This window comes from Mycolicibacter minnesotensis, from assembly GCF_010731755.1.
GTDB classification, from domain to species: Bacteria; Actinomycetota; Actinomycetes; order Mycobacteriales; family Mycobacteriaceae; genus Mycobacterium; species Mycobacterium minnesotense.
Window position 1 is genome coordinate 793,395 of sequence record NZ_AP022589.1, and the last position, 56,912, is coordinate 850,306.

Genomic DNA, 56,912 nt, shown 5'->3' on the forward strand with positions numbered 1-56,912 from the left:
CGGCCTGCCCGCGGCCATGGCCGCCAATCTGGCGGTCGGATTCCACCTGGCGAAAGGCTGGATCACCCCGACAGCCCGCCTGGGCCGGGGCCGCTACGGAAATGATGGCGGCGTGGTCAGCGGACCACCCTGGCACCTACAGGCTCAGTGCCAGGTGGACGGGGTCGAGCACCGGCTCTCCCCGGTCTGCCCCCACCTTGGCGGCATCGTCACCTGGAATGAGGTCGACCGGGCCTGGGAATGCCCGCTGCACGGTTCGCGCTTCGCTCCCGACGGCAGCGTGTTGGAAGGTCCGGCCACCCGCGGCCTGACCGCCGACAACTGAGTGGCTACTGCAACTGATCGCGAAGCTTGCCTAGAGATCTGGCCAGCAGTCGGGACACGTGCATCTGTGAGATTCCGACCCGGTCGGCGATCTGCGTCTGAGTCATCGACTCGAAAAACCGCAATACCAGCACCGTGCGTTCACGCTCCGGCAGTGCCTCCAGCAGCGGCCGCAACGCCTCGCGGTCCTCGATCCGGTCCATCCGGGCGTCGACATCGCCGAGTGTGTCAGCAATCGAGCGGGCGTCGTCTTCATCCGAGCCTCCGCCGCCGCCGTCGATCGACAGCGTGTTGTAGGAACTCCCCGCTACGAGCCCTTCGACCACCTCGTCTCGGCTCAACTCGAGTTCAGTGGCGAGCTCGGAGGCGGTGGGCGCCCGCCCCAGGCGCTGCGAGAGTTCAGCGGTAGCGACACCCAGGCGCAGGTGCAGCTCTTTGAGCCGTCGGGGCACCTTGACCGACCAGCTGTTGTCGCGGAAGTGGCGGCGGACCTCGCCCATGATCGTCGGGACCGCGAATGAGACGAAGTCGGAGCCGGTTTCGACGTCAAAACGTGTGACGGCGTTGACCAGGCCCACGCGCGCCACCTGGACCAGATCGTCACGCTGCTCTCCGCGCCCCTCGAACCGGCGCGCGATGTGGTCGGCCAGCGGGAGACACCGCTCCACGATCTTGTCCTTGCGGTTTCGGAAGTCGGCCGAATCGATGTCGTACTCGGCGAGCTCACGAAACATATCGCCGACGTCGGCGTACTCCGATCCGGACTGTGAGCCGCTGCGCGCGGCGCGCGGGCTCACCGCCCGGAGTCCGCCCGGCGGGTTGTCAACGTGACACCGAATACCTCACCCGGACTGTCGGTTTCCTGCCCCTCACGGAACGCCTGCACGTCATCGACCAGCGCAGTGAGCACGTGCCAGCTGAAGCTGCCCGGAACCAGCACACCAGCCGCGGTACCGGCTGCCGACGCCTGGATCGTCACGTGGTCGTCGTGCGGATCGATGACGACCGTCAGCATCGCGCCCGGTGCGGCGGCGCGAATCAGCTGTGTGCACAGTTCGTCGATCGCCAGCCGCAGGTCCGCGACGGTGTCGACATCCAGATCCTCATACGTGGCCACAGCACCCACCAGCATGCGGATCACCGCGAGGCTTTCCAGTCTGGGCGTCACCCGCAGTTCGACGGCCCGTTCGCTGCAGGCGCGCTGCGCCCGATCACTGTCAATATCGGTCATGAAGCCTCCCGGCGAAATCGGACCGAGACTACTGCTGCGCGTCACTCGACTGCCCACCACCCTCGGATCCAGGCATCCTGACGCATTCCGCCCTCAGCCGACGACGTCACCATGGCACGCCGGCTGCCTCGAGATCAGTCATGGCACGTCTGTACCCACTCACCGGTGAACTCAATCACCGGATTGGTACCTGAGTCACAGCACGGCCCGGCCGGAAGTCCGGCCGGGCCGGCGTGACCCCTCGGGTTAGTTCGTCGAAGATTTCTGCCGCGCATCAGCGTGCGCCTGCTGCCACTGATAGTCCACCCTGCCGATCCGGCGATGCTCAAGCAGCAGCCATACCGTGCCGACTGCGGCAGCGAGCACCCCAACGACCGCGACTTCCAGCCCCTGGCGGTCATGACCGGTCCCGAACGCGGCGAGGCAGCCGATCCCGGCCACCATGCCTACCACCAACAGGGAATAGCCCGGCCACCCCAGGACATCGATCATGGCGCGGCCTGCGTGCGGCAACGTCGTCCGAACGTGGTCGCTCGGGTCATGAAACGTGTCACCCACGGCACCCCACCTCCTTCCGCACGCGACGGCAATTTTGGAACCTACGACCCATCGTATGCCGATATGTCGGCCCGGCGCCGGTTTGGCGGATATTCGCAGGGCCTCACCGCGAAGTCACCCCATGCCCATGATCGGTACCGCAGTCACCAACACGACGACCAGCATCAACGTCAACAAGAACCATCCGGCGCCCTGCCAGCCCCACCAGGTGCCCCGCCCGCGCCATACCCGATAGGTGCGCGAGAACGCCCACAGTCCGCCACCGGCCAAGATCGCCGGACCCCCGACGGCCAGCACGGCCCGGTACGGCCTCCCGCACGCCACCGTGGCCGACAGCGGGTCGCAGGAGCTCACCCACAACACCGCCACTACGACGAACACCAATGCCGCGACGGCGGTGGTACCGGTGAAGCGGACAGCCGCTCGCACCTCTTCGTCTTCCTGCCCCAGCCGGTCGCCATCGGGAGTGACGCCCGACCGCCTCCGCGGTTCCACATGTTCCACCGTCCGCGCTGATGAAGTCTGCGTCAAGGCGATTCGACGCCGGGATCAACGTTTGGGCGCTCGACGGTCCGGGAAGCCTTGCCGTTGTGACGGCTCTCGACCTCACGGGTCTGTCACATCCACGAAGGGAGGACCGATGTCCGACGAGGGCGAGGCGGAGCGCGACGCCGCCAAGCATCAGGCCGAGGCCGAATCGGCCCGGGCGGCCGCCAAGGCGGCCGAGGCGCGCGAGCAGTCTCACCAGTAGCCCGCGGGCCTGTCGCTACCGTGCACCCGGTTACATCCGGAGCACATCGGGTACTAAAAGTGTTGAGAGGGAAACGTATCCACGGTTTGGAGCCAGGCGATGGAGATCCTGTTACTGACCGACAGCGGCGAGTTCGCCAGATCGCTGTCTGGTCTGCGCGCATTCAGACATTCGATCGCCCGCGGTACGTTGGCCATCAATACGCGCGCCGACTGCCAGGTAGCCGAGGCTGTTCTGGTGGATGGCACCTGCGACGAGTCCACTGCGCGCGAGAGTTGCCGCAGGCTCGGCGCCTGGGCTCCCTCGGCCGTCGTGCTGGCCGTCGTGGCCGCCGAAGAATTTGCCGCGGTCGGCCTCGGCTGGCATGTCGATGACGTCCTTGTCGCAACCGCCGGCCCAGCCGAGGCGAATGCCAGACTGGAGTTGGCCCTGGCACGCCGGCGCGAATTCGATCCCAACACAGTGCAGTTCGGCGCTCTGGTGATTCGCCCTGACAGCTTCACCGCGTCGCTGTCGGATCGAGATCTTGATCTGACCCTCACCGAGTTCAAGCTTCTTCACCACCTGGTGCGCCATGCAGGCCAGGCGTGCAGCCGGACACGGCTGCTTCAGGAGCTCTGGGCCGGTAAAGGCAACCGACGCAAGGTCGACGTCCACGTGCAGCGGTTACGCGCCAAACTCGGCAGCGAGTACGAGTCGATGGTCGATACCGTTCGCGGGGTCGGCTACATGGCTCCGCGGCCGCCGCAGACGCAGTGGGCCATCGCCAACTGACCGGGTCACAACACCACGAACACGATCAACAGCAGATCGGCTGCGAGCAATATCCAGCCACCGATCCACACCAGGAATCCGAGACGGTGTGTGGCGAAGAAGAAGGCCAGAAGAAACGTCAGCGCGGCGATCACCGGCGCAGCGTGGAACAGCAGGCCGAACGACGTCCCGCCCATTCCGGGGCCCAGGCAAGACGACCTTGCGCATGCGCTGGCACCCGAGGCCCGGGCCAGCGCGAACGTCATCGTCAGCACTGCTGCCGGAGCTGTCAGCAGCGACAATGTCCAGTTGATCCACGTCCAATCACGAGCCGGTTTCTCCAGGACGGCCGGCACTGCGGCGCCCGGCCCCGCGTCGGAGAAGATCGGCCCCATTGTGCGCACGCCGTGATTCACCATGACCCTCAATTCCCCCGGGAAGCAGGCCGCCAAACCCGCAGCCGGCGGCCACCGCCCCCACGCCGGCGGCGAAATTGGCACCATGGCTAGATGAGCTCGGAGCACGCCGACCCGATGGCCCGTTTCTCGGCGTTGACCCGGGACTGGTTCACCGGCACTTTCAGCGCGCCGACACCGGCACAGGAACAGGCCTGGTCGGCGATCGCCGACGGCCACAACACCCTCGTCATCGCACCGACCGGCTCGGGAAAGACGCTGGCCGCATTCCTGTGGGCTTTGGACCAGCTCAGCTCCCAGCCCCGTAAAGCACGGGGCAACGGAACCCGGGTCCTGTACGTCTCACCGCTGAAAGCACTGGCCGTCGACGTCGAGCGCAACCTGAGCACCCCGTTGACCGGCATCGCCCGCATGGCCGCACAGCGCGACCTGCCCGCCCCCGACATCACCGTCGGGGTGCGTTCGGGTGACACATCACCGGCGCGCCGCCGCGAGCTGGTCGCCAAACCGCCCGACATCCTGATCACCACTCCCGAGTCGCTGTTTCTGATGCTCACTTCGGCAGCCCGGGAGACCCTGACCGGGGTGGGAACCGTGATCGTCGACGAGGTGCACGCCGTGGCCGGAACCAAACGCGGAACCCACCTGGCCCTGTCGTTGGAACGCCTCGACGCCATCCTGCCCCACCCCGCCCAGCGGATCGGCCTCAGCGCCACCGTGCATCCCGCCGAGGAGGTCGCCCGATACCTGTCCGGGCAGTCCCCCACCACGATCGTGGCTCCCCCGACAGCCAAGACATTCGAGCTGACGGTCCAGGTCCCCGTCCCCGACATGGCCAATCCGGCTGAAGGGTCGGTCTGGCCGGAGGTGGAAGAACGCGTGGTCGACCTGATCGAAGCCCATCGATCGTCGATTGTGTTCGCCAATTCCCGGCGGCTCGCCGAGCGCCTGACCGGGCGGCTCAACGAGATTCATGCGGAACGCTGCGCCGACATCGAGGGCGCCGCGGTACCGCTGGCCCGGGCGCACCACGGCTCGGTGTCACTGCAGACCCGAGCCGACGTCGAGGAGGACCTCAAAAGCGGGCGGTTGCGGGCGGTAGTGGCCACGTCGAGCCTGGAACTGGGCATCGACATGGGCGCGGTCGATCTGGTCATCCAGATCGAAGCACCCCCCTCGGTGGCCAGCGGCCTGCAGCGCGTCGGCCGCGCCGGCCACCAGGTCGGCGAGATCTCCTCGGGCGTGCTGATTCCCAAGCACCGTACCGATCTGATCGGATGTGGCGTCACCGTGCAGCGGATGCTGGCCGGTGCGATCGAGACCCTGGCCGTACCGGCCAACCCCCTCGACATCTTGGCCCAGCACACGGTGGCCGCCGCCGCCCTGGAGCCGCTGAACGCCGAGGCCTGGTTTGACACGGTGCGTCGCAGCGCCCCGTTCGCGACCCTGACCCGCGGCGTCTTCGAGGCGACGCTCGATCTGCTCTCCGGGAAATACCCCTCGACAGAATTCGCGGAGCTGCGGCCACGGCTGGTCTACGACCGCGACAACGGGATTCTGACCGCTCGGCCGGGTGCGCAACGGCTGGCTGTCACCTCCGGTGGAGCGATCCCCGACCGGGGCCTATTCGCGGTCTATCTGGCGGGCGCGGACAAACCCTCTCGGGTAGGCGAACTCGATGAGGAAATGGTCTACGAGTCACGTCCCGGCGACGTGATCTCCCTGGGAGCCAGCAGCTGGCGAATCACCGAGATCACCCACGACCGGGTGCTGGTCGCCCCGGCACCAGGCCAGCCGGGCCGACTGCCGTTCTGGCACGGCGACGGGGTGGGGCGACCAGCCGAGCTGGGTGCAGCGCTCGGCGCATTCACCGGAGAGTTAGCCGGTCTGGCCCCTGAGGCGTTCGACAGACGTTGCGCAAGTCTGGGTTTCGATGATTTTGCCATCGACAACCTGCGGCGACTGCTCGACGACCAGCGTGCCGCCACCACCACGGTGCCCACCGACACCACCCTGATGGTGGAACGGTTCCGCGACGAGCTCGGGGATTGGCGGGTGGTGCTGCACTCCCCCTACGGCCTGCGGGTGCATGGGCCACTGGCCCTGGCCGTGGGGCGCCGGCTGCGTGACCGCTACGGCATCGACGAGAAGCCGACGGCCTCCGACGACGGCATCGTGGTGCGGTTGCCCGACATGATCCCCGACGGCGATGCCGGTCCGCCTGGCGCGGACCTGTTCGTGTTCGACGCCGACGAAATCGAGCCGCTCGTCACCGCAGAGGTCGGTGGCTCGGCACTGTTCGCCAGCCGATTCCGCGAGTGCGCGGCCCGGGCGCTGCTGCTGCCGCGTCGACACCCCGGCCGCCGGACACCGTTGTGGCAGCAACGCCAGCGCGCCGCCCAGTTACTTGATGTCGCACGCAAATATCCGGCCTTCCCGATCGTGCTGGAGACCGTGCGGGAGTGCCTACAGGACGTCTACGACGTCCCCGCGTTGACCAGGCTGATGGCACAGATCGCCCAGCGCCGGGTGCGCGTGACCCAAGTCGAGACAGTCACCCCGTCGCCGTTCGCGGCGTCACTGTTGTTCGGCTACGTCGGGGCATTCATGTACGAGGGCGACAGCCCGCTGGCCGAGCGGCGCGCCGCGGCACTGTCACTGGATCCCAGCCTGTTGGCCCAGTTGCTGGGCCGGGTCGAGCTGCGCGAGCTGCTCGACCCCGAGGTGATCTCCGGCCTGACCTCGCAACTGCAGCACCTCACCCCCGAGAAGGCCGCCCGCGACGCCGAGGCGATCGCCGACCTGCTGCGGCTGCTGGGCCCGCTGACCACCGAGGAGATCAGCGCGCGGGCCGCGGGAGCGGACGTGGGCGGCTGGTTGGAGCACCTGTTGTCCGCCAGGCGGGTGTTGGTGGTGGCGTTCGGCGGGCAACGCTGGTGGGTCGCCGTCGAGGACATCGGTCGGCTGCGCGACGGGCTCGGGGTGGCGGTACCGCCCGGAGTTCCCACGGGTTTCACCGAGCCGGTGGCCGACCCGTTGGGTGACCTGCTGGGCCGCTTCGCCCGTACCCGGGGGCCGTTCACCACCGGACAGACGGCGCAGAGATTCGGGCTGGGTGTGCGGGTGGCGGCCGATGCGCTGGGCCGGCTGGCCGCCGACAGGCGGGTGATGCGCGGTGAGTTCGCCGACTTTCCGGACTCTCCCGGCGAACAGTGGTGCGACACCGAGGTGTTGCGGATCCTGCGGCGCCGTTCCCTGGCCGCACTGCGCGCGGCTATCGAGCCGGTGTCGCCGGCCGCCTACGGGAGGTTCCTGCCGGCCTGGCAGCAGATCGGTACCTCGGGCGCCGCCACCGGTGGAATCGACGGGTTGGCCGGAGTGATCGAGCAGCTGGCTGGCGTGGCACTGCCCGCATCCGCGGTCGAACCGTTGATCTTCGGTCCGCGGGTCCGCGACTACTCACCGGCCATGCTCGACGAACTGCTGGCCTCCGGGGAGGTGCTCTGGTCGGGCGCCGGAGCTCCCGCCGGAAGTGCGCCGGCAAGCGACGGCTGGATCAGATTTCATACCGCTGATTCGGCGGCACTGACGCTGGCCCCCGTCTCCCCCATCGAATTGGGCGAGACCCACCGGGCCATCCTGGACGCGCTCGGCGGCGGCGGAGCCTTCTTCTTCCGTCAGCTGTGCGGCAACGCGAACGAGGTGGAGTTCAAAACCGCACTGTGGGAGCTGATCTGGGCGGGCTGGGTTACCGGTGACACGTTCGCCCCGATGCGGGCGGTCCTGGCCGGAACCCGGCGCGCCGCCCCGGCACACCGTGCCCGACGCCCGCCCCGGCTCAGTCGCTACAGCGTCGCCCACGCCGCGACCCGCGCCGCGGACCCGGCCGTGGCCGGTCGCTGGTCAGTCCTACCGGCGCCAGAAGCCGAATCCACGTTGCGGGCGCACCACACCGCCGAACTACTCCTGCACCGTTACGGGGTGCTCACCCGAGGCGCGGTCGCCGCCGAAGCGCCGCCGGGCGGTTTCGCGACCGCCTACAAAGTGCTGACGGCTTTCGAGGAGGCCGGGCGCTGCCAGCGCGGCTACTTCATCGAATCGCTGGGGGCCGCGCAGTTCGCACAGGCCTCCACCGTGGACCGGTTGCGGGGATACCTCGACGGCATCGACCCGGCCCGGCCCGAATACCACGCCGTGGCCTTGGCAGCGGCCGACCCGGCCAACCCGTACGGGGCGGCATTGAGTTGGCCGGCACACCCCGGGACGGCGCGGCCGGGACGCAAGGCGGGCGCGCTGGTGGTCCTGGTCGATGGCGAGCTGACATGGTTCGTCGAGCGCGGTGGACGGTCGCTGCTGAACTTCGCCGCCGCCACTGAAGCACAGGCCGCCGCCGCAGCAGCACTGGCACAGCTGATCAGCGACCGAAGGGTCGACGGAATTCTCATCGAACGGGTCGACGGTACAACGGTTTTGGAGGTTCGCGATTCGCCTACCCTCGACGCGCTGATGCAGGCTGGGTTCTCCCGTACGCCACGCGGATTGCGGATGCGCTGATGCCCGAGGGCGACACCGTCTTTCGCACCGCGGCGGCGCTCACCACGGCGCTCACAGGCAAGACGCTAACTCGTTGTGACATCCGGGTACCCCGCTACGCCGAGGTCGATCTGACCGGACAGCGGGTGGACGAGGCGATCAGTCGGGGCAAACATCTGTTCATTCGCGTCGGGCCCACCAGCATCCACTCGCATCTGAAGATGGAGGGCAGCTGGCGCATCGGCCGCCGTCCGGTCGATCATCGGGCACGTATCATCTTGGAGGCCAGTCAGATTCGTGCTACCGGCGTCGACCTCGGCACGTTGGAGGTGCTGGATCGTCGACTCGACAGCGTGCCGGTGGCGCACCTGGGACCCGACCTTCTCGGCGAAGACTGGGATCCCGAGGCGGCAGCGGCCCGCCTGACCACCGATCCGCAGCGCCCCTTGGCCTCAGCCCTGTTGGACCAGACGGTGATGGCCGGGATCGGCAACGTCTACTGCAATGAACTGTGCTTCGTCATGGGCCGGCTACCGGGCAGTCCCGTCGTCGACCTCAGCGATCCTTCTCGACTGGTGTCGCGGGCGCGGGAGATGCTGTGGGCCAATCGCTTGCGCGGGAATCGCTGCACCACCGGCGACACCAGGCCCGGCCGTCAGCTGTGGGTGTACGGCCGGGCCGGCCTGCCGTGCCGGCGGTGCGGTACCGCGATCAGCGACGACCGCGCCGGCGACCGGATCCGGTTCTGGTGCTCAACCTGCCAGCGCTGAACCGAATCCCGTCACCGTCGCGCGAGGCTCACGGCCACCCGCCGCAGCCGACCCCGGGAACGCAGCCTCCACCGCCGCCGGGACCGCCCCAACCGGTGGGCCCGCCGGGAATGCTGCCACTGCCGCCGCCGGGGCCACCGCTACCGGTCGGGCCACCGGGAATCGCCCCGCCACCCCCACCGGGGCCACCGCCACCGGTCGGGCCACCGGGTTCACCCGGCTCACCGGGACCGGGCTCACCGGGCACCGGCTCGGGGGCGACCTCGGTCGTGGTGGTGCTTGTCGTTGTCGTGGTGGTGCTTGTGGTGCTCGGCGCCTCTTCTTTGGTGCCGCTGCAGCCGGCGGCCATCAGCGCCATTGCGCTGCCGATCACCGCGATCGTCATCTTGCCGTGTGCCTGCATGAGTATCAGACTCCCCTCTGCTCTGGGTCGTGGTTTCCTGTACCCCGGACGGACGACGCCGAAACCCGCGCCGGCGGCTGCCCGTCGGTGTCGAGATCGCGGGCGCTGGCGAAACTGCGTAGCCGGCCGGAAAACGGATCGTCGAACTCCAGCAGGTGAGCCAGCAGCTGCAGCGGCCGGGAGAAGTCGTCGGGGACGACGTCGAGGACCTGCGGATAGAGCGGGTCGCCGTCGATCGGCAAGCCGAGGGCAGCCAGGTGCACCCGCAACTGATGGGTGCGCCCGGTGCGCGGGATCAGCCGGTACCGGCCCTCGCCGAGGGACTCCACCAGCGTCTCGGCGTTCGGCTCGCCCGCCTCTTCACACGCCTGCAGGCAGCCGCGCCGTTTGACGATCCGGCTGCGTATCAGCCGGGGAAAATCACCGGTGGGCTGCGCCGAGGACCGTGCCAGGTACTGCTTGCGCACCAAACCCCGGGCGAACAGGGTCTGATAGGCCCCGCGCAGCTCTCGGCGCGTGGTGAACAGCAGTACTCCGGCGGTCAGTCGATCCAAGCGGTGCGCCGGACTGAGTTCGGGCAGGTCCAACTCGCGCCGCAGCCGCACCAGTGCGGTCTGAGCCACGTGACTGCCTCGTGGCATGGTCGCCAGGAAATGCGGCTTGTCGACCACCACCAGGTCCGCATCGCGATACAGCACGGGAATGTCGTAAGGCACCGGGACCTCGTCGGGCAGGTCCCGGTACATAAAGACAGGGGTCCCGGCCGGCAGCGACGTGGTGTCATCGACGACCGCCCCGGTCGCAGTCACCACCTCGCCGGCAGCCACCTTCGCCGCAACGGCAGCACCGAAGCGGACCCGCAGCTCGGCCGCAACCGGGCCACCCCGCAGTCGAAGCCGAGCCGGCCCCAGTCCATCGCGGACCGGCAGGGGTGCGGGGCGTCGGCGAGTCATCGCGCCGAGCCATGCAGGTCACGGGCGTAGCTGCGATCGCGAAGGGTCAACAGTATTGCCGCCAGCGAGGCCGCAATCAGGGTGCCGATCAGCACGCCCACCTTGACATGTTCCTGGCGAGTGGGATCGGCGAAGGCGAGGTCGCCGATGAGCAGTGCGATGGTGAATCCGATGCCGCCGAGCAGAGCCAGCGCCACCACGTCGATCCACTTCAGGGAGGCGTCGAGCTCGGCTCGGGTCAGCGCTGCGGTCAGCGCGGCCGCCCCCGTGATGCCGACGACTTTGCCGACGACCAGGCCCGCGATGATACCGAGAGCGATCGGATCACGTAGGGCCGTGGTCAACCCGGTCAGCCCGCCGAGGGTCACCCCGGCTGCGAAGAACGCGAACACCGGGACGGCCACGCCCGCCGACAGCGGGCGGATCAGGTGTTCGAGTTCCTTGGCCTCCAGCCGGCGCCGCTGCCTCGAACCGCCGTTGCGTGGCGCACGCACCGGGACCGTCAAGCCCAGCAAGACCCCGGCGATGGTGGCGTGCACACCGGATTCGTGGACGAAATACCAGGTGGCCGCAGCCAGCGGGAGCAGAACCGCGAAGTGGCCGAGCCGGCGTGCGGCCACCGCGAACAACGCCAACGGGACACCGGCGAGACCGAGTGCGACGAGGTCGAGGTGGCCGGTATAGAACACCGCGATCACCGTCACCGCCAAGAGATCATCGACCACGGCCAGGGTCAGCAGGAAAGTGCGCAGCGCCGAGGGCAGGTGTGAGGAGATCACGGCCAGAACGGCCAGCGCGAACGCGATATCGGTGGCCGTGGGAATGGCCCATCCCCGGAGCGCCCCGTCCCCGGTATGAACGTTGACCGCGACGTACACCGCCGCGGGCGCCACCATTCCGCCGACGGCGGCGACAACGGGAAGCACTGCGCGACGCGGGTCACGCAGGTCACCGGCCAGCACCTCGTACTTGAGCTCCAGTCCGACCACGAAGAAGAAGACCGCCAGCAGTGCGTCGGCGGCCCAGGACGACAGGGGCAGATTCAATCCCCAGGCAGCAGGTCCGACGGCGATGGCTCCCAGCCGGAAATAGGCCTGCGACCACGGCGAATTGGCCCACAAGACAGCGACGGTCGCGGCGACCAGCAGCAGCGCGCCGCCGACGGTCTCCTTGCGGAGCACATCGGCGAGTCGAGGGGCCTCAGTCGAAGACGCGCCTCCGAACAGTGGGGAGCGCCCAGGTTTCACCGGATCGGGCAGCACTCAGGTCAGCGGAATCGGCTCGAGTATTTCCGCCCGCGCTTCGGGGGCGCTGGCACGCAGCGCGTCGGCCGACGGATCGTCGGGCTGTTCCTGCGAGAGGATCTCGGCCTCCACCCGAGCGAGGTAGTTGGCCACCTCGCGATCGACGTAGGCCTCGTCCCAACCGAGGACCGTAGCCATCACCTCGGCGACCTCGCGGGCGCAGTTCACCCCGCGGTGGGCGTACTCGATGGAGATCCGGGTCCGCCGGGCCAACACATCTTCGAGATGCAGGGCACCCTCGGCGAAGGCAGCATAAGCGACTTCGACCCGCAGGTAGGTCGGCGCCTCGGCGATCGGATCCAGCAGATCCGGCGCCTCGTCGGCCAACGCCAACACGTCGTGGATCAGCGAGCCGTAACGGTCCAGCAGGTGCCGCACCCGGTAGGGGTGTAGGCCCTGTTCGGCCCCCACGTGCTCGGCCTGGTTGATCAACGCGAAGTAACCGTCGGCCCCCACCAAGGGGACTTTTTCGGTGATCGAGGGCGCCACTCGCGTCGGGATGTACTCGGCGGCGGCGTCGATCGCGTCGGCGCCCATCACCCGGTAGGTGGTGTATTTGCCGCCGGCGATGGCCACCAGCCCCGGCGCGGGTACGGCCACCGCATGTTCCCGCGACAGCTTGGAGGTGTCGTCGTTCTCCCCCGCCAACAGCGGCCGCAATCCGGCGTACACACCCTCGATATCGGCGTGCGTCAGCGGGGTCGCCAGCGCGGTGTTGACGTGGGTCAGGATGTAGTCGATGTCGGCCTTGGTGGCCGCCGGGTGCGCCAGATCCAGGTTCCAGTCGGTGTCGGTGGTGCCGATGATCCAGTGCGTGCCCCAAGGGATGACGAACAACACCGACTTCTCGGTTCGCAGGATGATCGCGGCTTCCGACACGATCCGGTCCCGGGGCACCACGATGTGGACGCCCTTGGACGCGCGGACATGGAACCGGCCGCGCTGGCGCGAGAGCGCCTGGATCTCATCGGTCCACACCCCGGTGGCATTGACCACCACGTGGCCGTGAACTTCGGTGATCGCGCCGTCTTCGGAATCGCGGACCCGCACCCCGGTCACCCGGTCGCCTTCGCGCAGCAGCGCGACGACTTGGCTTGAGGTACGGATGACCGCCCCGTAGTGCGCCGCGGTGCGCGCGACGGTCAGGGTGTGACGGGCGTCGTCCACAACGGTGTCGTAGTAACGGATGCCACCGATCAGAGCGCTGCGCTTGAGTCCCGGACACAGCCGCAACGCGCCGGCCCGAGTCAGATGCCGTTGCGCGGGAACGGACTTCGCCCCACCCAGTTGGTCATACAAGAAGATTCCGCTGGCCACATACGGCCGCTCCCACCACCGCCGGGTCAGTGGATACAGGAACGGCAGGGGTTTGACCAGGTGCGGGGCCAGCGTGGTCAGCGACAGCTCGCGTTCGTGCAGCGCCTCGCGTACCAGGCCGAACTCCAGCTGCTCGAGGTAGCGCAAGCCTCCGTGGAACATCTTCGAGCTACGGCTCGAGGTCCCGGCGGCGAAGTCGCGCGCCTCGATCAGCGCCACCTTGAGGCCGCGCGTGGCGGCGTCGAGAGCGCAACCGGCGCCCACCACTCCTGCCCCGATCACGACTACGTCGAACTGCTCACTGCCCAGTTGTTCCCAGGCTCGTGCTCGTTGGTCCGGTCCCAGCGTGCTCACGTGTGTCAGGCTACGTGGCTTTCAGGCCCGACCGGGTGTGACGCGCGCTTCACGTAGGGCGGCTCAGTCCAGGTCGTCGTGCGTCATCAGTCGACGGGCCGCCTCGGTGAGCGATCCGGACAAGGAGGGATACACGGCCAGCGTCTGCGCCAGGTCAGCCACGGTGATCCGGTTCTGCACCGCCAGTGCGATCGGCAGGATCAACTCCGAAGCGATCGGGGCCACCACTACCCCGCCGATCACCGTTCCGGTCGCCGGCCTGCAGAAAAGCTTGAGAAACCCGTAACGCATCCGGCTCATCTTGGCCCGGGCATTGGTCTGCAACGGCAGCATGACGGTGCGGGCCGGGACGGTGCCGTCATCGATCTGGGACTGCGGAACGCCCACCGCGGCGATCTCGGGGCGGGTGAACACCGCTGCTGCCACCGTGCGCAGTCGAATCGGAGCCACCGCGTCGCCCAGGGCGTGATACATCGCGATCCGGCCCTGCATGGCTGCCACCGACGCCAGCGGCAGCAGGCCCGTGCAGTCACCGGCCGCGTAGATCCCGGGTACCGAAGTCCGCGACACCCGGTCCACTTGCAGATAGCTGCCCGGCCCCAGCTCGATCCCCACCCGCTCCAGGCCCAGCCCGGCGGTGTTGGGCACCGAACCCACCGTCATCAGGGCGTGGCTTCCCCACACGGTGCGACCGTCGGCCATGGTGATCAGCACCCCGTCCTGGTGGCGGGTGACCGACTTGGCTCGCGCGTTCTTGACCAGGGTGACGCCGCGCTCGGCGAACACGGTCTCCAGCACCCGGGCGGCGTCGGGATCCTCGTGCGGCAGCACCCGATCGCGGCTGGCGACAACGGTCACCTTGACGCCGAGTTCGGTGTAGGCGTTGGCGAACTCCGCGCCGGTGACACCGGAACCCACCACCACCAGGTGCTCCGGCAACGAGTTCAGGTCGTAGAGCTGCCGCCAGGTCAGGATGCGTTCGCCGTCCGGCTCGGCGCTGGGCAGGGTGCGCGGGCTGGCACCGGTAGCGATCAACACCACGTCGGCGTCGAGCACCCGCTGCGCCCCGTCATGCCCCGTGACCCTGATCCGATGATGGGCCAGGCCCGCCTCGGAGTCGATCAGCTCGCCTCGACCGGCGATGACCGCGACGCCGGAGTTGATCAGTTGCGTGCGGATGTCGTGGGACTGCGCCGAGGCCAGTGATTTCACCCGCTCGTGGATCTGGCTCAGCTCGATCTCGGCGTCGGTGAAGTGGATGTCGAAACCCAGGTGGGGGGCACGGCGCAGCTCGGTACGCACCCCGGACGAGGCGATGAAGGTTTTTGACGGCACGCAGTCCCACAACACACAGGCGCCGCCGATGCCGTCCGCGTCGACCACCGTCACCGAAACGGCTTCGGGGCCCTTGGCGGCCGCGACCAAGGCGGCCTCGTAACCCGCGGGGCCGCCGCCGACAATCACGATGCGCGTCGAGGGAGAAGTCACAGCGACTAACCTATCTGCAGCGCGACGACTTAAGATTTCTGCCGTGCCGCTCTACGCCGCCTACGGGTCGAACATGCATCCCGAACAGATGCTTCAGCGGGCCCCGCATTCCCCGATGACCGGCACCGGCTGGTTGCACGGCTGGCGCCTGACGTTCGCCGGCGAGGACATCGGCTGGGAGGGCGCCCTGGCGACCTTGGTCGAGGACCCGGGCTCGAGCGTGTTCGTCGTTCTCTATGACGTGACGCCCGAAGACGAGAAGAACATGGACAGCTGGGAAGGCTCGGAGTTCGGCATCCACAAGAAGATCCGCTGCCGGGTGGACCGGGTGGACGGGATCACCTCCGACCCGGCCGACAGCGAGCCCGGCCCCGTGCTGGCCTGGCTGTATGTGGTGGACGCCTGGGAACGTGGACTGCCCTCGGCCCGATACCTCGGCGTAGTGGCCGAGGCCGCCCAGATCGCCGGTGCACCAGAGGAATACGTGCGCGACCTGCAGACCCGCCCGGCCCGAAACATCGGCCCCGGGTCGTCGTCAGGCGACCGCTAGAGCAAACCGGCCTGCTCGACGACACCGGCCATCACCCGCACGCCGACCGCCAGCGCCCGCTCGTCGAGATCGAACGTCGGCTGGTGCAGATCCAATTGCGGGCCGACCCCCGGCCACACCCCGAGTCGGCCCATGGCACCGGGTACCTGCTCCAGGTACCAGGAGAAGTCTTCGCCACCACCGGACTGCTGAGTCTCGGCCAGCGCCTCGGGCCCAATGGCCTCGATCGCGTGGGTCATCATCCGCGTCGAGACCACCTCGTTGACCACCGGCGGCACCCCGCGGTGGTAGTGCAGGGTGTGCTCGATGTTCAACGGCGCCAACAGGGCGGACACCGCCTCCTCGACAATGTCCTCCATCGCCGCCCAGGTGTCCCGACTCGCGGTGCGCACCGTTCCGGCCAGGCGCCCCGACTGCGGTATGGCGTTGGCCGCGGCTCCGGAATTGACGGCGCCCCACACCATCACGGTGCTGTTACGCGGGTCGATACGCCGAGACAGCACTCCCGGCAGCCCAGTGATCAAGGTGCCCAGCCCGTAGACCAGGTCCGCGGTCAGGTGAGGTCGCGACGTGTGTCCGCCGGGGCCGGTGACCATGATCTCGATGGTGTCTGCCGCCGACGTGATGGGTCCCGCGATAGTGGCGACCCGGCCGACCTCCAGCCGCGGGTCGCAGTGCAGCGCAAAGATCCGGCTGACTCCGGTCAACACGCCCGCGGCGATCGCGTCGATCGCTCCACCAGGCATCAGTTCCTCGGCGGCCTGGAACACCAGCCGCACCCCGACCGGCAACTCCGGAGCCGAAGCCAGTGCCAGCGCCGTGCCCAGCAGAATCGCGGTATGCGCGTCGTGTCCGCAGGCGTGGGTCACCCCCGGCACCAGTGAGGCGTAGGGCGCCCCGGTCTGTTCGGTCATCGGCAAGGCATCGATGTCGGCCCGTAGCGCCAGACGCGGCCCGTCTTCTGGCCCGAAATCGCAGGTCAAGCCTGTTCCGCTGGGCAGGACTTTGGGATTGAGGCCGGCACTGGCCAGACGCTCACCGATGAATTGAGTGGTGGCGAACTCTTGGCGGCTCAACTCCGGGTGGCGGTGCAGGTGCCGTCGCCACGCCACCAATTCATCGGCATGGCCGGCCAGCCACGCCTCGACAGCGTGCGACACGGAGACTGGAGACATTCAGGCAGTATCCCATCGCGACACGCGACTAAACTCAGGACCTGTGACGGTACCGCTGGCAACCCAAGCGGCGGCGGTGGTGGCCCAGCGCACCGGCGTGCAGACCCATGATGTTGCGGTCGTGCTCGGTTCTGGATGGGCACCCGCGGTGGCAGCCCTGGGTACCGCGACCGCGACCGTGCCGATGGCCGAGCTGCCGGGGTTCAGCGCGCCGACCGCCGCGGGCCACACCGGCGAGCTGGTGTCGGTCCAGATCGGCACGCACCGGGTGCTGGTGCTGGCTGGTCGCATCCACGCCTACGAGGGCCACGAGCTCGCCGACGTGGTGCGCCCCGTGCGCACCGCGGTCGCCGCGGGGGCCACCACGGTGATCCTGACCAACGCCGCCGGCGGACTGCGGACCAGCTACCAGGTCGGTCAGCCGGTGTTGATCAGCGACCACCTGAACATGACCGGGCGCTCCCCGCTGCAGGGCGCGCACTTCGTCGACATGGTCGACGCCTACACGCCCGCGCTGCGCGCGCTGGCGCACCACGTCGACCCGTCGCTGGCCGAGGGCGTGTACGCGGGAATGGCCGGCCCGCAGTACGAGACCCCCGCCGAGATCCGGATGCTGCGCACTCTGGGCGCTGACCTCGTGGGCATGTCGACCGTCCACGAGGCGATCGCCGCCCGGGCGGCCGGCGCCCAAGTTCTGGGAGTGTCGCTGGTGACCAACCTGGCGGCGGGAATCACCGGTGAACCGCTCAGCCACGCCGAGGTGCTGGCCACCGGTCGCGAATCGGCGGCCCGGATGGGTGCGCTGCTCGCCGAGGTGATCCGCCGGCTACCGTCGCCGGCACCTCAGTAGCTGACCCCGGAGCTGTGGCGCATGCGCGGCCACATGGCGGCCCAACTGCCCCGCGGCTGCTCACACAGGTAGATCTTCGCCGCGCTCTCCCCGTTGTGAACCCCGACGGGGAAACGGATCGAGTCCAGGTAGGTGACGTGGGCCCAATACTGGGTCAGCCTGGCGACGGGGAAACGTCCGACGCACAGCACCGTGGCCGGGCTGCCCTTGGGCGGACCCCACTGCGCGTAGCTGCTGTCGCCGCTGAACACCGGCCGATTGATGCCGGCCGCCGGCCCGAGGACCAGCAGCGCCGAGGCTTCGCCGTAGTTGCTGGTGAAAATCGGCACATCGTGGGGCAGCGAAGCGGCAGCGGCGGCCACCTCATCGACGAACTGGGGCCAACCGTAGGTTTCCATCGGAATGGGATTCACCTGCCGTAACGCCGTTGCGGCGGTCGGCGGCAGCACCGGCAAACAGAACACCACCGCGCCGACGAACAGTGCGAACAGCGCCAGCGCCCAGCCTCGCGGCGGCCGGTCGGGATTGGCGGCCTCGATCCGCACCGCACCGGCGGCGAACAGCGCCGCGAGTATCGGCCCGGCGTAGTAGCAGCGGCCACCGGTGACGACGCACAGCACCAAAACCACAGCCGGTACCACCAGCATCCAACGGTCGTCCCGGCCCTCGTCGGCCACCAGCCAACGCGCCCCGATCACCCACAGCGGCACCAGAAGCGGGCCGGCGTACAGCAGGAGCAGCAGCGGTAGCTGGGTCAATGATCCCGCCGGGCCGCCCATCCGCACCGACATGGCGTGGGCGAATTCCAGATTCGGCCAGCCGTGTGCCGCATTCCAGATCAGGTTGGGGACTGCCATGGCAATGGCGATGGAGGCGGCCAGCCACGGACCCGGCGAGCGCAGCGTGTCGCGCCGGAAGATCGCCAGGCCGACCCCGATGCCGATGAGCAGCAACGCGACGGTCTGTTTGGCCTCCAGCCCGATGCCGGCCACCACTCCGGCCGGCAACCAGGCCAACACCGTTCCGATCCGCAACGCCCGCGTCACCAACAGCAGCACCGCGATCCAGACCAGCTGGTCGACAACGGTAGTCCCGAAGAACGTCGCGGCACCCATGAACAACGGGCTGGCCGCCACCGCGGCCGCAGTGATCACCTGAGCCGTCCGCCGACCGCCGAACTCCGCCGCCAACAACGCCGCCAGCAGGATGCAGCCCAGGTGGATGGCGATGGCCAACAGCCGCAGCCCCCACAAGCCGCCCAAGGACGCCACCCGGGCCATCAGCGGAACCAGCGGTGGATGGTCGAAGTATCCCCAGGCGGGGTGCTGACCGCAGATCACGTAGTAGAACTCGTCGGGGTGCCAGCCGTAGTTCATGGCGAAGGCTGCGTGCACCGCCGCGGCGACGGCCATCACGATGGCCACCGGCATGAGGGTGCTGCGACTCACCAACGAGTCTGTGGGACGACGCCCCGGCACGGCTGTCGAGCGAATCACCGGCTCTCCATCGTCAAGCGGTACAGATCCGTGGATGGTAGCAACTAGTTGACACTGCTGGCCCAAGTGATCGCTTGCCACAATCAACGGATGACCCCCGAGGACTGGATCGCCCACGATCCCGACCCTGTGACGGCCGCGGAGCTCGCAGCGTGCAGCCCCGACGAGCTGACCCACCGGTTCGCTACACCGCTGAGGTTCGGCACCGCCGGGCTGCGCGGACCGGTACGAGCGGGTCCCGACGCGATGAACCTGGCCGTCGTGCTGCGCGCGAGCTGGGCGGTGGCCCGCGTTCTTTCCGCTCATCAGCGCTCCGGGGCGACGGTGGTGGTGGGTGGCGACGCGCGTCACGGATCCGCCCAGTTCGCGACAGCGACAGCGGAAGTTTTTGCCGGCGCAGGCTTTTCGGTCCTGCTGTTGCCTGAGCCATCACCGACACCGGTGGTGGCGTTCGCGGTCCGCTACACCGGCGCGGCGGCCGGGGTCCAGATCACCGCCTCGCACAATCCAGCTTCCGACAACGGCTACAAGGTGTATTTCGACGGAGGCATCCAGATCATCGCGCCCATCGACACAGAGATCGAAGAGGCCATGGCCGACGCTCCCCCCGCCGACACGATCGCCCGGCGCCCCGTCACCCCGGCCGGAGACGAACTGGCGGCACGCTACATCGCACGGGCAGCCACGGTGCGACACAGCCGCAGCGGGGTACGCGTAGCCCTGACCCCCTTGCACGGCGTCGGCGGAAAGGTGGCGGTGGCGGTCCTGCGGGCCGCGGGATTCCCCGATATCCATACGGTGAGCAGCCAGTTCGAACCCGACCCGGATTTCCCTACGGTGACGTTCCCCAACCCGGAAGAGCCCGGCGCCACCGATGCGCTGCTGGAGCTGGCCGCCGAGGTCGACGCCGACGTCGCGATCGCCTTGGACCCCGACGCCGACCGATGCGCGGTCGGCGTCTGCGGGCCGCAGGGCTGGCGGATGCTGAGCGGCAACGAGACCGGGTGGCTGTTGGGCGACTACGTGCTCTCGAAGCTGCCCACAGCGCGAGCGGGCGGCACCGTGGTGGCCACCAGCGTGGTGTCGTCACGAATGCTGGCGCGTATCGCGCAGCACTACGGCAGCCGCCATGTCGAGATGCTGACCGGTTTCAAATGGCTGGCACGCGCCGACATGCCCCCGGTCGGCCTACGCCATGCCACGCTGGCCTACGCCTACGAGGAGGCCATCGGCTACTGCGTCGACCCGGAGGCGGTGCGGGACAAGGACGGCATCAGCGCCGCGGTGCTGGCCTGCGACCTGGTGGCGTCGCTACGAGATCGGGGCAGCTCGATTCCCCAGGCACTCGACGGGCTGGCCCGACGCCACGGGGTTCATGTCACCGACGCCGTGACCCGCCGGGTCGGGAGTCCGGCCGAGGCGGCCGGCGTGATGGCCCGGCTGCGCGCCGATCCACCGGACCAACTGGCGGGATTCGCCGTGGCCGCAAGCGATCTGCTGCATCGCAGCGGACCGGTCACCGATGCTCTGGAGTTCGCCGGCGAGCGGGACGGCACCGCGGTACGGGTGGTGGTCCGGCCGTCGGGAACCGAACCGAAGCTCAAGTGCTATCTCGAAGTCACTCGACCGCCGTCGGAGGACCTCGCCGGGGACCGCGCCGAGGCGCAGCGGGTGCGCCAGGCCGTCGCCGATGTGGTCCGCGCCTGGTAGCTCATGAGCTCCATCGTGATGATTGCCCGCCTTTGAGCGACAACGGGATCCGGCAGGGCTGAATCCAATAACGCAAGAATATGTGTCGGTCAAGGGCTACAACCACACACCTGCCCACCCGTAACCGTGGTGACGGTGCGGGTTTCAGCGCGGCCCGAACTGGCGATCGCCGGCGTCGCCCAGCCCCGGAACGATGTAGGCGTCCTCGTTGAGTCCCTCATCCACGGTGGCGGTGATCAGCCGCACTCCCGGTGCTGCCTGCCCCAGCGCCGCAACCCCCTCCGGGGCCGCCACCACACACAGCACAGTGATGTCGGTCGCGCCGCGTTCGCACAGCAGTCCCAGCGTGTGCACCAGGGAGCCCCCGGTGGCCAGCATCGGGTCCAGAACCATGACCGGTGTCGCATTGAGGTCGGCGGGCAACGATGCCAGATACGGAACCGGCCGATGGGTGGCCTCGTCGCGGGCCACACCGACAAAGCCGACATGAGCCTCGGGAATCAGGGCATGTGCGGCGTCGACCATACCCAGCCCAGCGCGCAGTACCGGTACCAGCAACGGTGGCCGGGCGAGCCGCGCCCCGACGGTGTCGGTCAGCGGGGTGCGCACAGCGATCTCCACGCGGGCCGCATCACGGGTGGCTTCATAGACCAGCATCCAGGTCAGGTCGCGCAACGCCGACCGAAACACCGCGTTATCACTGCGCTCGTCACGCAACGTGGCCAATCGCGCTGCAGCCAGCGGGTGATCGAGGACGCAGACATCCACGCCTGGGACCCTACGGGTCATGCGCCGAGGAAGTTGAGGATCTCAAAGACCACCCCACCCATCTCCAGCATCGGCGCAAGCGAGATCAACGGCTCACCGTTGAACACCGCGTCCGGGCCCAGCCAATCGGCGACGTTCAGCGATACCGCCAGCTCGTTCCACGCGTCGAGCAGGAAGGCGTCCACGTCATTGGTGACGCGGTAGCCGGTCAGCAGTGCATCAACGAACGAATCCGACAGCGGACTCAGCCCGCCGAAACCCAGAAGGTCATTGACCGGGTCGACGAAACTGTGCACCGCGGCGTACTGCAGACCGGCAAGCATCTGCAGCGGGTCCATGCGCATGAGGAAACCGGCCACCGCCGACCCGTCGGCCAACTCGCCGCTGGAGTTGACCGCCCAGGGCCCTACGGCGTCCGTTCCGTTGACGCCGACAAACGGGTTGCCCGGATTGCCGTAACCCCAGTCGATCACCAGTTTGAGCATCGGGGCGAGCGCGTCGCCGATCACCTTGCCTACGTCACCGAGCTGGTAGACCGGCCACAGCAGCGGCAGCTGCTGAGGAATCACGTAGAAGTCGGTGTCACCGATCGTGCCCAGGTTGATGGTGTCGGCGAGGTTGTCGAAGTCGATGTAGGAAAAGTGCACGGTCGCGGTGCCGACCAGTGCATTGAGCATCGCCAGCAGGTTGAGCGGATCCTGCGGGAAGTTGGCCAGGCCGTCGTATTCACCGGTGTAGATGGTGGTGTCGAACCCGCTGGTCGGCGTCGGCCCGATGCTCAACGGGATGCCCAAGAAGGGCAGGGTGACCGGCTGATCGCTCAACACTGGATAGGCGGGAAAGCGGGTCAGGACTCCGCCGAGCGGGTTGCTGGGATTGCCGATCAGGACGAAGTCCAGGTTGTCCGGGTCGTACGCGCCGCCCGGCGGGTTGGCCAGCAGGTCGATCATCAACTGAGTGGAGACGGTGGCGCTCTGCGAGTAGCCGAACACCGTGACGCCTGAGCCGTTTTCCAGTTGCGGTACCACCGCGGCCTGCAGGATCTCGGTGCCGCGGGCGATCGATTCGGCGAAGGTCAGATTGGGGTTCGGCGGGGGCAGACAGACCAGCGGACAGAACTGGTTAGGGGTGACCAGCCCAGCGAAATCGTAGGAGGGAAAAGTCGGCTGGCCTGGGAACCAGGGTGTCGCGGGCTGGAGGAACAGGTCCAACACGGCGTCCATGTAGCCGCCGACCGACGGGTCGGGAATGCTGGTCGGCCCCATGATCCAGCCGTCGTCGGCTAACAGCGCTACGTCGCGCTGCTGCTGCAACCCGGTCGATGCCACGTCCGGCCCGCAGGTTGCCGCCAGGACCGCGGCCGCCGCCATCAGAACCGCCCCCTGCGGCCGCCGTGTGAGCACGGATCAGAGGTCGATGCCGAGGTAGTTGAGCAGGCTGAAACCCACGCCGACCAGGTCCAGCACCGGCTGACCGGAGATCAGCGGCGCCCCGTTGAAGATGGCGTCGGGGCCCAGCACGTCCAGGACGTTCCATTCGGTGGCCAGATCTTGCCACCCGTTGAGCAGCATCTGGTCCAGGTCAATCGTGAAGTTGTAGCCAGTGAGCAGTGCATCGACGACTGCCTGCGACAGCGGAGCCAGACCGGCGAAGTCCAGCAGGTTGTTGACGGTGTTGCTAAAGCTCTGCACACCGGCGTACTGCATGCCGGCCATCATCTGCAGCGGGTCCATCCGCAACAGGAATCCTGCGACTCCGGTGTCCTCGGACAGTTGGCCGGTGGCGGTGACCGCCCAGGATCCGGCCGCGCCGATCGGGTCCACACCGTTCACGGTGATGCCGGCGTCGGGGGCACCGGGGTTGCCGTAGCCCCAGTCGATGGCCATCTTCAGAATGGGCGCCAGCGCGTCACCGACGAGCTTGCCCACATCCCCCAGCGCATACAGGGGTCCCAGGATCGGCAGGTGAGCGGTGGGCAGCATGTAGAAGTCGTTCGAGCCGATCGAGCCGAGCTCGATGACGTTGGCGAGATTGTCGTTGAAGTAGGCGTTGTGTACCGCCGGTATTCCCATCAGCGCGTTGATGACAGCCAGCAGGTTGAGCGGGTTCTGCGGGAAGTTGGACCACCCGTCGTATTCGGTGCTGTAGATACTGGCCGCGAAATCGGTCGGACCCGAGCCGATGCCCACCGGGATGTTCAGGAACGGGATGTGCTGCATGTTCCCATCGAGCCCGTCTGCGAAGTGCAGCCGGCTCAGGATGCCGCCGATCGGACTGTTGGGGTCTCCGATCAGCACGAAGTGCAGGTTCAGCGGGTCGTAGTCGCCACCGGGCGCGTTGGCCAGCAGGTTCTGCATGGCCAGCGTGGAGACGACGGCACTCTGCGAGAAGCCGAACACGGTGACGTTCTCACCGGCCTCCAGCTGCGGGCGGATGGCGCCTTCGAGGTTGGCGGCGCCCTGGGCCAGCGAATCGGCGAAGTTCAGCTGGGGAACGGGCAAGGGCTGGCAGACGATCGGACAGAACTGTTCGGGGGTGATCAGACCATTGGGCACGTAGCCCGGGTAGGTGGTCTGTCCGGCAAACCAGGGAGTCGCCGGCTGCAGGTAGAAGTCCCGCACCGCGTTCATGTAGTTGCCCAGGTTCGGGTCCGAGGTGCCGGTGCCGCTCATGATCCAGGCTTCGCCCGCAAGCAGCGCGACATCGCCGATCATCTTCTCGACCCGCGACGCCAACGCCGGACTCAGCAGCGACGACATACCCAGTAGGACGGCGCACAGTGCGGCCAACAGCGTGGCCCCCAGCGGATGAACTCGCTTAGCTGTCATCGCAGACCTCCCGGGTCGTCTGGAATTTGTGATCGGCGATCACATAGTCCACCTGACAAGATCACATTAATCTATTAGGCAGATTTCAGTGTTGACCTTCTTTCAGAAAACACGTGTTGTCAAATCGAAGACAATCGACCTGTCATTTGCTGAACCCCGTCGGGTTAGGCGCCGAAGAGGTTCACGAAGCTGAAGCCCACGCCGATCAGGTCCAGCAGCCCATCACCGGGAATCGCGACCCCACTCATCACCGCGTCGGGGCCCAACAGGTCGCCCAGGCCCACCGCATCCGCCAGGTCGCTCCAACCGTTGATCAGGAACTGGTCGATCGAGTTGACCAGGTCGTAGCCGGTGATGGTCTGCAAGACGTCGGTGATGCCCGAGATGACGCTGATGCCCTCGGCGGTCAGCACACCCCCATTGGCCGCCGCCGCGATGTCGGCCCACGGACCGACCAGACTCTGGATCAGCGCGTTCTGGACACCGGCCAGCATCTGCAGCGGGTCCATCCTGAGAAACAGGCCCATCACGCCGGAGCCGTCATACAGCTCGCCGGTCGGAGTCATCGCCCACGGTCCGCCGGCCACCCCGAAGGCCTGCTGGTAGGCACTGCCGTTGATGAACTCGCCGGCCGGGATCGGGTGCAGCCCATTGACGGCCGGATCTCCGGCGTTGCCGTAGCCCCAATTGATGGCCAACCTGGCCCACGGCGAGAAGAAGTCACCGAAGAACTGCCCCGCTGTGCCCCCGTTGAACATGAACTGCAGGATCGGCAGGTTCTGCGGGATCATGTAGAAATTCGCGTCACCGATGGTGCCGACATCGATGGCACTGGCCAGCTGCTCGGCGCTGTAGTCCGGGTAGTACGGGTGCACGGTGAGGATGCCAATCAGGGCGTTGATGACGGCCAGGAGGTTGGTCGGGTCGCGCGGGAAGTTGGCCCAGCCGTCGTACTGGCCGGTGTAGATGTCTGCTGCGATGTGTTCGGTGGGGGTGGCACCCAGGCTGAGCGGGATGTTGACGAACGGCAGGTGTTGTTCGCCGGGGAACGCAAAACGATCGAGGATGCCACCGATCGGGTTGTTCGGGTCCCCGATCAGAACCACGTGCAGGTTGCCTAGCTGGTCGAGGGTCGGATAGCCGTCGGTGCCGGCGTTGGCGATCAACGCGTTCATCGCGATGGTGGTGATGGCGGCGCTCTGCGAGTAGCCGAACACCGTCACGTCGTCGCCACCCAACAGCTGCGGCAGTATCGCCTGGTTGAGCAGGTCCACCCCGGTGTTCAGCGAGGTTCCGAAATCCATCGCCGGCTGACCCGGAAGGCACACGAACGGGCAGAACTGCTCCGGGGTGGTCAAGCCCTGGAAGGAATACTCGGCAAACGTCGGCTGACCGGGGAAATGCGGCGAGGTCGGCTGCAGGTATCCCGCCAGGATCTGGCCGAGGTAGGGGCCCACGGTCGGATCGGGGTTGCCCGTCCCGTTCATGATCCAGCCCTGCTCGGCCAGTAACCGCCACCGTGCGGCCAGCTGGTCTGAGCCGGGGACCGCCGCCGGTAGCAGCACCGACGTCAGCCCCAGCACTGCGGCGCACAGAGCTGTCGGCAGCACGGCAGCCGCCGGGCGCAGGCGATCAGTCGTCATGGCGACCTCCCCGTCGGGGCTCACGCCCCTGGCGGGAACCCTAGCCACCCCACGGCCCGATCGCCGCAGATTTCGGAGTTCTCCCGTTCGCGATGCGGGTGCCGCCGCGTCGCTCCCGGTGCTGATCCCGGCGCAATCCCGGCTTCAGGGTCCCCGGCGTGCATCGTTATTGTTTGCGCCATGGCAGCTGACCTCGTACCGATCCGCCTCACGGTGACCGCCGGCGACCGCTACACCCTCTGGGCGCCGAGTTGGCGCGACTCCGGTGATGAGTGGCAGGCGTTTCTGGGCAGGGACGAAGACCTCTACGGGTTCTCCACCGTGGCAGACCTGGTGGCGTTTATACGCATCAACGCCAACAACGACCTGGTCGACCACCCGAGCTGGCCGCAACTCGTCCGGGCCAATGCCCACAAACTCAATCCGGCCATCGACGACGAGTACGACCTGATCGCGGTCGAGGAACTGCTGACCGAGAAGCCGACTGCACAGTCCGTTGAGGAACTGGCCGCCGCCTTGGAGATCGTCTCGGCGATCGGTTCAGTGTGCGACCTGCCTGCGGTAACCAAGTTCTTCAACGGCAACCCCAACCTGGGGTGGTTGGCCGGTGGCGTCGACAACTTCGCCGGCCGAGCCGGCCGCAAGCGCTGGGAGCTGATCGCCGAGGTCATCGGCCGCAATTGGGGCAATGTGCTGACTGCCGTCGAAGAGATCCTCAGTGTTCCCGACGTCGATGCCGCCGCCGCGTCGCGGGCCGCCGAGGAGCTGGCCGCAGATGCCCCTGCCGAGCCGGAGCCGACCCCCGCGGAGACCGACGAGGCCGAGAACGCCGACGATACGGACACCCAGGAAGAAGAGGCGGTCGCCAAGACCGGCGAACGCGCCACGGGCGACCGGGTGATCCTCGGTGGTGACGAAGACTTCTGGACCAAGGTGGGCATCGACCCGATTCGGATCATCACCGACAACGGCACGTACTTCACCCTGCGTTGCTATCTCGGGGACCAGCCGGTGTTCCTGGGCCGCAACGGCCGTATCAGCGTCTTCGGTTCCGAGCGAGCCCTGGCCCGCTACCTGGCCGACGAGCACGATCACGACCTGTCGGATCTGAGCACCTACGACGACATCCGGACTGCCGCCACCGACGGTTCCCTGTCGATCGACATCACCGATGACAACGTCTACGTGCTCTCCGGCATGACCGACGACCTCACCGACGGGCCGGACGCGGTGGACCGCGAGCAACTCGACTTGGCCGTCGAATTTCTCCAGGATGTGGGCACCTACGCCGAAGACGGCGTGGTCGCCGAGACCCTGAAGCCCGAGCGTCCATTGGGCCGCATGGTCAGCTACGTGCTCGACCGGGAATCGGTCGGCGAACCGCAGCGGCCATTCGCTCCGGCGGTCAAAGAATGGGAACAGCTCGAACAATTCGTGCAGTCACGGTTGCGTCGCGAGTAACGTTTTGCCGCCCGCCACGTCTCTACGGCGGAGGTGGCGTCTGGCCTGACGCAGCACGACACGCCCCGTACTGCGGAAATTCATTCCGAATTGCGGCGATCATTTGCCCATTTCACTGTTCACTCGTCATATTCACGACTAACATCTGGCCCGGTAACACTCGGGCCGAGCCGTGCGGTTTGCGGGGGCCTTCCAATTCGAAAGGACTACACATGCGCAAGGCAACGCAGCGGGCCGCAGCAGTATCCGCAGCAGTTTTGGGAGTCGCGCTGATCGGCACGGGTTGCAGCAGCAGCACCAAGGACAAAACCAACGAGGCCCTCAGCTCGGCCAGCTCCGCCGCATCCGCGGCAAGCTCGGCCGCGTCGTCGGCAGGCTCCGCAATCTCCTCTGCGGTCAGCTCCGTGGTCGGCGCCCCTGACGAAGACGGCGCCGGCAGCTCCACCGTGATCACCGGTGCCGACGGCAAGGAGTACACCGTCTCGGGGCCGATCCTGGCCAAGCTCGACTCTCTGGACGCGGCCGCCAAGCAGGACCTGGGCGAGCCGACCGGCGCCGAGCAGAAGAACCCTGATGGCGGCATCTACCAGCAGTTCGACGGTGGTGTCATCGTTCACACCACGCGTTCGTACGTGGTGTGGGGCAAGATCCGCGACAAGTGGAATGAGCTGGGCGGCTCGCAGGGCAAGCTCGGCTACCCCACCAGCGACGAGACCACCAACGCTGACGGGTCCAAGCAGACCACCTTCGAACACGGCGTCATCACCTGGAAGACCGGCGACGCCGAGGCCACCGTCACCGAACACTGATCCGCGATCGAGGGCCGGGCAATCGCCAACGCGATTGCCCGGCCTTCGGCGTTCTGTCGGGACCGAATCAGTCCATCAACGCCGCGTATCGCGGCTTGATCACTTCTTCGATGATCGCCACCCGCTGGTCGAACGGGATGAATGCCGACTTCATCGCGTTGACCGTGAACCGCTGCAGATCGACCCATCCGTAGCCGAACGTCTCGGCCAACACCAGCATCTCCTTGCTCATCGTCGTGTCACTCATCAGCCGGTTGTCGGTGTTGACCGTCACCCGAAGCCGGGCGCGGGCCAACAGGTCGAAGGGGTGTTCCGCGATGCTGCCAACTGCGCCGGTCTGCACATTGGAACTCGGGCACAACTCGAGGGGGACCCTCTTGTCCCGGACGATCGCCGCCAGGCGACCCAGCCGCACCGCGCCGGTGTCGTCGACGGTGATGTCGTCGGTGATCCGCACCCCGTGCCCTAGTCGATCGGCGCCACAGAACGCGATGGCCTCGTGGATCGACGGCAGGCCGAACGCCTCGCCTGCGTGGATGGTGAATCGGGCGTTGTGGTCGCGCATGTACTCGAAGGCGTCCAGGTGCCGGGTCGGCGGATGGCCCGCCTCGGCACCGGCGATGTCGAAGCCGACCACGCCCTTGTCGCGGAACCGGATGGCCAGCTCGGCGATCTCGCGTGACAGCGCCGCGTGGCGCATCGCGGTGACCAGGCAGCGCACCGTGATATCGCGGCCGGCCGCCGCGGCATCGCGCTCGCCGTCGGCGAACCCGGCCAGCACCGCGTCGGTCACCTCGTCGAAGGACAACCCGCCTTCGATGTGCAGTTCCGGCGCAAAGCGCACCTCCGCGTAAACCACCGCGTCGGCGACCAGGTCTTCGACGCATTCCCGGGCGACGCGGTAGAGGGCATCGGCGGTCTGCATCACGGCCACGGTATGGCTGAACGGCTCCAAATAGCGCTCCAGTGAGCCGCTGTGGGAACGCGTCCGGAACCACAGCGCCAGCTCGTCGGGGTCGGTCGCCGGGAGATCGTCGTATCCGACCTGTGCGGCGATGTCGACGACCGTGGCCGGGCGCAGGCCGCCGTCGAGGTGATCGTGCAGCAGCGCCTTGGGGACTCCCTGGATGGTCTCCAGGTTGACGGGTGTGCTCATGGCTTCATCATGGGGTCGCCTCGATGATCAGGGGATGCGGCTGGGGCGGTGTGTCGCCGACACCGGCGATCCGGTAGCCGCCGTCGAGTTCGGCGTGGGCCGGTCCGATCCGCTCAGCGGTGTCGGTATAGAGGGTGAACAGGGCTTGCCCGGCGGTCACCGGCTCGCCGGGGCGACGGTGAATCCGCACCCCGGCCCCGTGCTGCACCCGCTCCCCTGGTCTGGATCGGCCCGCGCCCAACCGCCACGCCGCCTGGGCCACTGCCATCGCGTCGATGTGCCCCATGACGCCGCCCCGATCCGCGGTCACGGTCTCGGTACACGCTCCCACCGGCAGCGGCACACTCAGATCTCCGCCCTGGGCGGCGACCATCGCTGCGAATCGGTCCATCGCGGTACCGTCGCGCAGGCTCTGGGCGGGGTCGACGTCGTGGATTCCGGCCAGGTCCAGCATCTCCTGGGCCAGCCGCACCGTCAGCTCCACGACATCGGCGGGCCCACCGCCGGCCAGCACCTCCAGGGCCTCGGCGACCTCGATGGCGTTGCCGACCGTGTTTCCCAGCGGCGAGCTCATGTCGGTGATCAGGGCGCGGGTGGGCACGCCGTGCGCGGCGCCCAGGCCGACCATCCGCCGGGCCAGCTCGCGCGCGTCGTCAAGGTCCTTCATGAATGCCCCCGACCCGACCTTGACGTCGAGGACCAGCGCGTCCGTCCCCTCGGCGAGTTTCTTGCTCATCACCGAGGCGGCGACCAGGGGCAGCGACTCGACGGTGCCGGTGATGTCGCGCAGAGCGTAGAGCTTGACGTCCGCGGGCGCGAGCTGACCTGCGGAAAAGATCGCGGCGCCGACTTCGGTCAGCTGATCACGCACCCGGGCTCCCGACAGCGCCGGGGTGAATCCGCTGATCGACTCCATCTTGTCCAGAGTGCCGCCGGTGTGGCCCAGACCCCGACCCGAAGCGCTCGGGACAGCCGCCCCGCACGCTGCGACCACGCCGACCAGCGGCAGCGTGATCTTGTCGCCGACCCCGCCCGTGGAGTGCTTGCCCACCGTCGGTCGCGGTACCGCGGAGAAGTCCAGCCGCTCCCCTGACGCCATCACCGCCTGGGTCCAGCGGGCGGTCTCGTGGGTGTCCATGCCGCGCAGGTAGATCGCCATCAGCAGCGCCGACATCTGCTCCTCGGCCACCCGCCCAGCCAGGTAGCCATCGATCAGCCAGTCGATACCGGCGTCGGGCAGCCGGTGGCCATCACGCTTGATGGCGATCAACGTCGGGGCGTCGAAGGCCGCCGGAGCGGCCCTCATGGCAGCGCCTCGGGCCCGAAGGCATCCGGCAGCAGCTCGGCCAACGTGCGGGCCCCCGACGGGTGATCGATGAGCAACTGCGCGCCACCGTGCTCGAGCAGAACCTGGCGGCACCGGCCGCACGGCATCAGCAGGTTCCCGTCGGCGTCACCGCAGGACAGCGCCACCAAACGTCCGCCGCCAGCGGCGTAGAGCGCGCAGACCACCGCACACTCCGCGCAGAGACCCAGGCCATATGAGACATTTTCCACATTGCAGCCGGTGAACACCCGGCCGTCTTCAGTCAGCCCCGCCGCACCCACCCGCAGGCCCGAGTACGGCGCATAGGCATGTGCCGAAACTTCGATCACGTTGTGCCGCAACATATCCCAGTCGATTTGGTGGGACATTCAACAGATCTCCCGTCGATATGGGCGCGCCGCGTGACCCCGTCAGCCCGTCGGCAACGAGCACAAATGAGCGTAGTCGCAGGCCCTGGCTACTCGTCGGTAACTTTTACGTGGTCGTGGGGACCCTGTGGATGGGTTTAGAGTCCTTGCCGAGGTTAATGACAGCGATGGCGTTGCGGAGCGACCGCATGCACGGTATATCCGAGCGCAGCGGGCCGCCGCAGAAAATTTGGAGGCGCTGATGACGGCGACATCCGCCGATGCGACTGCGCTGCCGGGCACGCGGAAAGATCCGTCGCGGCTCCGGCGACAGAGTCTGTACAAGGGCGACCCGGGCATGTGGGCGTTCGCGCTGCACCGGATCACCGGTGCGACCATCTTTTTCTTCCTGTTCGTCCACGTCCTCGACACGGCCCTGGTGCGGGTAAGCCCGCAGGCCTACAACGAGGTGATCTCGACCTATAAGACCCCGCTCGTCGGCCTGATGGAGCTGGGGCTGGTGGCCGCGGTGCTGTTCCACGGCCTCAACGGAGTCCGGCTGATCCTCATCGACTTCTGGTGGCAGGGCACCCGCTGGCACCGCCAGATGCTGGTGGCGGTGGGCGCCATCTGGCTGGTGGTGATGGTCCCGGTGGTGGTTCGGATCGGCATGCACATGGTGGAGCGGTTCCTATGAGCACAACTGAGGTACAGGGCACCAGGGGGCCGATCGCCCCGATTCTCGGCCCAGATCGCGATCGACCGGCCAGCCTCGGCGACCCCCGGTCGCCGCAGCGGCACAGCGGGATGGCCAACTTCGAGAAGTACACCTGGCTGTTCATGCGGTTCTCCGGTGCCGCATTGATCTTCCTGGTGCTGGGGCACCTTTTCGTCATGCTGATGTGGCAGGACGGGGTGTACCGCATCGACTTCAACTACGTGGCGGAGCGCTGGCACCATCCGTACTGGCAGATCTGGGACCTATGCCTGTTGTGGCTGGCCGAGCTGCACGGTGCCAACGGCTTGCGCACGATCATCGGCGACTACACCCGCAGCTCCCGCAGCCGGTTCTGGCTGATGGCGTTGTTGGCGGTGTCGGTGATCTTCACGCTGATGCTGGGCAGCTACGTGCTGCTGAGTTTCGACGCGAACATTTCTTGACGGCAGATTTCGGTAGCGAACGGGTGATATCGCGGTGATTCAAGAACATCGATACGACGTGGTGATCGTCGGTGCCGGCGGCGCCGGGATGCGCGCGGCCGTCGAGGCGGCCCCCCGGGCCCGCACCGCGGTGCTGACCAAGCTCTACCCCACCCGCAGCCACACCGGCGCGGCCCAGGGCGGCATGTGCGCGGCCCTGGCCAACGTCGAGGACGACAACTGGGAGTGGCACGCCTTCGACACCGTCAAGGGTGGCGACTACCTGGCCGACCAGGACGCGGTCGAGATCATGGCCAAGGAAGCCATCGACGCGGTGCTGGACCTGGAGAACATGGGCATGCCGTTCTCCCGGACCCCGGAGGGCCGCATCGACCAGCGCCGCTTCGGTGGGCACACCCGCGATCACGGCAAGGCCCCGGTGCGCCGCGCCTGTTACGCCGCCGACCGAACCGGTCACATGATCCTGCAGACCCTGTACCAAAACTGCGTCAAGCACGGCGTGGAGTTCTACAACGAGTTCTACGCGCTGGACCTGATACTCACCGAGACTCCCAGCGGTCCGGTGGCCACCGGCATCGTCGCCTATGAATTGGCGACCGGCGACATCCATGTCTTCCACGCCAAAGCGATCGTGTTCGCCACAGGCGGTTCGGGCCGGATGTACAAGACGACCTCCAATGCGCACACCCTGACCGGTGATGGTCTGGGCATCGTTTTCCGCAAGGGTCTCCCGCTGGAAGACATGGAGTTTCACCAGTTCCACCCGACCGGCCTGGCCGGCTTGGGCATCCTGATCTCCGAAGCCGTGCGCGGCGAGGGCGGCCGGCTGCTCAACGCCGACGGCGAACGGTTCATGGAGCGCTACGCCCCGACGATCGTCGACCTGGCCCCGCGCGACATCGTGGCCCGCTCGATGGTGCTCGAGGTGCTTGAGGGCCGCGGTGCCGGACCGAACAAGGATTACGTCTACATCGACGTGCGTCACCTGGGCGAAGATGTTCTCGAGGAGAAGCTGCCCGACATCACCGAGTTCGCCCGCACCTACCTCGGAGTGGACCCGGTCAAGGAACTGGTGCCGGTCTACCCGACATGCCACTACGTGATGGGCGGCATCCCGACCACCAACACCGGTCAGGTGCTGCGCGACAACACCAACACCGTGCCGGGTCTCTACGCCGCCGGCGAATGCGCCTGCGTGTCGGTGCACGGCGCTAACCGGCTCGGCACCAACTCGCTGCTGGACATCAACGTCTTCGGCCGGCGCGCAGGCATCGCCGCCGCGGAGTACGCCAATACCCACGAGTTCGTCGAGCTGCCGGAGAACCCCGCCGAGATGGTCGTCGGCTGGGTGTCCGATGTCCTCTCCGACCACGGCAACGAGCGCGTCGCCGACATCCGGGGCGCGTTGCAGCAGTCGATGGACAACAACGCCGCGGTGTTCCGCACCGAGAAGACCCTCAAGCAGGCGCTGACCGACATCCACGCGCTCAAGGAGCGCTACGCCCGGATCACCGTGCACGACAAGGGCAAGCGCTTCAACTCCGACCTGCTGGAGGCGATCGAGCTGGGCTTCCTGCTGGAGCTGGCCGAGGTCACCGTGCTGGGCGCATTGAACCGCCAGGAATCGCGCGGCGGACACGCCCGCGAGGACTACCCCAACCGTGACGACGTCAACTACATGCGCCACACCATGGCCTACAAGGAAATTGGGCCCGATAAGCAGCGCCCCGACCTCATCGCCGACATCCGGCTGGACTACAAGCCGGTGGTGCAGACCCGCTACGAACCGAAGGAACGGAAGTACTGATGTCCTCCTCAGCTGACTCCGGTTGCTGCTCGTCCGAGGGCGGATGCTGCTCACCTGGGCCGTCGAGTGCGGCACCGGCGGCGCTGGTCGACACTGCCCCGGCTGGTGACCCGCCGCTGCCCGCGGTCCCCGAGGGTGCACAGATGGTCACCCTCAAGATCGCCCGGTACAACCCCGAGAACCCCGACGCCTACGCCGCCACCGGTGGCTGGCAGAGCTTCCGGGTTCCTGCACTGCCCACCGACCGGCTGCTCAACCTGCTGATCTACGTCAAGAGCTACCTGGACGGCACGCTGACCTTCCGCCGGTCCTGCGCGCACGGCGTGTGCGGTTCCGACGGAGTTCGGGTGAACGGCAACAACAAGCTGGCTTGCAAGCTGCTGATGCGCGACATCTTGCCTCGGACTAAGAACGGGCAGCCCGGCAAGGAAATCACTTTGACCATCGAGCCGCTGCGTGGGCTTCCGGTGGAAAAAGACCTCGTGGTCAACATGGAACCGTTCATGGATGCCTACAAGGCGGTCAAGCCGTACCTGATCACCTCCGGTAACCACCCCACCCGCGAGCACATCCAGAGCCAGACCGACCGCCACCGCTACGACGACACCACCAAGTGCATCCTGTGCGCGATCTGCACCACGAGCTGCCCGGTGTACTGGAGCGAGGGCGCCTACTTCGGGCCGGCCGCGATCGTGAACGCGCACCGGTTCATCTTCGACAGCCGTGACGAGGCGGCCGCCGAGCGTCTGGACATCCTCAACGAGGTCGACGGGGTGTGGCGCTGCCGCACCACGTTCAACTGCACGGATGCCTGCCCGCGCGGCATCGAAATCACCAAGGCGATCCAGGAGGTCAAGCGGGCGCTGATGTTCGCCCGCTGACTTTCTGCGAGTCAACGTCTCTAGGGAGCAGGCTCCCGCACGTCAGCCGAGCAGGCCCAACAACCGCAAGTCGCTGAGATATTTAGTGATGATCGGGGCCGAGATGTGCGGAATATCGTGGTCTGGGCCGATTTTCGCCGCTTGGACCGCTGCCCGGAATCGGGTGGCCGGCACCAGAGATCCCGCGATGGGCACCCGCGGCTGCCGATAGTTGCCCAGCAGTGGCAGCAGTGAGTGTTGGCGCAGCCTGTCCGGCAGCGCCCGCAACGCGGTCTCGAACCGCTGCAGCCAGGTCGCGTAGTCGTCGATGCGACGAATCTCCGGGTCGGCCGCGATCAGCCAGTCGGCGTACTCGTCGAGCCCGATACCGTCGTCGTAGGGGTTGGCCACGTGGAAGGTCCGGTACCCGGCGTCGGACTGTCGTCCCAGCGTCGAGACCGCATCGGCCACGAACTCCACCGGCAGGCCGTCATAGTGCGCACGCTGCCGGTCCCCCTGCTCGTCTGGCTCATAGAAGGATCCGGGCGCGGTCCCGGTGAGCGTAAGGCTCAGGATCAGCCGGGTGAAATTGTCCGGCAGATTCAGCTGGCCGGCGTAGCTGGTGTCGGCCAGGATCATGTCGCAACGGAACACCACGACCGGCAGGCCGCACAGATCGTTGGCCTGTCGGAGCAGGACTTCGCTGGCCCACTTGCTGTTGGCGTACCCGTTGGCGTGACTGTCGCCCAGCTGACGGCTCGGGCTGATGGCGCGGATATCGGCGTCTTCGGTGAACAGCGCCGGCGGTATCTGATCGCCGACCGCCACCGTCGACAGGTAGAGGTAGGGCTTGAGCCGACCGGTGATCGCGATCTTCAGCAGTTCGGCGGTTCCACGCACGTTGGGCACGAACAACTGTCGGTACGGCAGCACGTGGTTGACCAACGCCGCCGGGTCGATGATCAGGTCGACGGTGTCGGCCAAGCGCTGCCAGGTTGCCGCGTCGACGCCCAGGTCCGGCTCGCCCTTGTCGCCGGCGATCACCTCCAGATGCTCGGCGGCCAGCTGCTGATAGTGCGCCAACAGGTCGGCGTCACCACTGTCGAAGACCTGGTCCAACCGAGCACGACCCGCGGCTGCATCGCGGGCGCGCACCAGACAGATCAGAGTGCCGCCGATCGGCGCCAGCCTTTCCAGCCACTGCAGGGCCAGATATCGGCCCAAAAACCCGGTGGCGCCGGCCAACAGGACGGTATGCACCTGCCCTGTCGGTCGCGGCAGCGTCGGCGCCGCCGACAGCGTGGCGGTATCAAGGAACTTGTCCAACGCAAGATCGTCGGCGTGCAGTTCGGCGGCGTCGGGGCCGTGTACACCGGCGTAACTGGCGTGGTGGGCGCCGGATTCGCGCTGCGCTTCGACGTAGCCGGCGATCGAGCGCAGATCGCTGGTCGGCCCGACGATGACACCGACCGGCACCTCGACCCGCACGATCTCATGGAGCAGATTGGACAATGTCAGTGCCGACAGGGAGTCGCCGCCCAGATCGGCGAAACGCGCCTCCGGAGTCAGTTCGGTGGTACTCACACCGAGCAACGCCGCGGCAGCCCGGATGACCGTCTCTTGCACCGGCCGGTCGGCGACTCCCTCACGCAGCGCCTGCAGTTCGTGATCCCGCCGCGCGGACACGTCGTCATAAAGCTGCTCGAGTCGCGCGCCGTAGTGCTCTTTGAGTTTGGGCCGCGCCGGCTTGCCCACGGCAGTCAGCAAACCGTTCTGCGCGGTGAACGGTTCTGTCTCGATGAGGAAGTCCCGCGGGATCTCATAGGTTTGCAGCCCAGCGCGTTTCACCGCGTCCTGCAGCGACTGGCGGATCAGCGACTCCAGCGAACGCTGATCGTGGGCGGCCAGTGCTTCCTCGGTAGGAACTACCACCGCCACCAGGTGGGAGCGGGCGCTGTTGCCGTAGACGTAGATCTGATGCACCAGCGGGCTGTCGCCGAACACCCCCTCCAACTTGGAGACGGTGACGAATTCGCCCTGCGACAGCTTGAGCACGTCGTTGCGCCGGTCGACGAAGGTGAACTCGCCGGGCGCCACTTCGGCCAGGATGTCGCCGGTCAGGTAATAGCCGTCCGCGTCGAAGACCTCGGCGGTCTTGTCCGGCCGCTTGTAGTACCCGGAGAACTGACTGCTGGACTTGACCGCGAATTCGCCCCGAGGGTGCGGCCGGTCGGTACGGAAGTAGCCCAGTTCCGGAATGTCGACGAGTTTGTAGGAAGTCACCGGCGGGCACTGCACCCGGCCGTCGATCATCAGCAGGACCGACTCGGTCGACCCGTAGGTCTCGGTCAGGTGGATACCGGTGAAGGTTTCCACCCAGGCTTTCAATTCCGCCGAGATCGGTGCCGAGCCCGTCGATGCCACCACATATCGGGCACCGAGCAGGTCGCGACGCTGCTGGGTCATCACCTGCTCTTCGACTGCGATGCGGTCGCCGTCGTCGCTCGCGCGTTGTGTCATGGCGCGACCGAACTCCTCGGACAGCATGTCCCATACCCGGGGCACGAAGTTCAGTTGAGTCGGCCGCACCAGGGCCAGGTCCTCGAGGAAGGTGGAGAAGTCACGGGAGCTCACGAAATACGCTGTGCCGCCGGCGCCGAGGGTTCCGTAGAGCATGGACCGGCCCACCACGTGGCTCATCGGCCGGAAGTTGAGCGTGATGCTCGGCAGGTCGTGGCGCAGTCCGGCCGGTGCGATCCCCCGCCAGGCCAGGGTCACCAGCTGCTCGGAACACATGACACCCTTGGGAGCCCCGGTGCTCCCCGAGGTGTAGAGCACCGCGACCATCGGGTTGTCGGCGAGCGCATCCCGGCTCGGCGCGGGCCGGTCTTTTCCGCGCTCCATCACCTCGGCCAGAGTCTCCAACACCGCCGAGCTGCCGGCTTCGGTCAACCGTTGGCGCGCCGCGGCGATCGCGTCCCGGTGATCATCGATCTGCGCGAGGTAGTCGAAGACGACGATCCGCCGCAGTGCCGTTGCGGCGGCGGCGACCTCCACCGCCTTGGGCAGGTCTTCTACGCTGACCGCCAGCACCGTCGGCTCGGTCTCGGCGATGATGTGCTGCAGTCCGGCGGCGGCCGTCGTGTACTGCACCGGCACCGCCACCGCACCCAGCACAACCAGTGCAAGGTCGACGATGGTGTAGTCCACGCTGGTAAATCCGAGTACGGCGACCAGATCCCCCGGCTGCACCGGGTCACCGGCCAGGCCGCCGGCCACCGCGTCCACACGCTCAGCCATCTCGCGGTAACTGATGGTCGTCAGGCCGGGCTGAGCCTGTGCCGACGTGCGGCCGGTAACGGGGTCGGTGATGAACCGGTAGTCGCGCTGTCCCAGCGCTGGGCGCTCGGCGTAGCCCTCGAAGACGGTGCGCACCAGCTGCGGCAGCCTCAGTCCGGGGCGGTCCGTCTGCGCCCTGACCGCCTCGCTGGGCCGAGCCGCGGCGAATTGCGGATCTGTGGCGTACAACTCGCTGATACGACGTGCCATCCACTCCGGTTGGGCAGCGGTCGTCATATGTTCTCACCCCAGAATCTGTCGGAAAAACCAAGCGGCCGTGGCCACCTCGACGAAGTGGTCAGACTACCGGCAACTCCGCCGGAAGGCGGGACATCTCGTGCCGGACCGAGGCCCAGCGCAAGCTGCTGGCGGCTCTCCACTTCTTCGGGTTCCCCGCTCACCGCGGTGCGGCACCGGCCGTGATAGACCACTAGGCATGCACTGGTACACCGGAAACACCGTCTACGACACCGTCCTGACCGCTGCGTTCGCCTTCGCGGCGTTCGTGATCGTCGGCGGTTTCTTCGGCCAGAGCTCCTACGGCCGGTTCTCCACGACGAAACTCGGCCTGAACCTGAACCCGAAGTTCGGTTGGTGGTTGATGGAGATCCCGGCCACCGTGGTGTTTCTGATCGCCTACCTGAGCGGGCCTGCCCGCTTCGAGCCGACGTCGCTGGTGCTGGCCGGGATCTGGGCACTGCACTACGCCAACCGCGGCTGGTTCTTCCCGCTGGCGATCCGCCAGGTGCCCGGCAAGCGCAGCAGCTTCAATATCTCGGTGGTGGTGATGGGCATGCTCGTCACGTCCATGCACGGATTCCTCAACGGCGCGCTGTTCAGCCACAACTACTTCGGTCGATACGGCACCGAGTGGCTGACCGACCCGCGGTTCCTGGTGGGCCTGGCGGTCTACCTGTGCGGCTTCGCACTGCTGGTCAACTCCGAGTCGATCGTGCGCAATCTGCGCGACAAGCACGCGCCTGGTGGGGCCGAGTACCGGATCCCGTTCGGTGGCGGATTCCGCTTGGTCACCAGCCCGGCCTACCTCGGCGAGATGATCGCCTGGACCGGCTTCGCGATCCTGACCTGGGCGCTGCCCGGCGTCGCCATCCTGCTGATCACCGCCGGCAACCTGATCCCCCGTGCCCTGGGCACCCACAAGTGGTACCAGGAGAAGTTCGTCGACTACCCGACCGACCGCAAGGCGCTGGTTCCGTTCCTGATCTGAGGCGCGTCCACCCCGCCGAGCGTGAAGCCACCTTCACGGTCACCCGCCGAGCGTGAAGCCACCTTCACGTTGGGCGGAGGGGTGTTGTCACACTTCGGCGAGCCGTTTCGTCTATCGGGTATGAGTACGCAAACACGAATCGAACCGCTGTCCCCTCGCAAGACCAATCCGCTGGTGCGGGCGATGTACCGCTACACCAGGCGACGCTTCGGAGAGGTCCCGGAGCCCTTCACCGTGATCGCACACCACCCGCGGCTGCTGCTGGCCAACGCCGTCCACGAGGGTCTGCTGCAGTCCGCGTCGCGCACGCTGCCTGCCACGGTGCGCGAACTGGCGGTGTTCTGGGCAGCCCGGACCATTGGCTGCTCGTGGTGTGTCGACTTCGGTGCCATGTTGACCCGGCTTGAGGGCCTCGACGTCGAGCGCCTCAAGGACATCGACGATTACTCGAGCTCGCCCCTGTACAACGAGGACGAAAGGGCCGCGATCGCCTACGCCGACGCGGTCACCACCGACCCGCACCGCGTCACCGACGAACAAGTGGCCGATCTGCGGCAACGCTTCGGTGACGCAGGCGTGATCGAGCTGACCTACCAGATAGGGATCGAGAACATGCGGGCCCGGATGTACTCGGCGCTGGGTATCACCGAGCAGGGCTTCAATTCCGGGGACGCCTGCCGGGTGCCGTGGGCCTGACGAATCAGCGAGGACGCAGCGGCGACGCGCTGAACTTGTCCGGGTTGGCGATATCCCAGATCGCCACCACGCGCCCGTCGCGAACCGTCATCGCGGTGACCCGCGGTAGCAGCTCGGCAAAGCCGTCGGTTTCGGGCGCGCCCGGCGTATAGGCGCCGAGTTCGCCATTGACCAGCGCCAGCTGGTTGGCGGTGATCAACGTCGGGCCGTAACGGCGCGCCAAACCCAGCAAGAACCGGGCCACCTTCTCGGGGCTGCGAATGACCCGCGCCGCAGTCGGGGCCCGGCGATTCGCGTCGCCGGTGAACGTCACCTCGGGGTGCAGCAGGGCCACCACGGCCGCCAGGTCGCCGGCGGACATCGCGGCCATCAGCCCGCCGACCGCCTGATCATGTCGCGGGTCGCGGGATGGTGGCGGATCGACGTGGACGGCTTTGCGGGCCCGCGATGCCAGCTGGCGGGCCGCGCCTTCGCTGGTGCCCAACACCGCGGCCACCTCGCCGAACGGCATCGCGAACCCGTCGTGCAGCACAAAGGCCACTCGCTGGTCGGGGGTCAGCCGCTCCAGCACCACCATCGCCGCAAATCGGGCATCTTCGCCGGCCACCACGGCCGCCAGTGGATCGGAGTCGCCGACACCGGTGACCACGGGCTCGGGCAGCCACTGCCCGACGTAGGACTCGCGGCGTCGCGGCGCAGAGCGGAGTCGGTCGAGACCCAGGCGACTCACCACCGTGGTCAACCAGGCTCGCGGGTCGGTGATCTGGTCGCGTTCGGCGGCGTCGAAACGCAACCACGCGTCCTGCACGATGTCCTCGGCGTCGGCAAACATGCCGGTGAGCCGGTAAGCCACCGCCAGCAGATGCGGCCGCAGCGCCTCGAAGTCCTCTACCGACGCCGTCATCGCCACCAGCCTAGGCGCGGATGCGTACCGCCAGCAGCGTCGTCCATTCGGAGAGGTACTCCTCGTCGGCCAGCTGTGCGCCCACGCCGCGATAGAGCATCCGCCCGGCCCGGTTGCCCAGCAACGCATTGACCGCCACCACGGCGATCCGCTGGGCGTCGGCGGCGGCCAGGTGCGGGGCCCACCCGGCGATCCAGTCGGCCAGCTCAGCACACAGGCCGTCTACCAGCGCGGCATAGGCGGCTGCCACTCGGGCCGACTGATCGGCAGGCGTGCGCGCGGCGATCTGCAGCAGCTGCGTCTCCTCGTCGAGTACGGCGAACAGATACCGTCCCAGCAGGGTCAACTCGGTGTCCAGATCCCCCAGGCCGGCAAAGAGTGCCCGGACGTCACGCATGGCGCCGCGGCGGTCCAACTGCCGGTCGATTCCGGCGGCCAGCAGGGCTTCCTTGGATTTGAAGTGGTGGTACAGCGCACCGGATCCCGGCGCCAGGCCGGCAGCCTTCTCGATCTGGGCAACGCTGGTCGCGCGGTAACCCTGCTCGCTGAACAGCCGCATCGCCTCGTTGACCAGACGGTCCCGCGTTGTCGTCTCCACCATTGACCATCCCAAAGTAAGCACTTAGTGTTGCCAAGTGATCACTTTAGCAGTCGTCGACGGGGGGCCACGATGAGCGATTCCGTGCCGCGGGGCCGAGTTCGCCGCACCATGCCGCTGGCCGGATTCACCGCGCGCGCCGCCGGGGGGCGAGTGGTGGCTGCGCTGCGCGCCAAGACCGGCGATGCCGGGGCAGTGGAGAAGTTTCACGAGCGCACCGCAGAGCGATACGCCGAGCTGCTCGGCCACTCCAAAGGTGTGCTGATGAAGGCCGGTCAGATGTTCTCGCTGATCGACGCCGGCGCGGTGGGCGGCGGCGAGTTGTCGCCGTACCAGCGGGCGCTCACCAGGTTGCAGGCCGATGCCCCGCCGATGCCGCCCGAGCTGGCTCGGGAGGTTGTGCAGGCCGATTTGGGCCGGCCGGTCGAGCGAGTGTTCGCCGAGTTCACCCACGAGCCGATGGCCGCGGCATCCATCGGCCAGGTCCACCGCGCGATCCTGCCCGACGGGCGGCCGGTGGCGGTCAAGGTCCAGTACCCCGGCGTGGCCGAAGCGATCCGCGCCGACCTGGCCAACACCGAACTGCTGACGACGGTGATCCGATTCGCCTCGGCGGCCACCGGACCGATGCCCGACCTGCGCCAGAGCGCCCGCGAGATCTCGGCGCGCATCACCGAGGAAATCGACTACCGACACGAGGCGGCCAACATCACGGCGTTCGCCACGTTGTATCGCGATCATCCGTTCATCCGGATTCCCGAGGTAGTTCCCGAAGCCTCCGGCGACCGCGTCCTGACCATGAGCTACCTCGACGGACTGGACTGGGCCGCGGCAAAGCACGCCGACCAAGACCTGAAGAACACCTGGGCCGAGGCGATCTCTCGGATGGTGACCGGCTCCTACCGGCACGCGAGCATGTTCCATGCCGACCCACATCCCGGCAACTACCGATTCGGACTCGACGGGACGGTGGGTTTCGTCGACTTCGGCTGCGTGAAAGTACTTTCCGAGTCGTTGCGGCGCGGACTGGTTGAGACACTACGTTTCGTGCTGGACGACGACCGGCCTGCGCTACTCGACTCGATGCGGGCCAACGGCTTTCTCACCAGAGAATCCGCCCTCACCGGCGACCAGGCGTATCAATGGTGGGAACAGGTCGTCCACGAGCTGCTGGAGCCCCAACCGGTGACCTACTCCCCCGAAACCATCGGCCGCGCAGTGCGATCCCTGCTCGACGTCCGCGGCGCCGAGCATCCGCTGCGACACCTCTCGGTCCCGCCGGACTTCGTGTTCTTCTCCCGACTCAACCTGTCGATGAACGCGGTCTTCGCCGCGTTGGGCGCCACCTTCGACGCTCGATCGGCCGTCGACGACATGGACGGTGCTGCCGAGCCGTCCACCGAACTCGGTAAACGCCACGTCGCTTGGGTTCTCGACCGCGGCCTGCCCTTCGGATTGGACGATCATGACGCGGCCTGAAGTCGCCGCACCACGCCTGCCGTGGAGCGCCGTCGATCCCTATCCGTTCTACGAGTCCCGGCGCAGTCAGGGTGACGTGGTGTGGGATGACACCGCAGCAGCATGGCTGGTCCTGGGCTACCACGCTGCCCGCGAGGTGCTGAGCGGTACCGGCTGGACCAGCGATCCCCTGGCCAGGCCGAGCGCAGTGGCCGCGGTGAACGCAGCAGGAACCCAATTCGCAGGGCGGTCAATGCTGTTCACCGACGGCGCTATCCACCAACGATTGCGCGGGTCTATGCGCGACGTGTTCACCCGCTCCTTCGTCTCCGGTCTGTCCACCGGCGTGGAGGCGATCACCGCGGCGGCAGTCGATGCACCGGCCACCGCAGTCCCGTTCGACTTCATGGCCGAGATCGCCCTGCCGATACCTATCGCGGTGATCGGCGAATGGCTGGGCCTCGATGACGTGGGACTTCGCGTGCTGCAGGAGCTTTCACCACCGATCGTGGCGATGCTAGGCACCCTTGCCGACGACGAGATAGTAGGCGCGGGAGCGGCGGCGGCCGCCGAGCTCACAGCCGCATTCCTGGCCCTTGCCGCCGACCGTCGCGCCCATCCCGGTGACGATCTGATCAGTTTCATCGCCGGTGATCCAGACTTGGAACTCGACGAAGTCGCGGTGAACGCGGTACTGCTCGCGGTGGCCGGGCATGAGACCACCGCAAATCTGTTGGGCGCTGGGCTGTTGCGGCTACTCGACCCGCTCGTCGGCCCCGCGGAGGTCACCGCCGCGATGGTCACCGAACTGCTGCGGCTCGACGCCCCCGCTCAGGCGGTGGCCCGCACCGCCACCGTGGATCAGCGGATCGGTGGAGTCCACATCCCGGCCGGCGATCCGGTGCTGGTCGTGGTCGCCGCCGCGAACCGCGATCCCGGCGTCTACGCCGAACCCGATCAGTTCCGCCCCGACCGAGACGGCCCGCCACCGCTGTCCTTCGGCCACGGCGAGCACTACTGCCTGGGGGCGGCGCTGGCCAGGCTGGAGACAACGGTGGCACTGCGTGCCATCCTGGCCCGGGAGCCGCGGCTAGCCGGCCCGGTGCAATGGCGCGACACCCCGGCCATTCGGGGGCCGCTGCGCATGCCGGTGGCATTCGGAAAATAGCGGTTGTGCGGTGTCACCGTCGATGCCACGACACAATGCACCAGTGCCCAAGCCGCCGATTGACCCCGTCCGCTGGCAGCCCCCGGGATCGCGGCCGCTGCCGCCACCGGACCCCACACCGGCTCTGACCCTCGTCGAGATTCCCGGCACCGCCCCCGAAGACGTCGTCGTCGCGGCCGATGGAACCGTCTGGACCGGGGTCGAGGACGGCCGGATCATCTGCGTCGACCCGGCCACCGGCACGCCGCGGGAGGTCATCGACACCGGCGGCCGTCCGCTGGGGCTGGCCTTCACCCACGACCAGCGACTGCTGATCTGCGACAGCCACCGCGGCCTACTGCGCTATGACCCCAGCACCGGCCGGTTGGAGACCCTGGTGAGCGAGGTAGCCGGCAAGCCGCTGACCTTCTGCTCCAACGCGGTCGAATCCAGCGACGGGACAATCTATTTCACCGAGTCCACCAACCGTTTCCACTACGAGCACTACAAGGGTTCGGTGATCGAGGCACGCGGCAGCGGATCCTTGCTGCGCCGCGATCCGGACGGTTCGGTGAGTGTGTTGGCCGAGGGCCTGCACTTCGCCAACGGCGTGACACTGACCGCCGACGAATCGGCGGTGGTGTTCGCCGAGAGCACCGGGAGGCGGCTGTCCACGTATTGGCTGACCGGACCACGCCGCGGTTCGATCACCCCGCTGGTCCAGGAGTTGCCCGGCCATCCCGACAACATCTCCACCGGGCGCGACGGGCGGATCTGGGTGGCGATGGTCTCGGATCGCAATGCCCTGTCGGACTGGCTGAGCCCGCGCGCACCGGTACTGCGCCGGCTGCTGTGGCGGATGCCGTATCGCTGGTTGCCCAACCCGGTCCCGGTGGTGTGGGTGGTCGCCTTCGATCCCGAGGACGGGCGGGTGCTGACCCAGTTCCGCACCGAACACCCCGGCTTCGGACTGGTGACCGGCGTGGTGGAGTCCGGCGGCCGGTTGTGGATGGGCCGGATCGCAGGGCCTGGTCTGGCATATTTTCAGCTGTAACTTCCGTCCCACCAGCCACAGCGTGGCTCCCCGATTTCGCCGCGCCCGTGACTTACCCTGCACACACGATGACTTCTCTGCGCTCGCTGTCTGCCCTGATGGCGGTCGGTTTTCTGGCCACCGCCGCTCCCCTGGCCACCCCTGCGGCCTGGGCGGACCCCACGCCGGGCCGGGGTGCGGGTACGGTCGGCTGCCCCTATCAGGTCAGCACCCCGCCCGCCGTAGACACCTCAGAAGTGCCCCAGGCCGGCGATCCCCCACTGCCGCTTCCGGTCCCGGCCACCCCGGTCGGCGGCGAAGCACTGTCCGGCTGCGGGATCGTGACCGCGCCGGACACCCCGCCCGTGCCCACCGAGGTCTCGGCCGAATCGTGGCTGGTAGCCGACATGGACACCGGCGCGGTGATCGCCGCCCGCGACCCGCACGGGCGGCATCGGCCGGCCAGCGTGATCAAAGTGTTGACCGCGATGGCGTCGCTGAATGAGCTGGACCCCAATGCTGTCGTCGTGGGCACCCAGGATGACGCCAACGCCGAGGGCACCCGGGTCGGTGTTGGTCCCGGTGGCCACTTCACCGTGAACCAGCTGCTGCACGGACTGCTGATGGGGTCGGGCAACGACGCCGCCCACGCCCTGGCCATGCAACTCGGCGGCTGGGACGTCGCGCTGCACAAGATCAATACCTTGGCTGCGCGACTCGGCGGCCGCGACACCCGCGCCGCCACGCCCTCGGGACTCGACGGGCCCGGCATGAGTACCTCGGCCTACGACATCGGTCTGTTCTACCGCTACGCCTGGAACAACCCGGCGTTCGCCAATATCGTCGCGACCCGCACCTTCGACTTCCCCGGCTACGGCGATATACCCGGATACGAGCTGGAGAACGACAACCAGCTGCTCTACAACTATCCGGGCGCGCTCGGCGGCAAGACCGGCTACACCGACGATGCCGGGCAGACGTTTGTCGGCGCGGCAACCCGAGACGGGCGTCGCCTGGTGGCGGTGCTGCTGCGCGGCACCCGCCAGCCCATCCCGCCCTGGCAGCAGGCCGCCCAGCTGCTCGACTACGGCTTCGCGGTCCCGCCCGGCACCCGGGTGGGGACGCTGATCGAACCGGACCCGTCACTGGTGGCGCCCCGCGCCCCGGCCGACGCCCCCAGCCCGCAGGCCATGATGTTGACGCCGTCCGATGACACCGTGCCGGTCCGCGTCGGGGTGGCCATCTTCGGCACGATCGTGGTGTTCGGACTGATCATGGGCGCCCGGGCGGTGAACCGCCGCCCCGGACGGAGCTCGGCGTGGTGATCAAGGCGCTGCGAGCATTCGGCTTGTTCACCGGGCTGCTGTTAATCGGGCTCGGAATCAGCCGGATGGCGTTCTCCCTGGATTCCATTCCCGACGGCCAGGCCGTCAACGCCACGGTGGACAGCGAGACCCGCGCGGCCGGTGCACTGCTCATCGGCTTCGGCGTCGGCTACCTCGAAGCGTTTCGACGCTCGCCGATCCCCGCCGGAGCAGTACGGCTGTTGGCCGCCACCATGGCACTGCTCGGAGTCTCCCGGCTGATGTCCATGGCCGACGTCGGCATGCCACATCCGGCCTTCATCGCGGCGTGCGCCGTTGAGTTCCTCGCCGCGGCGCTGACCTATGGGTATGCCACCTTGGCCGACCGGCGCGACGCGGACGTTGGTTAGCCGGCCCCATCCCCTACCGTGAGCCAGATGGGCCGAATCGGGGAACTGCGCCGCTCCTCGCCGCTGGCGCTGCTGGTGGGCTTGGCCGCCGCGAGCGTCGGGGTCATCTACGGCTACGACCTGTCCAATATCGCCGGGGCCCTGCTGTTCATCGAGCGGGATTTCGGACTGTCGTCCGCGCAGCAGGAGATGATCGCTACGGCCACGGTGATCGGCGAGATCGGTGGCGCGCTGGCCGGCGGGTGGCTGGCCAACGCGATCGGGCGCAAGCGTTCGATGGTCGGGGTGAGCGTGGGCTACGCGGCTTTCGCGCTGCTGGGGGCGGCCGCTACCTCGGTATCGACTCTGACACTGGCGCGGTTGCTGCTGGGCATCACCATCGGAGTTTCTGTGGTGGTGGTCCCGGTGTTCGTGGCCGAGTCGGCGCCGGCCCACGCTCGCGGTGCGCTGCTGGTCACCTATGGCGTGGCCACCGTGATCGGGATCATCGCCGGATACGTGATCGCCTACCTGTTCGCCGGTGCCGGCAACTGGCGGGCAATGCTGGGACTGGCTGCAGTACCCGCGGTGCTGGTGACGTGGGTGTTGGCCCGCGTCCCCGACACCGCCCGCTGGTATCTGCTCAAAGGCCGAGTCGACGAGGCGGAACGCACCCTGCGCCGCATCGAACCCGGCGCCGATGCCCAGCGTGAGCTGGCCGAGATCGGCGCCACCCTGGCCCAGGACCAGGCCGGTGGGCTGGGGGTGCTGCGTGAGATGCTGCGGCCGCCGTATCTGCGGGCGACGCTGTTCGTGGTGACGCTGGGGTTCTTCATCCAGATCACCGGAATCAACGCGATCGTGTACTACAGCCCCCGACTGTTCGAGAAGATGGGCTTCGAAGGCGACTTCGCGTTGCTGATCCTGCCGGCGCTGGTGCAGGTGGCCGCCCTGGCGGCCATGGTCGTCTCCTTGGTGCTGATCGACCGGGTGGGCCGGCGGCCGATCCTGCTCTCGGGTATCACAGCGATGGTCACCGCCAATCTGCTGCTGGTCGCTGTCTTCGCCGCCGGCGATACCTTCGGCAGCGCGCTTGCAGCAGTCAAATTCGGCGGGGTGCTGCTGTTCACCGTCGGCTACACGTTCGGTTTCGGCTCCCTGGTGTGGGTTTACGCCGGGGAGAGCCTGCCAGCCCGGATGCGGTCCCTGGGCTCATCGGCGATGCTGACATCGGACCTGGTGGGCAATGCGATCGTGGCCGCGGTCTTTCTGACCATGCTCACCGCGCTGGGCGGCGCCGGGACTTTCGCGGTGTTCGGGGTCCTGGCGATACTCAGCCTCGCATTCGTCTATCGCTACGCCCCGGAGACCAAAGGCCGCCAATTGGAAGACATCCGGCACTTCTGGGAGAACGACGGTAGCTGGCCCGCGCCGGAAGCCGGGGCGACGACCGCAGACCTCGAGGCCTCGGCATGACCGTGATCGCCGCCGGCACCGTCGTGCTCGACGGTCGGGTGCACCGGCCGGGCTGGCTCGCGGTGGCCGACGGGCGGATCACCGACTGCGGATCCGGGCCGCCCCCGGTACCGCCGAACGCCGATTTCGGGGACGCCGTGGTGGTGCCCGGCTTCGTCGACATGCATGTGCACGGCGGAGACGGTGTCTCCTACTCCGATGATCCGGACCGCGCGGCGGCCCTGCATGCCTGCCACGGCACCACCGGAGGGCTGGCCAGCCTGGTGACCGCATCGGCAGAAGCCCTAGTGCAACAGGTGCGCAACCTGGCGGCGGCGACCCGACGCGGCGTAGTGGACGGCATCCATCTGGAGGGCCCGTGGCTGAGCAGGGCGCATTGCGGGGCACACGACCGCGGACAGCTGCGCGCCCCCGAAGACACCGAAGTCGATGCCCTGCTGTCCGCCGGAGGTGGCGCGATCCGGATGGTCACCCTGGCACCGGAACTGCCCGGCGCCATTCCGACGATCCGACGGTTGGTAGACGCGGAAGTTGTGGTGGCCGTGGGGCATACCGATGCCGACTACGACCAGACCCAAGCCGCCCTCGACGCCGGCGCGACGGTCGGCACGCACCTGTTCAACGCGATGCGCGCCGTGCATCATCGAGATCCCGGACCGGTGCCCGCGCTGTTGGAGGACCCGCGAGCCACCGTCGAGTTGATCGCCGACGGCGTGCACCTGCACCCGAGCATCATCCGCCAGGTGCTGGCCGCCGTCGGGCCAGACCGGGTGGCACTGGTGACCGATGCGATGGCCGCCGCCGGAGTCGGTGACGGCGCCTTCACCCTCGGCGGGCTGGATGTCGACGTCGCCGACGGAGTGGCCCGGCTGCACGGCACCGCGACGATCGCCGGCAGCACCGCCACCATGGACCGGCTGTTCGCGACCGCGGTGCGACTGCTCGGCACCGATGATGCGGCCGTGACCGCCGCTGTGCGCCTGACCTCGACCACTCCGGCACGCACCCTGGGTCTGCACCGAGCCGGCGACCTGGCGATCGGACGTGACGCCGACCTGGTTGTGCTGGATCGGGATTGGCGGGTCGCGCGGGTCATGCGGCGGGGCACCTGGCTCGGATAGGCTGCGGGGATGAGCGAACCGACCGTCACCCACGACAACCGGCAGTTCCAGATCACCGTCGACGGCCAGCAGGCCGGGTTCGCCGACTACATCGAAAGCGGCGATCAGCGGGACTTTCACCACACGGTGATCGACAAGGCGTTCGGCGGACGCGGGCTCGCCAGCACACTGATTCGCGCTGCCCTGGACGACACCCGAGCCGCCGGAAAACGCGTGGTGCCGACCTGTTCGTTCGTCGAGGCTTACATCACCAAACACCCGGAGTACGCCGACCTCGTCGACCGGGTCACCGACTGATCATGACGCGCATCTCCCTCAACAAGCAGTCGGCCTCGGTCTACCAGGCCTACCTCGACGCCGCAGCCGAGGTACAGGCACGCGCCAAAGAAGCCGGGTTGTCCCAAACGGTCCTGGAGCTGGTGAATCTGCGGGTGTCGCAGATCAACGGGTGCGCGTTCTGCCTGAACATGCACAGCAAGGCGCTGCTGGAGACCGGTGACACCGTGCAACGGATCTCGGTGCTGCCCGCCTGGCGCGACACCCAGCTGTTCTCCGACACCGAACGGGCTGCCCTCGAGATCGCCGAGGCGGTCACCTGGATCTCCGAGGCACACCTGGACGACGACGAGTTCGCGCTGCTGCGCGAGCACCTCACCGACGATCAGATCTCTCTGTTGATCTGGGCGGCGATAACGATCAACGCGTTCAACCGGGTATCGATCATGAGCCGCTTCCCGGTGCGGGCCGAGAAGTAGCCTCGTCTGCCGAGGTCGCCGCCCATGCCGTGGCGAACAGAATCAGCCGCGAGGTGACGTAGGCGAACACCAGCAGGCCCAGCACCGGCCCGAACACCGCCCCGGCCGGCCCATTGATCACTGACTGCAGATACACCGAGCCGACCTGTTTGAACAGTTCGTAGCCGACCGCGGCGATAGCACCGGCCTCCATGGCACTGTCCAGGCTCACCGATTCCCGGGGCAACCGCGCGATCATCCAGGTGAACAGCAGCCATGACACGCCGGCCGCCATCGTCAGCGAAGCGACCCGCAACAGTCCACCCAACAAGGTGAAGTCGGGAACACCCATCCAGCGCAGGACATTGCGCATCAGCTTCGGGTCGGCCAGCGCTGTCAGCGCAATGGTGGCCACCATGGCACCGAACGCCCAGACCATGGCGAGCAGGTCTGACAGCTTCGAGGAGACGAACCCCTTTTTCTCCGAACGGCTTTCCCACATCTCCGAGAGCGCCTCGCGCAGGTTGGCCATCCAGGTCAGCCCCACCCAGCCGGCGGTGGCCAGGCCGATCACTCCCACCGAGGCACGCGAGGAGATCGCACTGTCCATCAAGGTGACGAGCTCGGTGCCGAACTCGCCGGGGATCGAGTGCTTGATCCGGCTCTCGATCTGGTCGAGCACTTCGGGCCTGCGCGACAACAGGAATCCACCGACGGAAAAGCCGACCATCGCCAAGGGGAACAGCGCGAAGATCGTGTAGTAGCTCATCCCGGCCGCGAAGAAGTTGCCCTGGCGGTCGTCGTAGCGTACCTGGGCCCGAACCACGTGATCGAACCAGCGGTAGCGCGCGCGTAGCCGGTCGATAACGCCCGGCTTAGAGGGCTTGCTCTGGTCGGTCACGGCCTTGATCATCCCCGGGGCGGAAGTAGTCCCACCCGGTCATACACCCGCGCGAGCGTTGCAGCGGCCACCTCGCCGGCCCGGCTTGCGCCCGCCGCGAGCACCGCCTCCAGCTCGGCCGGGTCGGCGAGTAGCTCATCCACCCGTGCCTTGATCGGCGTGACGAATTCCGCGACCGCCTCGGCGGTCTCCTTCTTCAGGTCGCCGTAGCCGCGGCCGGCATAGCCGTCCACCAAGGTGCCGAGGTCCGCGCCGGTGACCGCAGCCTGAATCGTCAGCAGGTTCGACACCCCTGGCTTGGCCTCCCGGTCGAAACGGATCTCGCGGTCGGAGTCGGTGACTGCCGAGCGAATCTTCTTGGCGCTCTTCGCCGGATCGTCGAGCAGGCTGATCAGACCCGCATCGGTGGCCGCCGATTTGCTCATCTTGGCGGTCGGGTCCTGCAGGTCGTAGATCTTGGCCGTGGCCTTGGGGATCATCGGTTCGGGGACGACGAAGGTCTCCGGGAAACGCGCATTGAAGCGCTGCGCGACGTCACGCGCCAGCTCCAGATGCTGGCGCTGATCTTCACCGACCGGGACCACGTCGGTGTCGTAGAGCAGGACGTCGGCGGCCATCAACACCGGATAGGTGAACAGGCCGACGGTGGTGGAGTCAGCGCCCTGCTTCTGCGACTTGTCCTTGAACTGGGTCATCCGCGACGCCTGCCCGAATCCGGTGAAACAGCCCAGCACCCAGGCGAGTTCGGCGTGGGCGGGCACATGACTCTGCACAAAGACGGTGCTGCGCGCCGGATCGATGCCCAGGGCCAGGTATTGCGCGGCAGTGACCAGGGTGCGGCGCCGCAACGTCTCAGGGTCCTGCGGAACGGTGATCGCGTGCAGGTCGACGACGCAGAAGAAGGCCTCGTTGTCGTCCTGCAGGGCCGTCCACTGCGCGACCGCACCAAGGGCATTTCCGAGGTGGAGCGAGTCGGAGGTGGGCTGGGCGCCGGAGAATACGACGGGACGGGTTCCGGGAGTGCTCATGATGGCTCGATCCTGTCACGCCGACGAGCCGACGAACGCACCTGGTAACAGAGCGCGTGCTCTGTTACCGTGGCGGCCATGCCCCGCCCGCGCGTGTACGACCCCGCGCAGGTGTTGGACGCCGTTGAGGCCTTGGCCGCGCGATCCGGGCCCGCCGCGGTCACGATCAGGGCGGTCGGTGAGGCCACCGGCGCCTCCAACGGCGCGGTCTATCACGGGTTCGGCTCCCGCGCCGGGCTGATCGCCGCGGCCTGGCTGCGAGCCGCCCAGCGGTTCCTGGCAGTGCAGCGCGAGCTGGTTGACGCGGCCCCGGGCGCGGCCGAAGCCGTCGTTGCCGCGGCCGACGCCGCGGTGGTCTTCGCCGACCGTGATCCCGACGCCTGCCGGCTGCTGTTCGCGCTCCGGCTCGACGAGCTGTCCGAAGACGACCTGCCCGCACAGCTGTCTGAGCAACTGCGCGTCGCCGAGGGAGAGCTCGCCGCCCTGCTCAAACAGTTGGCCGAGACGCTGTGGCAGCGTCGCGACGCCGCGGCAGTCGACACCATCACCACCTGTGTGGTCGACCTGCCCACCGCTATCGTGCTCACCCGGAACCGGTTGGGCAACGCCTGCGCCCGCGCCCACCTGCAGGCGGCGGTCCGCGCCGTGCTGTCGGTCGGGCCACCTCCGAGAAAGGATCCACCACTGTGAACCTCACCTATGACGACAAGGTCGCCGTCCTCGACCTCGGCGCTGACGAAAACCGGTTCTCCCCGGACTTTCTCGACGAGATCAACGGCATGCTCGACGACGTGCTGGCCGCCAACGCCGAGGGCAGGGCGCATGGCCTGGTCACCACCGCGGGCGGCAAGTTCTACACCAACGGCCTGGACCTGGATTGGCTGATGGCCAACGGTGATCGCACCGACTGGTACGTGGGGCGGGTGCACGCGCTGTTGGCACGGGTGCTGACTCTGCCGATCCCGACCGCGGCGGCGGTCGTGGGCCACGCGTTCGGGGCCGGCGCCATGTTGGCATTGGCCCACGACTTCCGGGTAATGCGCGCCGACCGAGGCTTCTTCTGCCTGCCCGAGGTCGACATCCGGATTCCGTTCACCGCCGGAATGGCTGCACTGATCCAGGCCAAACTCACCCCACAGGCCCAGGTGGCGTCGATGACGACCGGCCGCCGGTTCGGTGGCGTGGACGCGCAGCGGTTCGGGATCGTCGACGACACCGCGGCCGAGGGTGCGGTGACCCCGGTGGCGACCGAGTTGCTGCGCCCCTTGGCCGGCAAGGACCCGGGCACGTTGGGCGCCATCAAGGCCACCATGTTCGGCCCGGCGGTCGCGGCGCTGGGCGGCTGAGTCTCAACCGCCCCACCCGTCGCCGAAGGGCGGGGGCCTCTCTGTTGCCCGCCTTTGAGCGACAATTCAGTCTGTGTACGCCAAACCCGCCACCGGCAGCGCCGACCCCATGGGTGTTGTCGCGCAAAGGCGGGCAACTCCGCACTGCCCTCCGCCGCGTGGCGGGCGTGACAGATGAGGACGAGGCCCGACCGCTGCCCGGGTGTGCTGCGCCCCTGGGTGGCCGATGACGGACTGCTGGTGCGACTGCGCCTGGTCGGCGGTCGGCTTCAGGCCGGGGCGTTGGCCCGCTTGTTCGAGGTCAGTGCCGAGTTCGCCGATGGCTCGGTCTACCTGACCACACGAGCCAACCTGCAGCTGCGCGGGTTGGCCGATCACGGGGGTGAGCTCGCCCCCGACGCGGTGGTCGCGCTGGAGTCGACCGGACTGTTGCCGTCGCGCAGCCACGAGCTGGTCCGCAACATCCTGGTCTCGCCGCAGACCGGATATGCCGGCGGGCGGACCGACCTGCGTCCGGCGGCCGCACAGCTGGACGCCTTGTTGTGTGCCGATCCACGCCTTGCCGGGCTGCCCGGGCGCTTCCTTTTCGTCCTCGACGACGGCCGCGGCGACCTGCGAGACCGCTCCACCGACGCCGGCCTGGTGGTGCTGAGCGACCGGGAGGCGCAGCTGCGGATCGGTGAAGACTGGGGCGCGGTGATCGCCCTCGAGGATTCCGCCGACCGGCTCACCGAGCTGGCGGTGGCCTTCCAGCACGCCCGCGGCGCACGCCCAGACGCGCCCTGGCATATCCGGGAACTGGCCAGGCCCCTGCTGCCCGTACCGGCCGGAACTGCCCCAGACCCCCGCATCCCGCCCCCGTCGGGTCCGTTACCGTTTGGCATCGTGCCCGGCGGCACCCACGTGTGTGTGCCCGACGGCGTGCTCACACCGGACCGCGGGCAACCCCTGATGGAGCACGCCGAGCTGGTGGTGACGCCGTGGCAGGGTGTCTTCATCCCCCAAGCCCAGGAGGCGAATCGGTGAGCAGGCCCAGGCGCCCGTCTCGGCACTACGACTACATCGACGACGGCCCCGCCATCTACGTCGAATCGTTTGCGACGATCCGGCGGGAATCCGACCTGTCGCACATCCCCGCGGGCGCCGAACGGCTCGCGGTACGGATGATTCACGGCGCCGGCCAGACCGACGTCGCCAAAGATCTGCTGATTCACCCTGAAGCGGTACCGGCGGGGCGGGCCGCACTCGACAACGGCGCGCCCATCTTCTGCGATGCCCGCATGGTGGCCGTCGGGGTGACCGCTGGCCGGTTACCGGCCGGCAACGAGGTGCGCTGCCACCTGCGTGACGAGCGCGTGCCCGAGCTGGCGAAAGAGTGGGGAACCACCCGCTCGGCTGCGGCGGTCTCGCTGTGGGGACCCGAATTGGCCGGTGCCGTCGTCGCGATCGGCAACGCCCCCACCGCGCTGTTCCACCTGCTGGAGATGATCCTCGACGGTGGGCCGCGTCCGGCGGTGATCGTCGGCTGCCCGGTGGGCTTCATCGGTGCCGCCGAGTCCAAGGCCGCATTGGCCGCGCTGCACCACGATCACGGCGTCGACATCCCCTACGTGACCGTGCGGGGAAGACGGGGAGGTTCGGCTATCACCTCGTCCGCGCTGAACGCACTGGCGTCGGACGCCGAATGAAGGGCATCGCATGACCGGCCGCTTTTATGGAGTGGGCCTGGGGCCCGGTGATCCCGAGCTGATCACCCTCAAGGCGGCCCGGATTATCGCCGAGTCCGACGTGGTGGCTTACCACGCCGGGGTGAACAAGTCGTCGTATGCCCGCACTATCGCCGCCGACCTGATCCGCCCCGGCGTCCTCGAAGAAGAGCTGCGCTACCCCGTGACCACCGGGGTCACCGACCACCCCGGCGGCTATGCCGGCGCGCTGGCCGATTTCTACGAGGCCTCCGCCGCCCGGCTGGCCGCCCACCTGGATGCGGGCCGCACGGTGGCGTTGCTGACCGAGGGCGATCCGCTGTTCTACGGCTCGTTCATGTACATGCATGACCGGCTCTCGGCCCGGTTCGACACCGAGATCATCCCCGGGGTCCCAGCATTCAGCGCCGCAACTGCGGCTCTCGGTATGCCGCTGGTGCGCCAGACCGACGTCCTGACCGTGCTGCCGGGCACGCTGAGCGAGCACGAGCTGGCGATGCGGCTGGCCGACACCGACGGCGCCATCATCATGAAACTGGGCCGCACGTTTCCGGCCGTGCGCCGGGCCCTGGCCGCGGCAGGCCGTCTGGAACACGCCTACTACGTCGAGCGCGCCAGTCACCCGCAACAACGCTGGCTGCCGGTGGCCGAGATGGACGAAGCGGACGAGGCAGCTGTCCCCTACCTGTCGCTGATTGTGGTCGACGGGGATTCCCGCAACGGGCAACGCTCACGCACCTCAGCCGAGCCGGAGCCTGCTCAGGCCGCTCCCGTGGCCCAGCCCGCCGAACTGCTGGTAATCGGGCTTGGCCCAGGCCCCGATGGGTGGCTGACCGCCGAGGCCGCCGAGGCGCTGGCAACGGTCGACCACGTAGTGGGTTATGGCCCCTACGTCGCCCGGGTTCCGCAGCGCGAAGGGCTGCAGCGCCACACCTCGGGCAACACCGTGGAGCTGGAACGGGCCCGGTTCGCACTGGACCTGGCCGCCCGCGGCGAGCAGGTGGCCGTGGTGTCCGGCGGCGACGCCGGGGTGTTCGGGATGGCTGCCGCAGTTTTCGAGGCGGCCGATGATCCTCAGTACCAGCATGTTTCGGTGCGGGTTCTGCCTGCGGTGTCGGCGGTGCAGGCGGTGGCCGCGGCGGCGGGCGCCCCGATCGGGGCGGACTTCGCGGTGCTGAGCCTGTCCGATCGACTCAAGCCGTGGGCGGTGATCGAGTCCCGACTGCGCGCGATCGCCGAGGCCGATCTGGTGCTGGCGATCTACAACCCCGCCTCCCGCGCCCGGCCCGACCAGATCGCGATCGCGCGCAAGGTGCTGTTGGAGCACCGGGAAGCGTCGGCCGTGGTGGTCGTCGGCCGTGACATCGGCCGGGAGTCCGAACAGCTCACCGTGACCACGCT

52 protein-coding genes and 1 pseudogene (2 of these 53 cut by a window edge) are annotated in these 56,912 nt (G+C 67.9%); 29 read left to right on the plus strand and 24 right to left on the minus strand.

The window, feature by feature from the left end:
* Positions 1-325 carry the final stretch of an FAD-dependent oxidoreductase gene (locus G6N09_RS03935; RefSeq protein WP_083023701.1) on the plus strand. It extends 1,181 nt beyond the left edge of the window, so only the last 325 of its 1,506 coding nucleotides appear in the window; its start codon lies off the left edge, out of view; it ends in the stop codon at positions 323-325.
* Positions 326-329: 4 nt separating this feature from the next.
* Here G6N09_RS03935 and G6N09_RS03940 read toward each other — a convergent pair whose 3' ends face one another.
* The 4 genes from G6N09_RS03940 to G6N09_RS03955 all read right to left on the minus strand — a co-directional run bounded on the left by G6N09_RS03940 (position 330) and on the right by G6N09_RS03955 (position 2,608).
* Positions 330-1,121, minus strand: a complete 792-nt coding sequence (locus G6N09_RS03940; RefSeq protein ID WP_083023699.1) for a SigB/SigF/SigG family RNA polymerase sigma factor — start codon at positions 1,119-1,121, stop codon at positions 330-332.
* Positions 1,118-1,555, minus strand: coding sequence for an ATP-binding protein (locus tag G6N09_RS03945; protein ID WP_083023697.1), 438 nt, complete (start codon positions 1,553-1,555; stop codon positions 1,118-1,120). The genes G6N09_RS03940 and G6N09_RS03945 overlap by 4 nt, the downstream gene beginning before the upstream one ends.
* A gap of 246 nt (positions 1,556-1,801) precedes the next feature.
* Positions 1,802-2,113, minus strand: coding sequence for a protein UsfY (usfY, locus tag G6N09_RS03950; RefSeq protein ID WP_083023695.1), 312 nt, complete (start codon positions 2,111-2,113; stop codon positions 1,802-1,804).
* A gap of 114 nt (positions 2,114-2,227) precedes the next feature.
* Positions 2,228-2,608, minus strand: coding sequence for a hypothetical protein (locus tag G6N09_RS03955; protein ID WP_083023961.1), 381 nt, complete (start codon positions 2,606-2,608; stop codon positions 2,228-2,230).
* 355 nt (positions 2,609-2,963) lie between these two features.
* Between G6N09_RS03955 and G6N09_RS03965 the strand changes: the two genes are divergently transcribed.
* Positions 2,964-3,638: a winged helix-turn-helix domain-containing protein gene (locus G6N09_RS03965; protein WP_083023693.1), complete on the plus strand. Its 675-nt coding sequence runs from the start codon at positions 2,964-2,966 to the stop codon at positions 3,636-3,638.
* A 5-nt stretch (positions 3,639-3,643) separates the two neighbouring features.
* On the opposite strand, the gene G6N09_RS03970 is transcribed toward G6N09_RS03965, so the two are convergent.
* Positions 3,644-4,012, minus strand: coding sequence for a hypothetical protein (locus G6N09_RS03970; RefSeq protein ID WP_234806943.1), 369 nt, complete (start codon positions 4,010-4,012; stop codon positions 3,644-3,646).
* A 114-nt stretch (positions 4,013-4,126) separates the two neighbouring features.
* Here G6N09_RS03970 and G6N09_RS03975 point away from each other — a divergent pair, with 114 nt between their 5' ends.
* Both G6N09_RS03975 and nei2 read left to right on the plus strand, forming a co-directional pair.
* The gene (locus tag G6N09_RS03975; protein WP_083023688.1) at positions 4,127-8,587 is read left to right on the plus strand and encodes an ATP-dependent helicase; all 4,461 of its coding nucleotides are present in this window, start codon (positions 4,127-4,129) and stop codon (positions 8,585-8,587) included.
* Positions 8,587-9,336 (plus strand): endonuclease VIII Nei2, encoded by a 750-nt coding sequence (gene nei2, locus G6N09_RS03980; RefSeq protein ID WP_083023686.1) that lies wholly within the window; start codon positions 8,587-8,589, stop codon positions 9,334-9,336. The genes G6N09_RS03975 and nei2 overlap by 1 nt, the downstream gene beginning before the upstream one ends.
* Positions 9,337-9,364: 28 nt before the next feature.
* On the opposite strand, the gene G6N09_RS03985 is transcribed toward nei2, so the two are convergent.
* The 5 genes from G6N09_RS03985 to G6N09_RS04005 form a co-directional block, all read right to left on the minus strand.
* Positions 9,365-9,739 (minus strand): hypothetical protein, encoded by a 375-nt coding sequence (locus tag G6N09_RS03985; RefSeq protein WP_163752652.1) that lies wholly within the window; start codon positions 9,737-9,739, stop codon positions 9,365-9,367.
* A 5-nt stretch (positions 9,740-9,744) separates the two neighbouring features.
* Positions 9,745-10,692, minus strand: a complete 948-nt coding sequence (locus G6N09_RS03990; RefSeq protein WP_083023683.1) for a pseudouridine synthase — start codon at positions 10,690-10,692, stop codon at positions 9,745-9,747.
* Positions 10,689-11,954 (minus strand): Na+/H+ antiporter NhaA, encoded by a 1,266-nt coding sequence (gene nhaA / locus G6N09_RS03995; RefSeq protein WP_407662639.1) that lies wholly within the window; start codon positions 11,952-11,954, stop codon positions 10,689-10,691. Before nhaA ends, G6N09_RS03990 begins: the two co-directional genes overlap by 4 nt.
* Entirely contained in the window at positions 11,955-13,667 is a 1,713-nt protein-coding gene (locus G6N09_RS04000) for a glycerol-3-phosphate dehydrogenase/oxidase (RefSeq protein WP_083023681.1), read from the minus strand.
* A 63-nt stretch (positions 13,668-13,730) separates the two neighbouring features.
* Positions 13,731-15,155: an NAD(P)H-quinone dehydrogenase gene (locus G6N09_RS04005; protein WP_083023679.1), complete on the minus strand. Its 1,425-nt coding sequence runs from the start codon at positions 15,153-15,155 to the stop codon at positions 13,731-13,733.
* A 43-nt stretch (positions 15,156-15,198) separates the two neighbouring features.
* Here G6N09_RS04005 and G6N09_RS04010 point away from each other — a divergent pair, with 43 nt between their 5' ends.
* Entirely contained in the window at positions 15,199-15,705 is a 507-nt protein-coding gene (locus G6N09_RS04010; RefSeq protein WP_083023677.1) for a gamma-glutamylcyclotransferase family protein, read from the plus strand.
* On the opposite strand, the gene G6N09_RS04015 is transcribed toward G6N09_RS04010, so the two are convergent.
* Positions 15,702-16,880 (minus strand): M20 family metallopeptidase, encoded by a 1,179-nt coding sequence (locus G6N09_RS04015; RefSeq protein ID WP_083023674.1) that lies wholly within the window; start codon positions 16,878-16,880, stop codon positions 15,702-15,704. The two genes, G6N09_RS04010 and G6N09_RS04015, sit on opposite strands and share 4 nt — an antisense overlap.
* Positions 16,881-16,923: 43 nt before the next feature.
* Here G6N09_RS04015 and G6N09_RS04020 point away from each other — a divergent pair, with 43 nt between their 5' ends.
* Positions 16,924-17,730 (plus strand): purine-nucleoside phosphorylase, encoded by an 807-nt coding sequence (locus G6N09_RS04020; protein ID WP_083023671.1) that lies wholly within the window; start codon positions 16,924-16,926, stop codon positions 17,728-17,730.
* Here G6N09_RS04020 and G6N09_RS04025 read toward each other — a convergent pair.
* Complete coding sequence (locus tag G6N09_RS04025) at positions 17,724-19,178, minus strand: glycosyltransferase family 39 protein (RefSeq protein WP_234806936.1); 1,455 nt, start codon at positions 19,176-19,178, stop codon at positions 17,724-17,726. The genes G6N09_RS04020 and G6N09_RS04025 overlap by 7 nt on opposite strands.
* A 138-nt stretch (positions 19,179-19,316) precedes the next feature.
* On the opposite strand from G6N09_RS04025, the gene G6N09_RS04030 reads away from it, so the two are divergent.
* Positions 19,317-20,936, plus strand: coding sequence for a phospho-sugar mutase (locus tag G6N09_RS04030; RefSeq protein ID WP_083023957.1), 1,620 nt, complete (start codon positions 19,317-19,319; stop codon positions 20,934-20,936).
* A gap of 144 nt (positions 20,937-21,080) precedes the next feature.
* Here G6N09_RS04030 and upp read toward each other — a convergent pair whose 3' ends face one another.
* From upp to G6N09_RS04050, 4 genes are all read right to left on the minus strand, one after another.
* Entirely contained in the window at positions 21,081-21,704 is a 624-nt protein-coding gene (gene upp, locus G6N09_RS04035; RefSeq protein WP_083023666.1) for a uracil phosphoribosyltransferase, read from the minus strand.
* Positions 21,705-21,721: 17 nt separating this feature from the next.
* Positions 21,722-23,074, minus strand: coding sequence for a PE-PPE domain-containing protein (locus G6N09_RS04040; protein WP_083023954.1), 1,353 nt, complete (start codon positions 23,072-23,074; stop codon positions 21,722-21,724).
* 36 nt (positions 23,075-23,110) lie between these two features.
* Complete coding sequence (locus G6N09_RS04045; RefSeq protein WP_234806935.1) at positions 23,111-24,532, minus strand: PE-PPE domain-containing protein; 1,422 nt, start codon at positions 24,530-24,532, stop codon at positions 23,111-23,113.
* A gap of 164 nt (positions 24,533-24,696) precedes the next feature.
* Complete coding sequence (locus tag G6N09_RS04050; RefSeq protein WP_083023949.1) at positions 24,697-26,175, minus strand: PE-PPE domain-containing protein; 1,479 nt, start codon at positions 26,173-26,175, stop codon at positions 24,697-24,699.
* A gap of 180 nt (positions 26,176-26,355) precedes the next feature.
* On the opposite strand from G6N09_RS04050, the gene satS reads away from it, so the two are divergent.
* Both satS and G6N09_RS19580 read left to right on the plus strand, forming a co-directional pair.
* Positions 26,356-27,636 (plus strand): protein export chaperone SatS, encoded by a 1,281-nt coding sequence (satS, locus tag G6N09_RS04055; protein WP_083023664.1) that lies wholly within the window; start codon positions 26,356-26,358, stop codon positions 27,634-27,636.
* Between the two features lie 212 nt (positions 27,637-27,848).
* A complete protein-coding gene (locus G6N09_RS19580; RefSeq protein WP_179959872.1) occupies positions 27,849-28,445 on the plus strand; it encodes an LGFP repeat-containing protein in 597 nt (198 codons plus the stop codon).
* A gap of 67 nt (positions 28,446-28,512) precedes the next feature.
* On the opposite strand, the gene G6N09_RS04065 is transcribed toward G6N09_RS19580, so the two are convergent.
* From G6N09_RS04065 to G6N09_RS04075, 3 genes are read right to left on the minus strand one after another with little or no spacing between them, the layout of a single operon-like run.
* Positions 28,513-29,601 carry an adenosine deaminase gene (locus G6N09_RS04065; RefSeq protein WP_083023661.1) on the minus strand — a complete coding sequence of 363 codons (1,089 nt, stop codon included), beginning with the start codon at positions 29,599-29,601 and terminating at the stop codon, positions 28,513-28,515.
* A 7-nt stretch (positions 29,602-29,608) separates the two neighbouring features.
* Positions 29,609-30,907: a thymidine phosphorylase gene (locus G6N09_RS04070; RefSeq protein ID WP_083023659.1), complete on the minus strand. Its 1,299-nt coding sequence runs from the start codon at positions 30,905-30,907 to the stop codon at positions 29,609-29,611.
* Positions 30,904-31,296 (minus strand): cytidine deaminase, encoded by a 393-nt coding sequence (locus tag G6N09_RS04075; protein ID WP_083023657.1) that lies wholly within the window; start codon positions 31,294-31,296, stop codon positions 30,904-30,906. Before G6N09_RS04075 ends, G6N09_RS04070 begins: the two co-directional genes overlap by 4 nt.
* A 238-nt stretch (positions 31,297-31,534) precedes the next feature.
* Between G6N09_RS04075 and sdhC the strand changes: the two genes are divergently transcribed.
* Genes sdhC through G6N09_RS04095 form a run of 4 tightly spaced genes read left to right on the plus strand, consistent with a single transcriptional unit; the run spans position 31,535 to position 35,124 of the window.
* The gene (sdhC, locus tag G6N09_RS04080) at positions 31,535-31,972 is read left to right on the plus strand and encodes a succinate dehydrogenase, cytochrome b556 subunit (RefSeq protein WP_163752879.1); all 438 of its coding nucleotides are present in this window, start codon (positions 31,535-31,537) and stop codon (positions 31,970-31,972) included.
* A complete protein-coding gene (locus tag G6N09_RS04085) occupies positions 31,969-32,436 on the plus strand; it encodes a succinate dehydrogenase hydrophobic membrane anchor subunit (RefSeq protein WP_083023655.1) in 468 nt (155 codons plus the stop codon). The genes sdhC and G6N09_RS04085 overlap by 4 nt, the downstream gene beginning before the upstream one ends.
* A 34-nt stretch (positions 32,437-32,470) precedes the next feature.
* Positions 32,471-34,243, plus strand: coding sequence for a succinate dehydrogenase flavoprotein subunit (sdhA, locus tag G6N09_RS04090; RefSeq protein WP_083023652.1), 1,773 nt, complete (start codon positions 32,471-32,473; stop codon positions 34,241-34,243).
* Positions 34,243-35,124, plus strand: coding sequence for a succinate dehydrogenase iron-sulfur subunit (locus tag G6N09_RS04095; RefSeq protein WP_234806934.1), 882 nt, complete (start codon positions 34,243-34,245; stop codon positions 35,122-35,124). The genes sdhA and G6N09_RS04095 overlap by 1 nt, the downstream gene beginning before the upstream one ends.
* A gap of 42 nt (positions 35,125-35,166) precedes the next feature.
* Here the strand turns inward: G6N09_RS04095 and car are convergent, their stop codons facing one another.
* The gene (gene car / locus G6N09_RS04100; protein ID WP_083023650.1) at positions 35,167-38,679 is read right to left on the minus strand and encodes a carboxylic acid reductase; all 3,513 of its coding nucleotides are present in this window, start codon (positions 38,677-38,679) and stop codon (positions 35,167-35,169) included.
* Between the two features lie 199 nt (positions 38,680-38,878).
* Here car and G6N09_RS04105 point away from each other — a divergent pair, with 199 nt between their 5' ends.
* Both G6N09_RS04105 and G6N09_RS04110 read left to right on the plus strand, forming a co-directional pair.
* Positions 38,879-39,670, plus strand: a complete 792-nt coding sequence (locus tag G6N09_RS04105) for a phosphatidylethanolamine N-methyltransferase family domain-containing protein (RefSeq protein WP_083023649.1) — start codon at positions 38,879-38,881, stop codon at positions 39,668-39,670.
* 87 nt (positions 39,671-39,757) lie between these two features.
* Positions 39,758-40,366 (plus strand): annotated as a pseudogene (locus tag G6N09_RS04110) (carboxymuconolactone decarboxylase family protein); the annotation flags it as partial.
* A 4-nt stretch (positions 40,367-40,370) separates the two neighbouring features.
* Here G6N09_RS04110 and G6N09_RS04115 read toward each other — a convergent pair.
* Together G6N09_RS04115 and G6N09_RS04120 are read right to left on the minus strand one after the other, a co-directional pair.
* On the minus strand, positions 40,371-41,270 hold the full coding sequence (locus G6N09_RS04115) for a sigma-70 family RNA polymerase sigma factor (RefSeq protein WP_083023939.1): 900 nt from the start codon (positions 41,268-41,270) through the stop codon (positions 40,371-40,373).
* A 10-nt stretch (positions 41,271-41,280) separates the two neighbouring features.
* On the minus strand, positions 41,281-41,871 hold the full coding sequence (locus G6N09_RS04120; protein WP_083023647.1) for a TetR/AcrR family transcriptional regulator: 591 nt from the start codon (positions 41,869-41,871) through the stop codon (positions 41,281-41,283).
* A 69-nt stretch (positions 41,872-41,940) separates the two neighbouring features.
* Here G6N09_RS04120 and G6N09_RS04125 point away from each other — a divergent pair, with 69 nt between their 5' ends.
* From G6N09_RS04125 to G6N09_RS04165, 9 genes are all read left to right on the plus strand, one after another.
* A complete protein-coding gene (locus G6N09_RS04125) occupies positions 41,941-43,347 on the plus strand; it encodes an ABC1 kinase family protein (protein WP_083023646.1) in 1,407 nt (468 codons plus the stop codon).
* Entirely contained in the window at positions 43,334-44,494 is a 1,161-nt protein-coding gene (locus G6N09_RS04130) for a cytochrome P450 (protein WP_083023644.1), read from the plus strand. The genes G6N09_RS04125 and G6N09_RS04130 overlap by 14 nt, the downstream gene beginning before the upstream one ends.
* Before the next feature lie 22 nt (positions 44,495-44,516).
* Positions 44,517-45,527, plus strand: coding sequence for an SMP-30/gluconolactonase/LRE family protein (locus G6N09_RS04135; protein WP_083023642.1), 1,011 nt, complete (start codon positions 44,517-44,519; stop codon positions 45,525-45,527).
* Between the two features lie 68 nt (positions 45,528-45,595).
* The gene (locus G6N09_RS04140; RefSeq protein ID WP_083023639.1) at positions 45,596-46,831 is read left to right on the plus strand and encodes a D-alanyl-D-alanine carboxypeptidase family protein; all 1,236 of its coding nucleotides are present in this window, start codon (positions 45,596-45,598) and stop codon (positions 46,829-46,831) included.
* Positions 46,825-47,220, plus strand: a complete 396-nt coding sequence (locus tag G6N09_RS04145; protein WP_083023637.1) for a DUF4345 domain-containing protein — start codon at positions 46,825-46,827, stop codon at positions 47,218-47,220. Before G6N09_RS04140 ends, G6N09_RS04145 begins: the two co-directional genes overlap by 7 nt.
* A 45-nt stretch (positions 47,221-47,265) precedes the next feature.
* The gene (locus G6N09_RS04150; protein WP_407662681.1) at positions 47,266-48,675 is read left to right on the plus strand and encodes a sugar porter family MFS transporter; all 1,410 of its coding nucleotides are present in this window, start codon (positions 47,266-47,268) and stop codon (positions 48,673-48,675) included.
* Positions 48,672-49,796, plus strand: coding sequence for an N-acetylglucosamine-6-phosphate deacetylase (nagA, locus tag G6N09_RS04155; RefSeq protein WP_083023634.1), 1,125 nt, complete (start codon positions 48,672-48,674; stop codon positions 49,794-49,796). The genes G6N09_RS04150 and nagA overlap by 4 nt, the downstream gene beginning before the upstream one ends.
* A gap of 9 nt (positions 49,797-49,805) precedes the next feature.
* Positions 49,806-50,093 carry a GNAT family N-acetyltransferase gene (locus G6N09_RS04160; protein ID WP_083023633.1) on the plus strand — a complete coding sequence of 96 codons (288 nt, stop codon included), beginning with the start codon at positions 49,806-49,808 and terminating at the stop codon, positions 50,091-50,093.
* A 2-nt stretch (positions 50,094-50,095) separates the two neighbouring features.
* Entirely contained in the window at positions 50,096-50,551 is a 456-nt protein-coding gene (locus G6N09_RS04165) for a carboxymuconolactone decarboxylase family protein (RefSeq protein ID WP_083023632.1), read from the plus strand.
* On the opposite strand, the gene yhjD is transcribed toward G6N09_RS04165, so the two are convergent.
* Together yhjD and trpS are read right to left on the minus strand one after the other, a co-directional pair.
* The gene (gene yhjD, locus G6N09_RS04170) at positions 50,517-51,443 is read right to left on the minus strand and encodes an inner membrane protein YhjD (protein WP_083023631.1); all 927 of its coding nucleotides are present in this window, start codon (positions 51,441-51,443) and stop codon (positions 50,517-50,519) included. The two genes, G6N09_RS04165 and yhjD, sit on opposite strands and share 35 nt — an antisense overlap.
* Positions 51,440-52,459, minus strand: coding sequence for a tryptophan--tRNA ligase (gene trpS / locus G6N09_RS04175; protein WP_083023630.1), 1,020 nt, complete (start codon positions 52,457-52,459; stop codon positions 51,440-51,442). The genes yhjD and trpS overlap by 4 nt, the downstream gene beginning before the upstream one ends.
* 78 nt (positions 52,460-52,537) lie before the next feature.
* On the opposite strand from trpS, the gene G6N09_RS04180 reads away from it, so the two are divergent.
* The 5 genes from G6N09_RS04180 to G6N09_RS04200 form a co-directional block, all read left to right on the plus strand.
* Positions 52,538-53,149 (plus strand): TetR family transcriptional regulator, encoded by a 612-nt coding sequence (locus G6N09_RS04180; protein WP_083023937.1) that lies wholly within the window; start codon positions 52,538-52,540, stop codon positions 53,147-53,149.
* The gene (locus G6N09_RS04185; protein WP_083023629.1) at positions 53,146-53,805 is read left to right on the plus strand and encodes an enoyl-CoA hydratase-related protein; all 660 of its coding nucleotides are present in this window, start codon (positions 53,146-53,148) and stop codon (positions 53,803-53,805) included. The genes G6N09_RS04180 and G6N09_RS04185 overlap by 4 nt, the downstream gene beginning before the upstream one ends.
* 174 nt (positions 53,806-53,979) lie before the next feature.
* A complete protein-coding gene (locus tag G6N09_RS04190; protein WP_083023628.1) occupies positions 53,980-54,831 on the plus strand; it encodes a ferredoxin-like domain-containing protein in 852 nt (283 codons plus the stop codon).
* A complete protein-coding gene (locus G6N09_RS04195) occupies positions 54,828-55,493 on the plus strand; it encodes a precorrin-8X methylmutase (protein WP_083023627.1) in 666 nt (221 codons plus the stop codon). The genes G6N09_RS04190 and G6N09_RS04195 overlap by 4 nt, the downstream gene beginning before the upstream one ends.
* A 10-nt stretch (positions 55,494-55,503) precedes the next feature.
* Positions 55,504-56,912, plus strand: partial view of a precorrin-2 C(20)-methyltransferase gene (locus G6N09_RS04200; protein ID WP_083023625.1) — the 5' portion only. It continues 112 nt past the right edge of the window; only the first 1,409 of its 1,521 coding nucleotides appear in the window; the start codon lies at positions 55,504-55,506; its stop codon lies beyond the right edge, outside the window.

What these genes read in the sequence shown, in the direction of transcription:
- G6N09_RS03945 (WP_083023697.1), bottom strand. Translation starts at nt 1,555, where the DNA reads ATGACCGATATTGACAGTGATCGGGCGCAGCGCGCCTGCAGCGAACGG.
- G6N09_RS03965 (WP_083023693.1), top strand. Translation starts at nt 2,964, where the DNA reads ATGGAGATCCTGTTACTGACCGACAGCGGCGAGTTCGCCAGATCGCTG.
- G6N09_RS03970 (WP_234806943.1), bottom strand. Translation starts at nt 4,012, where the DNA reads ATGGGGCCGATCTTCTCCGACGCGGGGCCGGGCGCCGCAGTGCCGGCC.
- G6N09_RS03975 (WP_083023688.1), top strand. Translation starts at nt 4,127, where the DNA reads ATGAGCTCGGAGCACGCCGACCCGATGGCCCGTTTCTCGGCGTTGACC.
- nei2 (WP_083023686.1), top strand. Translation starts at nt 8,587, where the DNA reads ATGCCCGAGGGCGACACCGTCTTTCGCACCGCGGCGGCGCTCACCACG.
- G6N09_RS03985 (WP_163752652.1), bottom strand. Translation starts at nt 9,739, where the DNA reads ATGCAGGCACACGGCAAGATGACGATCGCGGTGATCGGCAGCGCAATG.
- G6N09_RS03990 (WP_083023683.1), bottom strand. Translation starts at nt 10,692, where the DNA reads ATGACTCGCCGACGCCCCGCACCCCTGCCGGTCCGCGATGGACTGGGG.
- G6N09_RS04015 (WP_083023674.1), bottom strand. Translation starts at nt 16,880, where the DNA reads ATGTCTCCAGTCTCCGTGTCGCACGCTGTCGAGGCGTGGCTGGCCGGC.
- G6N09_RS04030 (WP_083023957.1), top strand. Translation starts at nt 19,317, where the DNA reads ATGACCCCCGAGGACTGGATCGCCCACGATCCCGACCCTGTGACGGCC.
- G6N09_RS04040 (WP_083023954.1), bottom strand. Translation starts at nt 23,074, where the DNA reads ATGGCGGCGGCCGCGGTCCTGGCGGCAACCTGCGGGCCGGACGTGGCA.
- G6N09_RS04045 (WP_234806935.1), bottom strand. Translation starts at nt 24,532, where the DNA reads ATGACAGCTAAGCGAGTTCATCCGCTGGGGGCCACGCTGTTGGCCGCA.
- G6N09_RS04050 (WP_083023949.1), bottom strand. Translation starts at nt 26,175, where the DNA reads ATGACGACTGATCGCCTGCGCCCGGCGGCTGCCGTGCTGCCGACAGCT.
- satS (WP_083023664.1), top strand. Translation starts at nt 26,356, where the DNA reads ATGGCAGCTGACCTCGTACCGATCCGCCTCACGGTGACCGCCGGCGAC.
- G6N09_RS19580 (WP_179959872.1), top strand. Translation starts at nt 27,849, where the DNA reads ATGCGCAAGGCAACGCAGCGGGCCGCAGCAGTATCCGCAGCAGTTTTG.
- G6N09_RS04065 (WP_083023661.1), bottom strand. Translation starts at nt 29,601, where the DNA reads ATGAGCACACCCGTCAACCTGGAGACCATCCAGGGAGTCCCCAAGGCG.
- G6N09_RS04070 (WP_083023659.1), bottom strand. Translation starts at nt 30,907, where the DNA reads ATGAGGGCCGCTCCGGCGGCCTTCGACGCCCCGACGTTGATCGCCATC.
- G6N09_RS04075 (WP_083023657.1), bottom strand. Translation starts at nt 31,296, where the DNA reads ATGTCCCACCAAATCGACTGGGATATGTTGCGGCACAACGTGATCGAA.
- G6N09_RS04085 (WP_083023655.1), top strand. Translation starts at nt 31,969, where the DNA reads ATGAGCACAACTGAGGTACAGGGCACCAGGGGGCCGATCGCCCCGATT.
- G6N09_RS04095 (WP_234806934.1), top strand. Translation starts at nt 34,243, where the DNA reads ATGTCCTCCTCAGCTGACTCCGGTTGCTGCTCGTCCGAGGGCGGATGC.
- car (WP_083023650.1), bottom strand. Translation starts at nt 38,679, where the DNA reads ATGACGACCGCTGCCCAACCGGAGTGGATGGCACGTCGTATCAGCGAG.
- G6N09_RS04105 (WP_083023649.1), top strand. Translation starts at nt 38,879, where the DNA reads ATGCACTGGTACACCGGAAACACCGTCTACGACACCGTCCTGACCGCT.
- G6N09_RS04115 (WP_083023939.1), bottom strand. Translation starts at nt 41,270, where the DNA reads ATGACGGCGTCGGTAGAGGACTTCGAGGCGCTGCGGCCGCATCTGCTG.
- G6N09_RS04120 (WP_083023647.1), bottom strand. Translation starts at nt 41,871, where the DNA reads ATGGTGGAGACGACAACGCGGGACCGTCTGGTCAACGAGGCGATGCGG.
- G6N09_RS04125 (WP_083023646.1), top strand. Translation starts at nt 41,941, where the DNA reads ATGAGCGATTCCGTGCCGCGGGGCCGAGTTCGCCGCACCATGCCGCTG.
- G6N09_RS04130 (WP_083023644.1), top strand. Translation starts at nt 43,334, where the DNA reads ATGACGCGGCCTGAAGTCGCCGCACCACGCCTGCCGTGGAGCGCCGTC.
- G6N09_RS04135 (WP_083023642.1), top strand. Translation starts at nt 44,517, where the DNA reads ATGCCACGACACAATGCACCAGTGCCCAAGCCGCCGATTGACCCCGTC.
- G6N09_RS04140 (WP_083023639.1), top strand. Translation starts at nt 45,596, where the DNA reads ATGACTTCTCTGCGCTCGCTGTCTGCCCTGATGGCGGTCGGTTTTCTG.
- nagA (WP_083023634.1), top strand. Translation starts at nt 48,672, where the DNA reads ATGACCGTGATCGCCGCCGGCACCGTCGTGCTCGACGGTCGGGTGCAC.
- G6N09_RS04160 (WP_083023633.1), top strand. Translation starts at nt 49,806, where the DNA reads ATGAGCGAACCGACCGTCACCCACGACAACCGGCAGTTCCAGATCACC.
- G6N09_RS04165 (WP_083023632.1), top strand. Translation starts at nt 50,096, where the DNA reads ATGACGCGCATCTCCCTCAACAAGCAGTCGGCCTCGGTCTACCAGGCC.
- yhjD (WP_083023631.1), bottom strand. Translation starts at nt 51,443, where the DNA reads ATGATCAAGGCCGTGACCGACCAGAGCAAGCCCTCTAAGCCGGGCGTT.
- trpS (WP_083023630.1), bottom strand. Translation starts at nt 52,459, where the DNA reads ATGAGCACTCCCGGAACCCGTCCCGTCGTATTCTCCGGCGCCCAGCCC.
- G6N09_RS04180 (WP_083023937.1), top strand. Translation starts at nt 52,538, where the DNA reads ATGCCCCGCCCGCGCGTGTACGACCCCGCGCAGGTGTTGGACGCCGTT.
- G6N09_RS04190 (WP_083023628.1), top strand. Translation starts at nt 53,980, where the DNA reads ATGAGGACGAGGCCCGACCGCTGCCCGGGTGTGCTGCGCCCCTGGGTG.